The sequence below is a fragment of the Enterovirga sp. CN4-39 genome (genome assembly GCF_049446235.1).
In the GTDB taxonomy this organism is placed as follows: domain Bacteria; phylum Pseudomonadota; class Alphaproteobacteria; order Rhizobiales; family Beijerinckiaceae; genus Enterovirga.
This window is the reverse complement of sequence record NZ_JBMSEF010000013.1, coordinates 1-56,105: the sequence shown is the minus strand read 5'-3', so window position 1 is coordinate 56,105 and position 56,105 is coordinate 1. Positions and strand designations below refer to the sequence as shown.

Here is a 56,105-nt window from a genome sequence, read left to right as displayed (position 1 = left end):
GGCGCCGGGCACGTCGCGATCATCGACTGGGATGTGCATCACGGGAACGGCTGCCAGGACATATTCTGGGCCGACAAGACGGTGCTCTACGCCTCCACCCACCAGATGCCGCTCTATCCCGGCACGGGTGCCCTGTCGGAGCGCGGGGACTTCGACACCATCGTCAATGCCCCGCTTCGGCCCGGCTCGGGTGGCGAGACCTTCCGCGAGGCCTTCGAGAGCCGCATCATGGCGCGGCTGGAGGATTTCGGGCCGGACCTCGTCATCATCTCGGCCGGCTTCGACGCCCATTGGCGGGACCCGCTCGCCAACCTGCGACTCGAGGCGGAGGACTTCGCCTGGGCGACCCGGAAGCTCATGGAATTTGCCGGCCGACATTGCGGCGGCAGGGTCGTGTCCGTGCTCGAGGGCGGGTACGACCTTCAGGGCCTATCGGATTCCGTAGCAGCCCATGTCAGGACGCTGATGGAGGCCTGAACCGGCCCGCCACGAAACTGCGCAGCCCCGCAAAGTCGAGCGAGGGCGAGCGCCAGGCGACATGGCCGTCCGGGCGAACGAGGTAGAGGGCTTCGTCGATGCCGTCGCTCATGCCGAAGCTCGAAAGGGTCGTGTCGTGCTCGATGCGGATCAGGCGAGGATGCCGGCCTACCAGAGAATTCGCTATGAGCTGGACACCTAGGTCGAGGCTCGTGGCGCCGGGCAGCCTCTGCAACTCGTCCGCGATCGCTTCGATCTCCTCGAGGGAGAGAGCCTTGCGGCAGATGGCGAGGGCTTGGAAGCGGTAGCCGGCCAGCAGATCGAAAGCCGTCCGGGTCCGGCTGATCCGGGCATCCGGCACCCGATCGCCCGGGGCCGGTCCTCCTGACCAGGGGGCCGGCGCCGTCTTCTCGTCCTGGACAGCCGCGCCCGGTCCGTAGTGGATGCCGAGTTCCGACACGAGGTGGAAGGCACGGGAACGGAGCATTCCGCTTCGCCCGATCGTTGCACCGGCGAGTGGCAGCAGCGTGTTCCGCACGGCCGAGACCCAGGGCGAGTTCGAGGTCACGAAGGAAAAGACGCGGTCCGTCGCGGCGAGGACGTTTTCGCCGACGGGCCGCCGCTCCGAATCGTAGCTGGCGAGGAGTTCACGAGGCGCGCCGTCCCGCACGGAGAGTGCGAGCTTCCAAGCGAGATTGAACACGTCCTGCAGCCCGGTATTCATGCCCTGGCCGCCCGCCGGGGAATGGATATGGGCCGCATCGCCCGCCACGAAGACGCGGCCGGTCCCGTAGCTGTTCACCCCGCGATGGTGGACGCGGTAGCGCGACAGCCAGACTGGATCCTTGAGGCGCAGGTCCCGGTTCGCCGCCGCCCGCAGCGATTCCTCCACCTCGGCGAGGGTCGTCGGCGACGAACCGACGCTGGCTACGGAGGAATCCGTGACTTCCTGGCGGCTGGTCGTGATCACGCGGCCGAAGCGGCTGCCGTTGATCGGGAACCAGAGCGCGAAGTTCTCGCGATGGAAGAAAACGGAGAACGGCCCCTGCTCGAGTTCGCCCTCCAGCGCGCAATCCGCGAGCAGGAAGGTCTGCGCGTAGGGAGCGCCCTCGAAGGTCAGGCCGAGCGCCTTCCTCACGACCGAGTGCGCCCCGTCGGCACCGATCAGGAAGGAACACGAAAGGGTGCGTTCCATGCCGTCGGGGCCGGTGACCGAAACAGTCACCCCGCTGGAGTCCTGGGTCAGGGCTGTCGCAGTGACACCCCGCTCGACCTGGATGCCCAGGCGCGAAAGGTCGTCGACAAGGATTGCTTCCGTTTCCGATTGCGGGAGGATCATCACCAGGGGGAAAGGCGTGTCGGACCGACCCACGTCCTCGAAATTGAAGCCCGCCCCCGGTTTTCCGTCGACGTAGATGCGGGCCCCGGAGGCGAGCGTGCCGCGGTCGAGGAAGGCCTCCGCGAGGCCGATGGCGTGGAATATCTCCAGGGTGCGGGCCTGGACCGCGAAGGCCCGCGACTCCTTCACCTGGCTCGGGCTCTCGTCGATGATGCGCAGACGGACCCCGCAGCGTGCGAGAAGTGCCGCGGCGAAGAGCCCCGTCGGACCGGCGCCGACCACGACCACATCGGCGTCTAGCCGACGGGGCTGCCCCGGGCTGCCTAGGTCGCTGCCGACACCTTCACCGTCCATGGCTGCCCTCCAACCCTGTCGATGGCCGATCAGGCCGTCCCGTCAGCGTATCGCTGGCGCCTTTGGGCAAGCCCCTAGCCGAGCGTGAAAGCCTCATGGACGGCCGACTGAATCGACCCGCCGGTCACGGATCCCCCGCCCGCAACGTAGATCCAATCGCCGATCAGGACGGCGGCGACCGCGTGGCGCGGCGTCGGCATCGGCGCGTGGCTCTGCCAAGTATCCGCCTGCGGGTCGTAGCTTTCCATCTGCCCGTAGACCTTGGCCTGCGTGATGCGGCCGCGGTCGACGACCCCGGCCTCCCCGCCCATCGCGAACAGGCGGTCGCGGTACACGACGAGGCCATGCCCGGAGCGGCTCGTCGGCATCGGGGCACGCTCCTCCCAGGTGTCGCGGTCCGGCAGGTACACGTGATGGAGCGGGGTGTTGTATTCGAAGGTGTTGAACCGCCCGCCGACGATGTGGATGCGGTTCCCATGAGCGACGCAGCCGACATGATCGCGCGCGCCGGGTAGCGGCTTCAGGACGGACCAGGTGTCCGAGACGGGATCATAGGCCTCGTGCCAGCCCACGCTGGCGCGTTCCAGCGTCGGGTTCGAGGCGCCCCCGATCAGGTGGATGCGGCCGTTCAGGGCGACAGCGGCGCCAGCGCCGCGGGGACGCGGAAGCGGAGCGATGCGCGTCCAGCGGTCGAACGCGACATCATAAGCATAGACATTGGTGTCGGCGTTCCGGTTCTGCTCCGTGAACCCGCCGAGCGCATAGATCCGCCCGGCATCGGCCACGACAGCGACGTGGTTCGCGCCCCGGGGCAGCGGCGCGGCATTGAGCCAGCGATCCCCGTCCGGGTCATAGACGTGGTGATAGGGACGATCGACCCGTCCCTCCCCGTAGCCGCCGACGACATGCATGCGGCCGGCCCAGGCCGTCGACCACGCCATCTCGCTGCGCGGGATCGGCATCGCGGCGCGCGGGACCCACCGGCCAGGCGGGCCGGCGGGAGCGGGGCTCTCGACGACGCGCTGCGCCTCCTGTTCACCGGTCAGGTGGTGTGGCGCGCCGCCCTGGAGCAGCGTGAAGGGATCCCGCGCGGGAGGTGCCTCGGGAAGAGTAGGGACGGAACTGCCATGATTTCCGTGCTGGGCCAGCGCAGCCGGCCCCGCGACGCCGACCGCCGCAGCCCCGAGAAGCATTCTACGGCGGTGCATGAAATTCTCCGGAAGCTAGATCGGCTCGGAGCTTACGATCTCGATCCCGAAGCCGGAAAGCCCGACATAGGATCGTGAACCCGTCGCGAGGTTGCGGATGGAGGTCACGCCGAGATCGCGCAGGATCTGCGCGCCGACGCCGATCTCGCGCCAGAGCCGGGTGCGCTGGGCGTCCGAATCCTCGTGCTCCTCCGAGAACGAGGTGAGCGGCACGCCCGCGGTCCCATCACGAAGATAGACGAGAACGCCCCTGCCCTCCTTCGCGAACCGCTCGAGCGACGCCCTGATCGTCTGCCCGCCACCCAGCACGTCCGTCAGGACGTTGGCGCGATGCAGGCGAGCCAGGATATTCTGCCCGTCCCCGACGCGGCCGAGCACGAAGGCATAGTGCTGCACGTCCTCGAAGGGGGTCGAGTAGGCATATCCCGTGAGCGGGCCGTGCTCGGTCCGGACCGGGAACGAGCCGAGCCGTTCCACGAGCTTCTCCCGCGCTTGCCGATACGCGATCAGGTCCGCAACCGAGATACGCTTGAGCCCGTGCGTCTGGGCGAAGGCGGTGATCTGCTCGCCCTTCATGACGGTGCCGTCATCGTTGGCGAGTTCGCAGATCACGCCCACCTCCGGCAGGCCGGCCAACCTGCAGAGGTCGACTGCCGCCTCGGTGTGGCCGGAACGCATGAGCACGCCGCCGTCCCGAGCGATGAGCGGGAACACATGCCCAGGCCGCACGAAGTCGGCCGCCCCCATGTTGTGGTTCGCGAGCGCCCGCACGGTGTTCGTGCGCTGCTCGGCCGAAATGCCGGTGGTCAGCCCGTGCTTCACGTCGACCGTCACCGTGAAGGCGGTGCCGAGCGGCGCGTCGTTCGAGGCAACCATGGGGTCGAGCCGCAGACGCCTCGCCTCGGCGGAGGTCAGGGGCGCGCAGACGATTCCGCAGGTGTTGCGGATGATGAAGGCCATCTTCTCGGGCGTGCAGAGAGAGGCCGCAATGACGAGGTCGCCCTCGTTCTCGCGATCGTCGTCATCCGTGACGATGACGATCTCGCCCCGGGCAAAGGCCTCAACGGCTTCGGTGACTGTGTGTGGCATGTCAGGCTTCTCGGCTCGAAGCAGCGTCGAGCATCAGAAAGGGGAGCCGTAAGCGGCTGGCGCCGCACCGGCGGTGATCAGGAGCGCATCCTCTCGAGAGCGTGCGCGATCGGCTGACGGTCGAACGGCTCGCTGTAGTGAGGGGGAAGAGCGGCCACGCAGATTGCGGCTTCGGACGGATCTCATCCCGGCGTCCCTCCGCCCACCTGCCCGCGATGTCTGAGATAGTGGTCCGCTAGGACGCAGGCCAGCATCGCTTCCCCGACCGGGACGGCCCGGATGCCGACGCATGGGTCATGGCGGCCCTTGGTGATGATGTCGGCGGCCTCGCCGGCCCGGTTTATGGTCGCGCGCGGCTTCAGGATGGAAGAGGTCGGCTTCACGGCGAAGCGGGCGACGATCGGCTGTCCGGTGGAGATGCCGCCGAGGATCCCGCCGGCATGGTTCGACAGGAAGACAGGTGCTCCGGCATTGCCGGGGCGCATCTCGTCGGCGTTCTCCTCGCCGCGCAGCTCCGCCGAGGCGAAACCGTCGCCGATCTCGACGCCCTTCACGGCATTGATCGACATGAGCGCGGCCGCAAGCTCCGCATCCAGCTTGCCGTAGACGGGGGCGCCGAGGCCGACGGGCACTCCCTCGGCCACGACCTCGACGACTGCGCCGATGGAGGAGCCGTCCTTGCGGATGCCGTCCAGGTAGTCCGACCAGAGCTCGACCGTCTGCGGGTCCGGGCAGAAGAGCGGATTGCGCCCGACCTCGTCCCAGTCCCAGCGCGAGCGATCGACCGAATGCGGGCCGATCTTCACCACCGCGCCACGGATCGCGACGCCAGGGAGAATTCTCCGGGCGACCGCACCGGCCGCGACCCGCGCGGCCGTCTCGCGCGCGGAGGATCGGCCGCCGCCGCGATAATCACGGATGCCGTACTTGGCGTCGTAGGTGTAGTCGGCGTGGCCGGGCCGATACGCCTCCTTGATCTCCCCGTAATCTTTCGAGCGCTGGTCCACGTTCTCGATGACGAGCGCGATGGGGGTGCCTGTCGTGACCTGACGCCCGGTGCGCTCGTCGGTGAATACGCCCGACAGGATCTTGACCTCGTCCGGCTCGCGCCGCTGCGTCGTGAAGCGCGACTGCCCCGGGCGGCGTCGGTCGAGTTGCGCCTGAATATCAGCGGCTTCGAGCGGGATCAGCGGCGGGCAGCCATCGACGACGCAGCCGAGGGCCGGCCCATGGCTCTCGCCGAAGGTCGTGACCCGGAACAGGTGGCCGAAAGTGTTGTGGGACATGGCGCGCCGGCTTTAGCGCGCGAAGGCCATCCGGCGAAAGCCTTTCGACGGACGAGCTTCGAGATCCGCTATGGCTTGGCGGATGCCGAAGGGCTCGGCGCTGCGGGCGCCGGAATGGTCGTTGCAGGCCGGGGTGTCGTGCGGCGCGCGATCCGGCATCGTTTGATGAAGCGCTGGCGGGCGAGCCCGTAGAGGTTTCTCTTGATCGCCAGCTCGCGGCAGCGGCCCGGTCTCGCGTAGATGCCGCCGGGCTGTGCCGGCGCCCGCGCATTGCCACGGGGACGGCCCGAGGCGACGGGTTCCGCAGGCGGGGCGGCCTGGCCGACGGATGGCTCAGGCGGTCGCGCCTGCTCCGCAGGAGGCGTTTGGCCGCGGGCCCCATCGGCCACGGCCAGCACAGTGCAGAAAGCGGCCGCGGCCAGGATCAGTGGGCGCATCTTGGGCCTCCAGCTCCCTTCCTGGACAGCAGGATGGGTTCACGATCAGCGACAAGCAAGAACACCGCCTCGCTCAGGCGGCGAGCCGCATGGGCGCGGCCTCGTGCAGCACCGGCACGGCCGGCGCCCCACCCCATTCGGAGTGCCCCGGAATGGACTCGCCCCGCATGACGATCGTCAGCGGCCCGAGCTGGGCGTAGTCGCCGATCTTCGTGTCGTAGAGGACCGTCGTGTTCGACCCCACCGAGACGCCCTTCCCGAGTTCGATCGTACCGACCTTCATGACCCGGTCCTCGTAGAGGTGCGTCTGGAGCACTGCGTGATCGTTGAACACGCAGAAATCTCCGATCTTGACGCAATCGAACTCCGTGAAGTCCGTGCAATCGAGATAGACGCCCCTGCCGATCCGGGCACCGTAGACCTTGAGCAACCACGGAAGGAACGGCGTTCCGCGCATGAACTCGAGGGATGCCTTGCCCACGAGCCCTCCGTAGAGCACCGCGACGGCTTCCGTCCGCATGGCCCACCAGGACCACATCGGCTTCATGACGGGCTTGTAGACGCCCATCAGCGCCCATTTAATCGCGGCCGAGATGGCCACCATGATCAGCGCGATGACGACGCCCGCCGCCAGGAAGATGCCGATGGCGGTCCACCAGCTCCCTGTATCGATCGGGTCGGCCATCATGTCCGCGGCCATGTAGCCGAAGGTGATGAAAACGGCCGTCGGCAGCGAAGTGTGCAGGCCCTCGAAGATCGCCCGCCGCAGGACGTAGATCTTCGGCGGTGCATAGGTCCAGACCGCCCCCATATCGACCATCTGCCGGCTCGGCACGCTGATCGCAGGTGTGCCGAACCAGGTCTCGTTCGGGCCTGTCTTGAGGCTGTCGGGCAGCTTCGACTTCACGCCGACCAGCGTGCCGTCCGCGAGATCGGCTCCGCCGGCGATGACGGCGTCGTTGCCCACGAAGACCCGGTCGCCAGTCTTGACGCGCTTGAGCGTCATCCAGCCGCGGCGGATCTCCTCGTCGCCGAAGATCACCTCGTCGCCGAGGAAGTTGTTCTTGCCGATGTCGACGAGGTCGTATCGCCCGGCGAGGTTGCTCGAGATTTCCGAGCCCTTGCCGATCTTGGCGCCCATCAGGCGGTACCAGTACCGCATGTAGATGGTGGCATAGAGCGAGTTGAGCGTCTCCAGCGTCACTTCCGTGGCGAGCCCGACGATCCACTTGCGCAGATAGAACCAGCTGTGGATCGAGAACGTGCCCTCACGGACGCGCGGCAGCACCAGCCAGCGGACCGCGATGATGATGAGCACCGAGGCGACGACCAGCACGAAGGCGGTCGGCCAAGTGTACATCGGGAGCGCCGACCAGCTCACGTTGTAGTCGTTCACGCCCGTGAAGAGCGTGTTGAGATTGTAGAGGACGTAGAAGGCCGGAAAGATCGGCACGAGACCGAGCATCAGGATCACGACATAGGCGACCGCGTAGACGGTGCCCTGCACGGCTCGCCGGGCCGGCCCGGCCTCGGCCTGCGGCGGCAGGCTTGCGACATCCACCATGCCGACCTTGCGGGCCGGCGAACCGTCCCAGTGTTCGTACGCCCCGACCGTCCGCCCCCCGGGGATATAGGTCAGGTCGGACAATTCGGCGCCGCGCTCGAGCCTGGAGCCCAGGCCGAGCACACATGAATTGCCCGTATAGGCCTCCGGTCCGATCTCGATCGGGCCGACGATGACTTCGTTCCCGACCACCTCGAAGGTCGCGAGGCGGTTCTTCGTGCCGACGCTCGCCCCGTCGCCGATCGTCAGGAGGTCGATCGCACCGCTCTCGAACTCCGAGATGATCGCATCGCGTCCGACCTTTGCGCCGAGCGCCCGCAGGTAGACGCGCATCAGGGGCGAGCCCTGGAGGAACTTCAAGGTCGTGACCTGGAGCAGGCGCTGAACGAGCCAGAGGCGGAAATAGTAGACGCCCCAGAGCGGGTAACGGCCGGGCTTGGTTCGACCGATGATCAGCCATTTGAGCCCGATGATCAGGATCTTCGTGCCGAGGTTGATGACGGTGTAGACGCCGAGAAGCAGCGCCATCTCGCCCCAGAAGCCCACCTCGCCCTGGACGAGAAAGACCGAGGCCATGAAAAGCCCGAGCCATTGCAGGGTGACGAGGCCGAGGACGAAGGGAAGCGCGACCGCCTGGGCAAGGCCGCACAGGAACCGTCGGAGGAACGGCGGAGGTTCGAAGGAGAGGTCGCGTTGCACGGCGGCCGAGCCGATCCCGCCCGTGCGCTCGATGAGGATCGTCGCGAGCGCGCGCAGAGAGCGGTGCTTGTAGACGTCCTGCATCGTGACAGAGGCGAGCGCCGGCTCCTCCCGGATCGCCGATACGAAGCGAGCCGCCAGGAGGGAGTGGCCGCCGAGGTCCGTGAAGAAGTCTCCATCCAGGGCCAGGGGTCTTTCCCCGAGCACCCGCTTGGCGGCGACCAGCAGAGCGGCTTCGGTCTCATTTGCCGGCACCTCCTGCTCCCCGGCCGCATCGCCGTAGGCGATCGGAAGGGCCTTGAGCCGGTTGCGGTCGACCTTGCCCGAAGAGAGCCGCGGCAATTCGGAGGAGGTCTCGAAATGGTCCGGCACCATATAGGCCGGCACGTCCTTCCGCAGGTTGGTGCGGAGCTGCTTCGCGTCGGGTGCGGCGTCCCTTTCCGGCACCATGAACGCGACGAGGCGGTCGATCCCTCCGTCGCTGCGCAGCACGACGGCTGCCTGGGCGACCCCCGGCATGGCACTCAGCCGCGCCTCGATCTCACCGAGTTCGACCCGGAAGCCGCGGATCTTCACTTGGTCGTCGATGCGGCCGTGGAAGCCGATATCGCCGCTCTCGGTCAGGCTGACGGCATCCCCGGAGCGGTACAGGACGGGGTCGCGGCCGTCTCCGCCGAAGGGATTGGCGATGAACTTCTCGGCCGTCAGCTCCGGGCGAGCGAGGTATCCCTTCGCCACGCCAGGGCCCCCGATGAGGAGCTCGCCTTGCATGCCTGGGGGGCAGAGTCGGCCGTCCTCCCCGACCACGTAGGCCGTGTAGTTCGGAAGGGGGCGCCCTATCGTGACGGGCTCACCCGCACGCAGTTCCGCCAAGGTGGCGACGACGGTCGCTTCGGTCGGGCCGTAGCTGTTGAACAGGCGCCGGCCTGGCTTGGCCCAGCGGGCCAGCAGGGGCGCCGGAAGCGCCTCGCCCCCGAGAATGATCAGGCGCAGACCCGGAACGTCGCGCGGCAGCATGGAGAGAAGCGTCGGCACCGTGTCGATCACGGTGACACCGGCCTCCCCGAGGAGATCGGGCAGGCGCTCGACATCGCCCATGGAGGTGGGCGTTGCCACGAACAGCGTTGCCCCCACCATGAAGGGGATCCAGATCTCCTCCATGGAGAGGTCGAAGGCCACGGAGGCGCCCTGGAAGACGACGTCCTCCTCCCGGAACCCGTAGACCTCGTTCGCCGACCGCAGGAAGTGACAGATATTCCTCTGGGTGATGACGATGCCCTTCGGCACGCCGGTCGAACCCGAGGTGTAGATCATGTAGGCTGGGTGCTCGGGCGTGAGCCCGGCCCCGCGCGGATCGAGCGGGCGGGTGTCGGCAGGATCGCGCAGCTGCGATGGCGTGAGCACCGGCCGGGCCCGCGGGGCCCGAGCAGAGAGCGTATCGCTCGTCAGAAGACCCTTGGCGCCGCAATCCTCCAGGCAGACGGCGATCCGGTCGGCCGGGGCGTCGGCATCGAAGGGCAGCCAGGCAGCGCCCGTCTTCGTGATCGCGATCTGCGCGATCAGGAGATCCGCGCCGCGCTCCATCCACAGCCCGACCACGTGCCCAGGACCGATCCCGAGCCGCACCAGACCGCGGGCGAGCTCGTCCGAGGTGCGGTTGACCTCCGCATAGCTATAACGGCGCCCGTCGAACACGAGGGCGGCATGATCGGGCCGCGCGGCGGCGGTCGCAGCAAAGATCTCCGAGAGAACCTCGTTGCGGATCAGGTCGTCGCGCACCGGCCCCCGGAGGAATGCGCCCGCGCTCGACTTCGGGAACAGCGGGCCACTTTCTTCCAGAACCTTCATGACGACCGTCCCACCCGCCTCCCGGTATGGCGCGCCCAGGCCCCTGCCGAGGTTCGCGCCGGCTCCTTAGCGGTCCCAACCGGGAACTGTCCCGGACACGCGCCGCAACCGCCCGCCCCTAACCTCTGCGGCAGGACAGGCTTAACGGGAGGTGAACTCGACGAGCCCAGGCTCGGTTCGGAACATTACCGCCAGTAATAGGCGCCGTTCTCGAAAACCAGAACCCGCCCCTGCCAAATATCGATCCGCGGCGCCTCGTGTTGCGGCACGCCGGCAAGCGCGACGAGCAGCGCACGCGCGACACCGCCATGGGAGACGAGGACCGTCGGTCTGACGAGTTCCCGGGCTGGCGAACGCAGACGCTCCAGCAGCATGGCGTAGCTTTCCCCGCCCGGCGGCACGAAGCCCCACTTGTCCCGTTCGCGCTCCGCGGCAAGCGAGGCCGCCCGCCCGCGCACCTCGCGCCAGGTCAGGCCCTCCCACTCGCCGAAGGTCAGCTCGACGAAGCGTTCGTCGGTCCGATAGCCGGCGGGATCGAGGCCCAGCGTCCGGCGCAGGATCTCCATCGTTTCTCGCGTCCTGCCGAGGGGGCTCGCCACGTAGTCGAGCCCTGAGGGCTCGACCGCGAGGTCGGCGACCTTGCGCCCGGCGTCTTCAGCCTGGACGCGCCCGACGGCGTTCAGCGGAACGTCCTGCTGTCCCTGCAGACGGGCGACGGCGTTCCAGTCCGTCTCGCCGTGGCGGACGAAGTAGAGCGGCGCGGGCAGGACCCAGCTACTCGCGCTCAAGGGTCAGGTCGGGGGCCTCGGGGTTCTTCATGCCGACAACGTGGTAGCCGGCATCGACGTGGAGAATCTCGCCCGTCATGCCGCGCGACATGTCCGAGACCAGATAGGAACCCGTCTCGCCGACCTCGTCGATCGTGACGGTCCTGCGCAACGGCGAGTTGTACTCGTTCCACTTCAGGATGTAGCGGAAATCGCCGATGCCGGACGCGGCCAGGGTCTTGATCGGCCCCGCCGAGATCGCGTTGACGCGAATCCCCTTCGGGCCGAGGTCGGCCGCGAGGTAGCGCACCGACGCCTCGAGCGCCGCCTTCGCGACGCCCATGACGTTGTAGTGCGGCATCCACTTCTCGGCGCCGTAATAGGTCAGCGTGAGCAGCGAGCCGCCATTCCCCATGAGCTTTTCGGCACGCTGGGCAACGGCCGTGAAGGAGTAGCAGGAGATCAGGAGCGACTTGGTGAAATTGGCCTCGCTCGTATCGACGTAGCGACCCGTCAGCTCGTCCTTGTCGGAGAAGGCGATCGCATGGACGACGAAGTCCAACCCGCCCCAGAGGCGCTTCGTCTCATCGAACACCGCGTCGAGGCTCGCCGGGTCGGTCACATCGCAATGGCCGACGATATGCCCGCCAAGTTCCGCGGCCAGCGGCTCGACGCGCTTCTTCAGCGCGTCGCCCTGGTAGGTGAAGGCGAGCTCCGCACCATGCGCCCGGGCCGACTTGGCCAACCCCCAGGCGATGGAGCGATTGTTCGCCACGCCCATGATGAGGCCGCGCTTTCCCGATAGCAGGCCCGCGGCCGCGTTGTCAGGCATTGATCCCTATCCGCCTCGTTCGAATGAGGCGGTTCTAGCCGACCGGCCTCGAGGGCGAAAGAGCGACGCGTGCGCCCTCCTCAGATCCGAGCGATCACGGGCGGCACGATCGTGCTCGACTGCACGGCCGCCACCTGCTTGGCGGCAGCCATCCGCTCCATCGCCTCGATGGCGCATTTCGCCTCAGGGACCCAACTCTGCCAGAAGTTGTCAGCGTACTCGGTCGAGGAGTTCGCTTCCGGCACCGACCCGGCGGCGACCCGATTGCGTTTGCGCCACCAGGCTTCCGCGATCGCCCAGGCTACGCTGCGGGTCGTCTCGTCCATGCATTCCTCTTCCCTGAAGCTCACGACAACGCTCAAGGAGCGAAGCCGGGCCAGCGCACCAGCCGGCACCGTTAACAAGCCCTGGCGACTGCAAAGGTTGCCAGCGCCTGTTTGGACCGCCGCAATCGACTTCAGAGCCTTTGCCGCATGAAGCTGCCCGCCGAGGCGAGCGCCTCGCGCCCGGCAGCGAGGTGCGCGTTCCACAACGGCCAAGCATGGATCATCTGCGGCCAGACCTCGAGCGTCACGGCAACATCGGCGGCGCCGGCGGATGCGGCGAACCGGGTAGCGTCCGCCAGCAAAGTTTCGGCCGAGCCGACCTGGACCAGCGTCGGCGGCAGGCCTCTTAGATCCGCGTAGAGGGGCGACACACGCGGATCCGTTCTGTCGAAACCCTTCGGCAGATACGCCTCCGCGAGTTCGGCGAGATACGGGGCATGGATGAGCGGATCGACCTCATCCTTGGTGCCGAGGGTGGCTCCCGACATCGTCAGATCCGTCCAGGGCGACAGCAGCCAGAGACAGGCGGGAAGCTCCTCGGAAGCGTCCCGCAACCCGCAGGCCAAGGCAAGCGTCAGCCCGCCGCCGGCGCTATCCCCGCCGATGACGATGTTGCCTGCGGGGATATCGCCCTCCCGGAAAAAGCGCCACGCCGCCCAGGCGTCTTCCAGCGCTGCGGGAAACGGGTGTTCCGGGGCGAGGCGATACCCTACGGCGAGCGTCCGGAGCCCGGCCGCCCTCCCCGCCTCGGTCACCAGGCGGCGATGGCTCGCGATGGAACCCGAGCAGTAGCCGCCGCCGTGGAAGTAGAGGAGAACACGCGACGGGTCGCTTCCGGGTGCGAGCGACCACTCGGCGGGGATGCCGCCGAACTCTACCGTAGAAAGGCGGATGTCGCTGGCAACGGGCCAGACGGTGCCCACCTCGTCCAGGCGCTGGCGGCGCTCCGCCCAGCCCACCGGACGAGGCTTCGAGCTCAGCAGAGCACGGACGGCCGCGATCTCGCTCTGGCCCATGGCCGGCGCCTCCATCCGGCAGAGGCGTGAGCCGGCAATATGGCTGGCTCGTGGCCGGCGAAGGCCGACTCTCGTTCGGCGTCAGCCGACCTTTTCGGCGCGGCGCTTCCTTGCGTATTCCACGAGCGCCTCGTCATCCTCGGAGGGCAGCCGGATCTCGGTCGTGACGAAGAGGTCTCCCTTTCCGCCTTTGGCCGGCAACCCCTTTCCGCGCAGCCGGAAGGTCCGACCCGAACTCGTCATGGCCGGAACGTTCATCTCCACCACGCCGGTCGGGGTCGGGACCCTGACCTTGCCGCCAAGGACTGCGTCCTCCAGGTCGACCGCCAGCCGCATGCGGAGGTCGCTGCCCTCGATGGTGTAGCGATCCTGCGCGGCGATCTTGAGCGTGAGGAGGAGATCTCCCGGCTCGGCACCGCCGGCTCCGGGCCGGCCGAGGCCGCGCAGCCGCACGGTCTGGCCGTCCGCGATCCCGGGAGGCAGCGTCACCTCGACCTCGCGCCCGCCCGGAAGCGTGATGCGCTGCTTCTCCTCGCGCGCAATGTCCTCGAGCTCGACCTCCAAGGTCGCCTCGATGTCGTCGCCGCGGGTCGCGCGGGGTCGGCTGGCGCCTCTCATGGCTTCACCGAAAAGCTGGGAGAAGATGTCTTCCCCGGCGCCTGCGGTACGCCCGGTGCCGCGGCCGAAGGGCGAGCCGGCGCCGAAGCCGAACGAGAAGCCCTCGCGGCCACCGCCGGCGCCGAATCCCTCGAAACTCTGGAACCGGGGTTTCCCTTCGGCATCGATCTCGCCACGGTCGAACTGGGCACGCTTCTCCGCGTCGCCCAGGATCTCGTAGGCGCTGTTCGCCTCGGCGAACTTGTCCTTCGCCTTGGGGTCGTCCTTGTTGCTGTCGGGATGGTATTTCTTGGCGAGCTTGCGGAACGCCTTCTTGATCTCCGCCTCGCCAGCACTCTTTGACACGCCGAGAACGTCGTAGGGGTTTCGCATGGGCCTCCGAACCTCTGCCTGATCGGGCATCACTGCCCTGCAGTGGCGTCGCGTGTCATGTGGGGCAGGTGTTGCTCAAACGCAACGACCCCATGCGGCACCCCGTCACGATTGTGGCTTTGTCTCCAGCTTTCGCAAGACCCATTCGTCAGCGGAAACCTTGCAGGCCTTTCCTTGGGCAGTCTTGGAAACGGACGCGCTCTCGAGGGAGGCCGTGAAGGCGCGGCAGATCTCGTTCGCCTCCACGAAAGGAGCACCACTCGGCGTGATATCGCCGCCCATGCCGCTCTCCGGATTATCCCACTTGACCGGTTTGCCGTTCCCCTGCGGATCGAGCGCGACCGTGAGCGCCGCACGGAGGCGCCGCACCTCCTCCGGCCCAAGCTCCGGGAAAAGCTTCAGCGCGGCCGGTGCAGGCGTGATGGAGCCCGTCACATCTTCCGGCGCCTTTGCGGTCAGGGAGGGAATGGCGAAACTGCAGCCTGCGAGCACCGGCGCCATCGCCAGAACCCCCACTGCGCCCGCCGCGAGACCCCGCATTTCGCGAAACAGCCAGACCAACCTATAATTGCCTGACATCCGAACAATCGTACTCAACGGCTTCGACACGTGGCGATGGATACAAGCTCCGACCAGTTAAAAAGCGGTGATTTTACCGAAGCCGAGGAGCCTTTCCGGCTGTTCACCGCCTGGATGGAGGAGGCAAGGCGATCGGAGCCCAACGATCCGAACGCCATGGCCCTCGCGACTGTCGATGCGGACGGGTTGCCCGATGTTCGCATGGTACTCCTGAAGGAGGCGACCGAGGCCGGCTTCGTCTTCTACACGAACGTGGAATCCGCCAAGGGCGTCGAGCTGACGCAGAATCCTAAGGCGGCGCTTGTCTTCCACTGGAAGAGCCTTCGCCGGCAGGTGCGGGCGCGTGGGCCGGTGACCCGCGTCACGGACGCCGAGGCCGACGAGTATTTCGCCAGCCGGCCGCGCGACAGCCGGATCGGAGCCTGGGCCAGCCAGCAATCCCGCCCCCTCGAGAGCAGGTTCGCCTTCGAGAAGGCGATCGCCTCATATACGGCCAAGTACGCGATCGGCGGTGTCCCGCGCCCGCCCTACTGGATCGGATACCGGATCGCTCCCGTCCAGATCGAGTTCTGGCACGACCGGCCGTTCCGTCTCCATGACCGGGTGCGTTTCACGCGCACGGCCGACGGATGGGTCCGGACCCGCCTCTATCCCTGAGCTCAGCGCCGCCGCTTCCGGGAGACCTTCCGCCGGAAGACGGCCGCGACTTCCACGTGCGCGCTCCAGGCGAACTGATCGACGGGAACGATCCGCTCCGGGGCGAACCCGCCTTCGACCAGGATCGCAGCGTCGCGCGCGAATGTCCCGGGATCACAGGACACCATGATCACGGCCCCAAGGGATGACAGGATCAGCTGACGGCATTGCGCCTCGGCACCGGCCCGCGGCGGATCGAGCACGACCGCATCGAAGCGCTCGAGCTCGGTCGAGAGCAGCGGTCTGCGAAAGAGATCGCGCACTTCCGTCGTGACGCGCCTCAGGCCAGCGGTGCCGCGGGCAGCCGCGTCGAGTGCGGCCAGCGCATGCCGGTCGCTCTCGACCGCATGAACCTCCGCCTTCTCGGCGAGGCGGAGGGTGAATGGCCCGCTCCCGGCGAACAGGTCCGCCACCTTCTTGGCCCCGCGGCAGCCATCGAGAACCACCGCGGCGAGTTCGGCCTCGCCTTTCGCCGTCGCCTGGAGAAAGCCGCCAGCGGGTGGGGCGACTTCCGCCCGGCCCATGACGATGGTCGGGCGCTGATAGGCCACCAGCGTCTCGCCATGCAGCGACAGCCGCGCGAGCCCCAGCGCCTTTGCCTCGGCGACCAGCACCTGGCGGCGGCGCTCATCGATCGGGCCTGAACCGCGCAGGTCCACGTCGAGACCTTCGCGCACCGAAGTCACAGCAATATCAAGCGGCTTGCGAAGGCCCTTCATCCGGCTTGCGAGCACGGTGGCGACCTTGGGAGCGTCGGCAAGCGCCTCCACGGTAATCGGGCAACGCTCGATGCGAACGAGGCGGTGCGTGCGTGCTTCCATGAAGCCGACCTGCATCTCGCCCTCGATCTCGCGGGCGTGGAAGGTCACGCGCCTGCGCCCGTCGCCATGGCCATCGACGAGAGCTTCGACCTCGCCCGGCACGCCGGCCCTCGCCAGGGCCGACTCGAGCTTGCCACGCTTCCAATCCGCGTAGAGCGACGGCCCGACATGCTGGGCAACGCAGCCGCCGCAGGTCCCGAAATATGGGCAGAAGGGTTCGACCCGGTCGGGGCTGGTGGTCTCCAGCTCCACGATCCGGCCACGGTCGCGCTCGACCTCCGCCCGCACCACCTCACTTGGCAGCGACCCGGCGACATAAAGCGGGCCGCCGGGACGATCCGCGACCCCATCCCCATTCGCACCGAGGCGGGCGATCGTGACAGATTCAATCACGGCGGGCCGCCATGAGGAACTCGCGGTTCCCGTCGCCGCCCTGGATCGGAGACGGCATCGTCCCGAGTGCGGAGAAGCCGTGCGCAGCGGCGCAGGAGACGATGTCGGCCACTGCCCCCGCGGCCGCGGCCTCATCCCGCACGATCCCGCCGCGCCCGAGCGCTGCGCGCCCGACTTCGAATTGAGGCTTAATCAAAGCAACGAGATAGCTGCTGGTGTTCATGAAGCGGGTGAGCTCGGGAATGACGAGTTTGAGCGAGATGAAGCTCACGTCCACGACGCAGAGCGAGATCTCGTCCGGAACGCGCGAGGTTGCGAGCCGACGTATGTCGGTTTGCTCCAGCGTGACCACGCGGGGGTCCGCCAGGAGCTTCGGGTGAAGCTGAGAGGTGCCGACATCGACCGCATAGACCCGGTGGGCGCCGCGAGACAGCAGCACATCCGTGAAGCCGCCCGTGGACGCGCCGACATCGAGGCAGATCCGGCCGGCCGGGTCGATTCCGAACGCGTCCAGTGCCGCGGCGAGCTTCACCCCGCCGCGCGAAACCCAGGGATGAGGTGCTTCAGCCGAAATTCGTGCCGTGACCGGGATCGTGTCCGAGGGCTTCCGCACGGGCTGGCCATCGGCCTCGACGAGCCCCGCCTCGATGGCAGCCTTGGCCTTGGCCCGGCTCTCGAACAGCCCGAGCTCGACCAGGTAAGTATCGGCCCGCCGCCGCTCCGGCAGACCCAGGGTGGGCGTGGCGCTGCTCCTGCCCAAGGTCAGGAGGGATCGAGCGGAGCCGTGCCGGTCGGCCGCCCGTCGGGACCGAGGGTGATCCGCTCGATTCGCGCCTCGGCACGCTTGAGAAGGCCTTCGCAGTGCCGCTTCAGCACCTCGCCCCGCTCGTAGATCGCAATGGATTCCTCGAGCGGCACGCGACCGCCCTCCAGCTGGCGCACGATGTCCTCGAGCTCGGCCAGGGCCTTCTCGAAGGGCAGGCCGGCCACGTCGGCATGCGGCTCGACGGCGTGCAGATCACTCTCGCTCATGGCGGGACTTATGGGCGCCCGTCCCTCGCCTGACAAGGATCAGGCAGGGTTGTCCGCAGCCGGTGACCCGGCGCGGCCGGCGAGCAGCCTCTGGTACACGAAGCCGATGCCGACCAGCACGAGGCCGAGCCCCACGAAAGAGAGCGCCCGGAGAAGTCCCTCGAGCCCGGCGAGGTCGATGACGAAGACCTTGAGCACGGCGGCCACGATGCAGGCGGCCGAGGCCAGCCGGGCTTCGCGGGAATCCCAGAGAAAACCGGCGGCGAGCAGCGCGATGCCATTCGCGATCAGGACCAGCGAGTAGGTCCACAGCTCCGCGTCGCTCGTCCAGCGCAGGAACAGGACGTTGGGGCCCTGGAACAGGAACCGCACCTGGAGGCAGGCATAGGCGATCTCGAGCACGAGCGCCAAGCCGGCTGCCGCGAGCACGAAGGCCCGGGGATGCACGCCCCGGCTCCCGGCAGCCAGCGCGGCCGCGGCTGCGGCCGGGATGAGATAGGCCGGCAACAGCGTGTTGAGGACCGCGCCGCCTGCAACCCGGTCGCCCGTGATGAACGGGTTCTCGAAGAGGAGGAGCGTGCCGGCAGCGCCGAGCAGCGACAACGTCGCGAAGCCGAGAGAGAAGACGCAATAGACAGGATGGGCTCGCCTGGAGGCCAGCCGCGCCGTGAGGAGTGAGAAGCAGAGACCCTGCGTCACCAGGAGGCCGGCCTCGAGATGGTCGAAGCGCGCGGCATAGATGTCGCCGTCATGCAGCGCGTGGCGGATCTGCAGGGAGACGAGCAGGGCCGAGAACAGAAGCGCCAGCGTCTCGCAGAGAGGCACGATGCGGTCCCGGGCGGTTGCCGCGAGGATGCGGGCCGCGAGCCAGAACGAAACGGCCGGCACCCCGTAGCCGAAGAGAAGCCAGTTCAGGATCGGGGTGCGACCGAGATCGCCTCCCATGATCCTTGGATCCCAGGCCAGGCGGGCCGCGACCACGATCCCGAGGCCGCCAACGACGTAGCGAAGGGCCGGCACGGCCGCCCGCTGCGAGACATAGGCCGTCCCGAGAGCGGCGAGCGCGAGCGATACGGTGAGAACGCCCCGGTCCAGGGCCATAGTGAACCCGAGCGCCAGGGCGGCAATGGCGGCCGAAGCGGTCGCCCCGACCGCGAGGAGAGCCACATCCCGGAACCGGCCGGCTGCCACGCGGCGACCTTCCTCCACGCGGAAGAAGCGGGCGACCCCGGCAAAGGCGGCGGCCAGCGCGGCCGCGACGAGCGCGAACGGAACGCTGCGCTCGAACGCCGTCACGCGGCCGTAGACGACGATCAGCTCAAGGATCGGTCCGAGCGTCGCCGCCCCGAGATACCAGGCAGCCGGGACGAGCCGGAGATCCGGCCCGCGCACTATCCGGCCAAGCGACATTGCGGCGATCCCTGCCCCGAACAGCAGCGCGGAGACGAGATAGGTCCCGACGGCGGCTGGGAGTGGGGTTCCGGCAACCATGCTCTCCAGCACGGTGATCGGCTCGGCTCCTGCCTCGCCCTCGACGGGCCAGGTGAGCAAGGTTCCAACAGCCAGAAGCGCGGCCGACGCGGCCGCCGGCGCAACCGGCGGGAAGCGGCAGGCGGCGGCGAGCAGCATGAGCCCTAGCGCACCGGCAAAGAGCGGCCGCCCGAGCCCGAATCCAAGCTGCGCTGCGGCGAAGATCCCGAGGAGCGCGAAGCCCGCGAGCACCGCCGAGCCGAACCGGTCCGTGAGGGCCTCGCCCGCCGACCTTCCGCGGTGCGGATCGGCAACCAGGAAGCCGATCGCCAGCGCGGCCTGCAGGAGAGTGTGCGCCACCGCCGCCCCGCCGGAGCCGCCGACCGTGATGGCAAGGCCCCAGAGCATCGCCCCGGCCGCGCCCGCGATGGCAAGCCAGCGCCAGAGACGCAGCCGCGCGACCGCGTAGGAGGCGGCAGCCACGAAGCCGAGATAGACGACGAGTGCCGGCGCGTTCGGAGAGTCCGTCTCGACGAGCAGCGGCGAGACCAGCGCCGCCACGAGACCAAGTCCGGCGAGCGCCGGACCGTGCAGGGCCGCGGCCGCCATGGTGGCGACCGAGAGGAGCCCGAGCAGCAGGAACGCCGTCGTGGGTCCGATCAGTTCGTAGAGGGAATAGGCCGCATAGGCGACCGCGAAGGCGGTCGAGGTGCCGGCAGCCGTCAGCACAGCCGGGATGTTCGCGCTCGTGAAGGCCGGCAAGGGGATCGGCTGCTCGCGCCGTCGCAGCCACTCGCCAGCGCCCGCGAGCCCAGCCGCGAGAAGAGCCCCAAGCGCGACGCGGAGGCGCGGCCCGATCAGATCCTGCTCGATCGAGTAGCGGACGAGCAGCAGGCCGCCGAATGCCAGCGCCAATCCTCCGACCCACACCGCCCAGCGCGCGCCGAGCCGCTCCTCGATCCCCGGCCGGCGCGCCGGCACTGGCGATGCGACAGTTGCCGGAACAGTATCCTGTGATCCTTGCACGGCCTCGTCGGTCGAGCCCTCAGGGGGCCGTCCGGGCGCAGCCTGTTCCACCGCGGCCGAAGGCGCGTCCGGCACCGCAGGCGGAATTGCCGCTTGGCCGCCGGCGACCCGAAAGGCCGCCTCGAGCTCGTTCAGGCGCCGCTCCAGCCCCTGCAGGCGTGCGCGCTGGCGAAAGAACGCGACCAGGACGGCCGCGATCAGAAGCGCCTCGATCAAGGCCGATCCTTCCACAGGGAACGATGAGAGCAAGCAGCCGCCACGATCAGCGCGATTGCACGCCGGAGAGTTCGCCGAACCGCTGGAGGAATCGCCGCTGCGCCTCGTGCGTCGGCCATGCCGTCAGATAGCCCCCGAGGCTTCGGGGCTCCACCTCGGGGCGACCGAAGATCTCATCCGCCTCACCTCGTGAGAAGCCTGCGAGTTTCGTCGCTTCGAGATATGCCGCGATCCTGTCCGCGCGCTTGATGAGGCGGGTGAGTTCCACGGGCGGTTCGGCGGGGAGGCCGACCCGAAGATGCACGGCAGCGCGCAACCGCGCCTCCACGGCTGCATAGCCGTCGCCAATCACGGATTTCAGCGGCGTGATGACGTCGCCGATGACGTATTCCGCCGCGTCGTGAAGCAGGATCGTGAGCCGTGCCGCATCCGGCAGGCCGGGCGCGATCTCGTCCGCGATCGCCTCGACCAGGAGCGAGTGCTGCGCGACGGAGAAGACATGGTCTCCGACGGTCTGGCCGTTCCAGCGCGCCACCCGCGCCAGCCCGTGCGCGATATCCTCGACCTCGATGTCGAAGGGGGACGGGTCGAGCAGGTCGAGCCGCCGGCCGGACAGCATGCGCTGCCAGGCCCGCGGCGCCTTCTCCGGCCGGCGGCTCCCTCTCACGGCTGCGCGAGTGCCTCGCAGGCCATCTGGCGGTGGCAGCCGACGAGGTGGTCGTTGATCAGGCCGCATGCCTGCATGAAGGCGTAGACGATGGTCGGGCCGCAGAATTTGAAGCCGGCCTTCTTCAGCGCGGCCGAAACCTCCTTCGAGAGCTCGTCCGCAGCCGGGATGTCGCCCCGCATCCCGCGGCGGGGCTGGAGCGGCGCGCCGCCGACATAGTTCCAGAGGAAGCGCGAGAAGGCCTCCGGGCCGCCCATCTCCAGGTATGCCCGCGCGGACAGGATCGTGCCCTCGATCTTGGCGCGGTTCCGCACGATCCCGGGATCGAGCATCAGGGCCTCGACATGCTCGGGCGTAAAGAGCGCGATCTGCTCGGGATCGAAATCCGCGAAGGCGCGGCGGAAGTTGTCGCGCTTGCGCAGGATGGTGATCCAGGACAACCCAGCCTGGAAGCCATCGAGGATCAGCTTCTCGTAGAGGGCCCGGCCGTCGCGCTCGGGAACGCCCCATTCGGTGTCGTGATAGGCGACATAGAGCGGGTCGGTGCCGCACCACCAGCAGCGGCTGCAGCCGTCTTCATGGGAGACAAGTCCTTCGCTCATGCTGCAGGAAACCCGCTCTCGCCCGGGAACGGGAAGTGCGCCCAGGCCGGCTTCTCCAGACGGATCGGGACGTCGCCCGCCATGATGGGCTGGCCGGCGGCAAGCGCATCCGCCACGCGGTCCAGCCTGAGCAAGGCGAGGCCGCGTTCGCCTGCAATGCTGCCCACCTTGCCGATAGGCCGTTCGCCGACCGTGACCGCCTGGCCCGACGTGGGTGGGTCGCCGTCGAACACCACGGGCACGATGCGGGTCCGGGCCGTGCCGCGATGCTGCATCCGGGAGACGACCTCCTGGCCGACATAGCAGCCCTTGTCGAAATCGACTCCGTCGAGCTGGTCCATCATGGCCTCGTGCGGGAAGGCATCACCAAGCGTGAAGTCGCGGCCGCTTTCGGGAACGCCGCACCCGACGCGGTGGGCATGGTACGCCCCCTCGCCATCGGCCGGAGAGCCGGCTTCCATCAGGCCACCCCGCTCGACGATGGCGCGCCAGCCGAGCGCTTCCAGGCGCGGGTCGCAGGCCACAAGATGCCGCTCCCCGGTCGGCGCGGAGGTCTCGCCCCAACCGGCCAGCGCAGCGTAGGACTCGCCGAGATTCTCGATCGTGACCTGGGCGCGCAGCTTGTACATGCTGAGACGTTTGGCGAGATCGGCGGCGTAAGCCTCTGGTATGTCGAGATAAACAGACCCCGCCTCAAGAGCGGATCCGTCGAACAGGATGAAGTCGCAGATGATCTTGCCCTGCGGCGTGAGCAGCGCACCGTAGCGCGCGCCGGCCGCCGGGAGTCGATCCAGGTCGCAGGTAACGAGACGGTCGAGGAAGGATCGGGCCTCCGGACCGGAGACCTTCAGGATCGCACGATCGGACAGGTGGGCAACGGGCACGGCCAGCTCCATAAGGAGACTCGTGCCGCGGGTGTACGACCCCCGCCGCTGCCCCTCAAGGGCAGGCCGTCAATGCCTCGGGCAGATCGAGAAACCGCCCGCACGGATGCGGGCCGGCAGGCCTTCGGCATAGGCCGCGGTCTGCTCCTCGCCATAGACCTCGACGAGGTGCTTGAACGCCGCGAACAGCGCCGCCTGGACGACACAGTCGCCATCGATGCCGTCGAGTTCCGCCTCGGCAAAAGCCTCGGTCACATAGGCAAGCGCCACGCGCTTGGCCAATCCGACCTCGTCGGGCGAGGTCATGTCGTTGTCGATCATCAGGTGCCGGCTCTTGCTGCACCGGTTGTATCAGGCGGCGGCCCGGCCGCCAGTCCCGCATTTACGAAGAGGTTAACGTCACGCGGGACATCCTCCGGAACTTGCCCCCTGTGACACGAGGGCAACGGCCCGGGCGACGATCGCCGGCAGCCCTGCCGTCGTCCGGACCGAGGCAAGCTCCTCAGGCCGGAGCCAGCGTATCTCCAGCGCTTCGTCGCCGGTCTGGCCGTCGCCAAAGACCCAGCGCGCGGCATGGGCCAGGATGACGAAGTGATGCTTCGTGCGTTGCTCCTCGTCCCGCTCGATGACCTCGACGGGACCAACAAAGCCGACGATCTCGGCCCGGACGCCGACCTCCTCCTCCAGTTCGCGGAGCGCAGCATCCGCTAGCGTCTCGCCGGTTTCGACTAGCCCGCCCGGGAGCGTGAACACGCCCTTGAGGGGCGGGCGTCCGCGCGCGGCGAGCAGCACCCTGCCCTCCCGAACGACGCAGACCGAGGCGGCCAGGAACGGCCGATCCGGACAGAGGCGCGACGCCGTCACGGCCGGATGTCGGCGATCCGTCCGTCCTCCAGGCCGACGAGGATGTGCAGGTCGGATCCAGCGCCGAGCGCGGCGATGCCGGTTTCCGCCCGCGCCGGGAGGGGGATCCGGGCGACCTCGCGGATGCCGTCCTTCATGGACAGGACCGCCAGGCTGCGTCGGTCCTGCGTCGGGACGATGAGTTCGGGGCGACCATCCCGATCGAGATCGGACGTGGCGGCGAGATCCTGGGCGCTGCGCCCGAAGACATGGTTGGCGTAGCCAGCTTTCTCGCCCTTCAGCGTGAGCGCATCGCCCTCGAACGCCCAGAGCTGGACGACGCCATCGGCGTGAGGCTTGCGCACGAGTGCGATCTGCGGGCGCCCCGTCCCGAGGAAGTCTGCGAAGGCGGCGGGATTCAGCCAGGTGTTCGGTTCTCCGGCAGGCGGCGTCTCGGCCACCACCCTCCACGTCCCGCCGCGCCGCCCGATCACGGCGAGTGCCGAACCCTGCCGCGGATAGGTTTTTACCGTCACGATTTCGGGCGGGGCTTCCCGACCGAGCTGCGCGAGGCGAGGCTCGCGGTCCTCGAAGACAGCATCCGGGCCAGCCTCGACCCGGGAGACCTCGACCGGCACGCGTTGGGCTCCGGCGGCGATCTGAACCGGGCGTCGCTCCGAGATGGAGACGCTCTTGGCGTGAACGGAGGCGCCGAGCGCTTCATGCGGGTATTCGCGGGTAGGGTCGGTCAGGCTCGCCGTGATCGGACCGGCAGCCTCGATCCGGGAAGCCGGAATGGCACCTCGCTCCGTCTCTGCAGTCGTGAGATCCGCCGCCCCGGCGCCGAGCTGGATGGCCCGCACTTCGCCGCCCGCAAGCGTCAGCACCGCCCCACCCCGGTCACCCCAGACGACGGCGAGCGGCTTGTCCTTCAGGGACGCGTCCGACCTCAGTGGCGCGAGAGAGGGCGCGACCGCCGCAGCGCGCGTCCCGGGCCCGCGGAACTCCCGCACCTCGAACGGAAGCTGCAGGATCGAGACTTTCGGCTCGGCAGAGGCCGAATGCGCCGTCACGGCCAGCAAAGCGGCTCCCGCGAACGCGGAGCCACTCAGGTCGAGAGCGCGAGCTTTGATGCTTCTGGTCAACCGGCGCGCTCCAGCGTGCGGGCGGCGGCAGCACGAAGCGCCTCCTCCGCCCATTGGTTCAGGCTCTTGCCGGACATCTCGGCGGCAAGCGCCGCCCGAGCATGAACTTCAGGTGACACACGAAACATCACGCGGCCGGAATACGGCTTCTCCGGAGCCCGTCCGAGCTTCTCGCATGTGGCGAGGTAATCATCGACGGCTTCCCGGAAGGCACTCTTCAAGGTGTCGACGTCGCCGGCATGAAAGCCGATGACGTCGTTGATCCCAGCTACCCGTCCGGTGAAGAGCTCGTCGTCCGGATCGAACTCGACCCGGGCGAAATAGCCCCGGTGGTTCAGCGTGCTCATGGCCTGATTCCAAGCTTCACGAGAAACTCCCGCGCATCCCGCACTTGGTAGCGCCTGGCCTCCTTGGCCGGATGGGGGCGGTGGAAACTGGCGATCATCCCGTTGCGCTCAAAACGCACACGCGACCCAGATCCCTCGATCACCCGACAACCCGCTGCAACCAGCAATGCTTCCAGGTCCCGCCACTCGATCGAGCTTGGTACCGGCTCGGTAAAGATTGCAGCGAGCGTGGCCCGGTGCTTGCTGTTCATGCAAGCATATCGGCCGGGAAGTGGGCGACATCAAGCCACCCTGACATCAAACGTGCTGCCCGCCGTTGATGTGAAGCTCAGCGCCGTTCACGTAGGACGAAGCCTCGGTGCACAGGAAGTAGATCGACTTCGCCACCTCGTCGGTGGTGCCGAGGCGACGGAGAGGTATCGTCTCCACGATTTTCTCCGTCCCGGGCGACAGGATCGAGGTGTCGATCTCGCCCGGCGAGATCGCGTTCACGCGCACGCCCAGCGGCCCGAAGTCGGACGCCATCTCCCGCGTGAGCGCGGCCAGCGCGGCCTTCGACGTGGCATAGGCCGCACCTGCGAAGGGATGAACGCGGGAGCCCGCGATCGAGGTCACGTTGACGATCGACCCGCGAGCTCGCGCGAGCTCATCGCACAGGCCCCGAGCCAGCATGATCGGCGCGAAGAAGTTGACCTGGAACACGTGCAGCCAATCGGCATGCGGCGTGTCGAGGCCGGAGAGCCGCTTCCCGCCCGGCCCCTTGGGCGAGACCCCCGCATTGTTGACGAGCGCGTGGAGCATGCCGCCTTCCGGCACCAGCCGCTCCTTGATGTCGGCAATCGCACGGCGGGTATCGTCCGGATCGGCGAGGTCGACATTGAGGTGGTCCTCCGGACCCGCCTCCCACGGGCAATCCTCGGGAAAGGCGTGCCGCGAGCAGGTGATGACGCGCCAGCCTGCGGCCTGAAACCGCTTCACGGTCGCATGACCGATCCCCCGGCTTGCGCCGGTAAGCAACATGACGCGACGGCCTTGGTTCTGGCGCTCGGGCAATGGCTGGCCTGTCGTGGAAGAGAGTTCGGGCAGGATTCTACCCGGCCGGCGGACGAGCGTCCATGCGGCGCGGCCGACGCAGGTTCATTCCCGCCAGACCTGTTCTTCGGACCAGCCAAGCGCAGCGAATTCGGCTGCCCTGAGAGGCGCCTCGCCCAGCGAGAAGAACTCGTCCAGCTGGGGTGGGGCGGCGCTCGTCGCGCTCAGCATCGCGTGCGCCTGGCCGCGGTGATGCACCTGGTGCTGAAACAGGTGCAGCAGCAGCCGGTCGGCTCGCTCCCGCTGGATCCGCTCGCCCCTGTGCACCTGGACGATCGTGTCGGGCGTTGCCTCGTCCATGGCCTCGCACCAGGCGATCAGTCGCCGATCCACCGTGGCTTGGGCAGCGGCAAGCTCGCGCATGGTCGAGCAAGGCGCTTGGTCGGCGAAGGCCGCTGGCCCGAGCGTCCCCCCTTCGAGGGCATCGACGTAGAACCAGTCGATCACCAGGATGTGGTTCAGCGTGAGCTTGATCGAGGGAAAGAAGCCGGAGCGCGGCGCCTCGAACTCGGCCCGCGTCAGGGCCGAACAGGCCTGGTGCAGCCGGTGGTTGGCCCACGCATTGTTGTAGGCCATCGCGCGCAATGACTGCAGGAGCGATGCGCCCATGTTCCGCTCCCGTCAGAGCCACCGTTTCCAGCGGAAGAAGAAGTACGGCATCACGGCCGCGAACACCATCAGGAGCAGCGCCAGCGGGTATCCCACCGCCCAGTTGAGCTCCGGGATGTGCCTGAAGTTCATCCCATAGATCGAGGCGATGAGGGTCGGCGGCATGAAGACCACCGCCATGACCGAGAACAGCTTGATGATGTTGTTCTGCTCGAGGTTCACCAGGCCGAGCGTCGCGTCGAGCAAGAACTGGATCTTGTTGGCCTGGAAGGTCGCATGCTCCTCCAGCGACTGGAGGTCGCGCAGGACGGTCCGCATCTTGTCGCGAAGCTCCTTCTCGACCTTGGCAGCCCGGTAGTCGGCGGTGACGAAGAGGAGCATGCGTTCGATCGAGACGAGGCTCTCGCGCTGCTTCGAGATGAGGTCGCCCGTCTTACCCAGCGCGCGGAGCTGGGACTGGTACTCGGCGTTGCGCCGGCCGGGATCCGTATTCGTGGCGAAGATCGCATTCGAGAGGCTGTCGACCCGCTCGCCAGCCAATTGCAGGATGTCGGCCGACCGGTCGAGGATCGTCTCCAGGAGGCCTGCCAGAACCTCCTCGCCCGACTTCCCGAGGCCGGACACCCGCGCGACCTTGTGCGCGAACATCTGGAAGGCGCGCGGCTGCTCGTAGCGCACCGTGATGAGAGTCGAATCCTTCACGATGAAGCTGACGGCCGTGAGGATCGGGTCATCCTCGTCCGCGCGGCAGAGGAGGCGCGCCGTCAGGTAGCGGGCGCCATGCTCGGCATAGAGGATCTCGGACGGCTCGATATCCGCCTGGTCCTCGCGGGTCGGCACCTCGATCCCGAGAAAGCGCTCGACCTTATTGTCCTCCTCCCGGGTCGGCGACACGAGGTCGATCCACAGGGACCCCGAAGGGATCGGCTCGGCCGGATCCAGGATGCGGCGCTCGACCAGGGTTCCGGGCCAGGCGTCCGGCCCGGGCGGCAGATGGACGAAGATCATCGAGGCGTGCGCCGGCTGTCGAGGCGGTCAGCTGGCGAGCGCGAGTCGGGCGTCAGCCCCGAAATCGCCGCCTGTCATGACGGCTTCCTCCAGCCCCCCCGACGCGACCGCAAGGTTCTCCGCGAAGAACCGGCAGAGCGCGATCCGCCCGGGCTGGGCGGGATCGTTGTCGCCCGCCTGGATGGCCGCCTGCGCGGCAAGCGCTTCCTCCGCCAGGGCGACGCCGCCGCGAGCGAGGCCGAACAGCCGCAGGTAGGGCGTCGCCGCCGCGAGGGCCCTGTCCTGTTCGCCCGAGCCGAGCGCCGCGAGGATGTAGCTCGACGCACGATCGAGGCTCTCGACCGCGGCCCGCAGGCGCGGCGCCGTGAGGCCGAAGCCCGGCCCGCCCTTCTGCGTCACGCGTCGCAGCACGGACCACATGCCTGCAATCTCGGCCCGAACCGCCTCACCCGCGGAGAGCGGCAGCTTGCGGGCGACGAGGTCGATCGCCTGGATGCCGTTCGTGCCCTCGTAGATCGCCAGGATGCGCGCATCGCGGAGATGCTGTGCAGCGCCCGTCTCCTCGATAAAGCCCATTCCGCCGTGAACCTGGACGCCGATCGACGCGACCTCGATCCCGATGTCGGTGGAGAACGCCTTCGCGATCGGCGTCAGGAGCGAGGCGCGCTCCGCTGCGCGCCTCCGTCCCTCCGGGTCGGGGCAGAGCCGGGCCCGATCGAGCGCGGCCGCCGTGAGATAGCAGATCGCCCGCGATGCGGCGGTGTAGCCCTTCATCGTGAGGAGCATCCGCTGCACGTCGGAATGCTCGATGATCGGGCTCATGCCCTCCCCGTTCCAGCCCGCGGCCTTCCCCTGCCTGCGCTCGGACGCATAGGCGAGAGCCGCCTGGTAGGCCCGCTCCGCGATCGCGACGCCCTGCAGTCCGACATTCAGGCGGGCGTTGTTCATCATCGTGAACATGCAGGCGAGGCCGCGATTCTCCTCGCCGATCAGCCAGCCGATGGCGCCACCATGGTCGCCATACGTCATCGTGCAGGTCGGGGAACCGTGGATGCCGAGCTTGTGCTCGACCCCCGAGCAGCGAAGATCGTTGTGCGTTCCGTCCGGGAGGATCTTGGGGACCAGGAACAGCGATATGCCGCGGGTCCCGGGCGGAGCGTCGGGCAACCGCGCGAGCACGAGGTGGACGATGTTGTCCGTCAGGTCATGCTCGCCATAGGTGATGAAGATCTTGGTGCCGGTGATGCGGTACGTCCCGTCGCCGACCCGCTCCGCTCGCGTGCGGAGCACGGCGAGGTCGGATCCGGCATGCGGCTCCGTCAGGTTCATGGTCCCGGTCCATTCGCCCGATACGAGCTTGCCGAGGTAGCGCTCCTTGAGCTCGGGCGAGCCGTGCTTCTCCACCGCTTCGACGGCTCCCATCGTCAGGAGCGGGCCGAGCCCGAAGGCCATCGCGGCCGAGTTCCACATCTCGGAGCAGGCGGCGGCCACCAGGGTCGGAAGGCCCTGGCCGCCATATTCCTCCGGGCCGGGCAGCGCGTTCCAGCCGCCGGCCGTCCAGGCCGTGTAGGCCTCCTTCCAGCCCGGCGGCATGGTGACCACGCCATCCTTGAGCGGCGTGCCATGCTGATCGCCGACCCGGTTGAGGGGCGCCACGACCTCGGCCGCGAAGCGACCTGCCTCTTCCAGCACGCTTTCGACGAGGTCTGTGGTCAGGTCTCCGTAGAGGCCCTCCGCCACGGCGGCATCGAGCCCAGCCACGTGCCGCATCACAAAGGCCATCTCGGCCACAGGCGCACGATAGCTCATGCCCATCTCCCCCGCTCAGTTGACGTTGCGGACGCACTCGCCTAGCGCCCGCCAATGACGGGCGGATTGATGTGACGTGAGCGCGACCGCGTCAATGACGGGCGAGGCTTCTTCGCGTGCGACGGAGCGGCTCGGACCGGGACAGGCCGATATCGAACGCGCTGCCGCGATCCTCGCGGCCGGGGGGCTGGTCGCCTTCCCGACGGAGACGGTCTACGGGCTCGGGGCGGACGGGCGCAGCGCCCGCACGGTGGCCAGCCTCTACGCAGCCAAGGAGCGACCGCGGTTCAATCCGCTCATCGCTCACCTGCCGAGCGCGGAGGCCGCAATGCGCGAGGGCCTCTTCGACGACGATGCGCGGCGGCTCGCGCAAGTGTTCTGGCCAGGGCCGCTCACGCTCGTTGTCCCCGTCTCGCCGGCCTGCACGGTCTCGGACCTGGCCCGCGCCGGGCTCGACAGCGTGGCCTTGAGGGTCCCGGCCCATCCGGTCGCGAGCGCCCTGCTCCAGGCATGCGGCTTCCCGGTCGTTGCGCCATCGGCCAACCGAAGCGGCCGCGTCAGCCCAACCGAGGCGGCGCATGTGCTGGAGGACCTCTCCGGGCGAATCGATGCGGTCGTGGATGGCGGCCCAACGCGTGTCGGGGTCGAATCCACGATTGTCGCCTGCCTTGATGGCCGGCCTCGCCTGCTTCGCCCGGGTGGCGTTTCACGCGAGGCAATCGAGGAGGTTCTCGGCCGTCGTCTCGACGAGGCAGGCGAAGCGGGCGGAAAACCCATAGCGCCTGGAGCGCTCGCCTCGCACTACGCCCCGCGGGCCCAGGTTCGCCTGAACGCGACGCAGGTGCGCCCGGGCGAGGCTGCGCTGTCCTTCGGCCCAGATGTTCCTGGAGATGCGGCCGCTCGCCTGAACCTCAGCCCAGCGGGCGACCTCGCCGAAGCCGCCGCGAACCTTTTCGGCTACCTCCGGCGGCTGGACGGCGCCGGACCAGCCACGATCGCGGTTGCGCCCATCCCGGGTTCCGGGCTCGGCGAGGCGATCAACGATCGGTTGCGGCGGGCGGCGGCAGAGCGGCCCTAGCCGATCTCCACCACGATCCGGCCGCGGACCTTGCCATCGATGATGTCGCGGCCGGCCTCGATCACGTCGTCGAGCTTGATCGTCCGGGTCATGCTCGCGAGCTTTTCGCGATCGAGTTCGCGGGCGAGGCGGTTCCAGGCCTCCTGGCGGAGGGCCTTCGGCGCCATCACCGAATCGATCCCGAGGAGCGCGACGCCGCGAAGGATGAACGGGGCGACGGAGGCAGGAAGGTCCATCCCGCCTGCAAGGCCGCAGGCCGCCACCGCCCCGGCATATTTCGTCATGGAGAGCATGTTGGCCAGGGTCGTCGAGCCGACGGTGTCGATCCCTGCCGCCCAGCGCTCCTTGCCGAGCGGGCGCCCCTTTCCGGCGAGTTCGTCCCGCGGAATGATCTCGGCCGCGCCGAGGCTCTTCAGATACGCTTCCTCGCTCGTCCGGCCGGTTGATGCGATTACGTGCCATCCGGCCGTGGCCAGCAGCGCGATCGCGACCGAGCCGACGCCGCCGGCCGCTCCCGACACGACGGCCGCCCCCCGATCAGGCGACAGCCCGTGCCGCTCGAGCGCCATGAGCGAGAGCATCGCCGTATAGCCGGCGGTTCCGATCGACATGGCTTCCGCAGGCGACATCCCGTCGGGCAGCTTGACCAGCCAGTCACCCTTGACCCGCGAGCGCTCGGCATAGGCGCCCAGATGCGTCTCGCCGGTTCCCCAGCCGTTGAGGAGAACGGCATCGCCGGGCTTGAACTCCGGGTGGGTGGAGACCTCGACCGTGCCGGCGAAATCGATGCCGGGTATCATCGGGAAGCGGCGCACGACCGGAGCTTTCCCGGTGAGCGCGAGCCCGTCCTTGTAGTTGACGGTCGAGTGGCTGACCCGGACGGTCACGTCGCCGTCCATCAGGTCGGTTTCGGTGAAATCACGGATGACAGGGGCGGCGGCGCCGGCCTCCGTCTTGTCGATCACGACGGCTTTGAACGATGCCATGCGGTTCCTCCCATTTGAAAGCTGGAAGGAGCCGCCGGGCCGGGTTCTGTCAACCCGGCTCGGCCGTGGCCTGAGGGCCTACATCTTGAGGTGGAAGCTCCGCATATAGGCCTGAAACCAGCGCTGCGCGTCCCCGAGGAAAGCCGCGACGTAGCCGTACCCGTATGGGGAGTAGTCGTAGATGCAGAAGATCGCGAAGGCGATCGCAAGAGCCGTCAGCGGGCGGGTGGAATTACCCGAATAACGGACCTGCCGGTCAGCCACGCGCTGCTCGATACGCATTCCGAAGGACATGGGATTCACTCAAATGCTTCCGCACGCGAGGAAGCAGTTTGTCCCTGCCACGTGAAGGATGACTTAAGCACATCGTCGAGAAACGGCCGCAACTGCGGAAATCCGGCACGCCCCCGGCGCGGCGCTCATGCCGCGCCCCCAAGCTCGGGCACCCGGAATGGCGACAGGTCCAGCCGGGACCGCCCCTCGAGCGTATGCTCTGCGACCGCCTCTCCGATCGCGGCCGAATGCTTGAAGCCATGGCCGGAGCAGGCCGACACGATCGTGAGCCGGTCGTTCTCCGGATGGGCGTCGATGACGAAGCGGCTGTCCGGGGCGAGCGTGTAGAGGCACGTCTTGGACTTGAGACAGCGCTCCGTAACGCCACGCAAGCGGCTCCTGACGTGCTTGTCGTAGGTGAAAGCCGTCTCGGCGGAGGCGACGGTGCGGTCGATCTCGTCGGGCGAGCCGAGCGTTCGCTCATAGGTCTCGGTAGCGACCTTCAGGCCCTCGGTTCCGGGCGGGATGGGAAAGCCGTAGGACTGGTCGCCCTCGCTGCCGTGCATCCAGATGAAGACGGGGAACCGTCCGGGCGTGTATTGTGCCGGGTCCTCGGCCTCGAACCAGTTCAGCACCTGGCGATAAATCGACAAATGGCCGAGCGGGCTTCCGGCGAGGCCAGGGTTCCAGGCGCCGGCCGAAAGGATCGCCCGGCCCGCCTCGTAGACGCCGCGGTCTGTCTCGACCCGCACGCCTGATCCGGACGAGGAGATCGCCGTGACGATCTCGCCCGTGCGGAGGGAAGCTCCCGCCTGCGCGGCGAGGCGGAGTTGCGCCGCGATGCAGCGCTCGGGATACACGAAGCCGGCGCCCGGCTCGAAATAGGCGCGCTCGTCGCCCTCCAGGACGAATTGCGGGAAGCGCGTCCCGACCTCGTCGGCCGACAGGACCTCGTGCGGGACGTTGTAGCGCTGGGCTGCGGCAACCGTCTGGTCGAGGAACCCGGCCTTCTTGGGGTGGCTGGAGCAGGCCCCGGACAGGACGAGGCCGCCGCACTGGACAAGCAGTTCCTCGCCTGTCTCCGCCTCGATCTCGCGCCAGATCTCGTGCGCCCGCTTCACGAGCGGGACGTAGCACTCGCCCTCGCCGATCGCCTCGCGGGTGATGCGCGTCTCGCCATGGCTCGAACCGTGCTCGTGCGGCGGCGAGAACCTGTCGATGCCGATGACCTTCGCGCCTCGGCGGGCAAGCTGGAGAGCGGCCGCGCTGCCCATCGCGCCCAGCCCGATTACGATCGCGTCAGCCACCATCATGGCCATCAAACCTCTGCAAGCGGGCTCGGCGAGACGATCTCCCGCCGGCCAGACCGCGCTCCGGCCTCCCGCGCACACTTAGCCACATGCGCCTCCCGGTTCACGACCTGCAAGTTCGGCGCGCCCCAGAAGGCCAGTAGGGACGGCCAAGGCTCGTCCCGACGATCGCGCCAGACGCTGAAGAGCGGGACCCGGTGGTCCACTTCGGCGGATTTCAGCAGGCGCTTGCCTTCCTCCAGGCAGCGTCGTCCCTGGCGCCGCTTCAGGACCTGCACGTGATCGCTGGGATCGCACCAGAACCGCCATGCCGCGACGCAGGCCGCATGCCAGGTCGCGTTCCGGTTGACCTTGCCCTCCCCCCAGAGATCACGATGCCAGCCGAGCCTGAACACCGGCTGTCCGCAGATGCAGCAATGGCCTGGACCGCGGCTGAAAAGCTGCTCCCGAAATGGAGCAGGCGGGGTCCGGAAGCTCAGCGAACGGGCGGTGCCGCCCGCCCCGTCGAGGCGCCAGGTCCAGCCTTCCGGCGCGCCGCTCCGCAGGGCGAGCGCGCGAGCGAGGCGATCCGCCCGAAGAGGATGGGCTCGCCAGTAGCCTTCGATCGCGCGGCGAGGCGTAGGCGGAATGAAGGGTCGGGACAATGCATGCGCCAGCACGGCGCCTGGGAAGATCCCCGGCATGGCGCGCCGGAGCCGTTCCAGCGACTTCCGATTCCGCTCATCGCGAAACGCACTCACGGACTGATGCTCGGCCGAATCATGCCGGCATGATCGGCCATCGAGGTATCCGGACGGTTAGGCCCGGCTGGGCTGCGGGAAGCGGAGAAGCACGACGGCGGAGGCCGTCACGATGAAGGCCAGACCCAGCAGGTCGCCCATTGTCGGGTGTTCCCCGAGGAGCAGCGTGGCACCGAGCACGCCGATTGCGGGAACGAGGAGCGAGCCGATCGCGGCGACCCCGGTCGGCAGGCTTTCGAGGATCATGAACCAGATGGCGGTCGCGGCCGCCTGGGCCAGGATCGCGTGATAGGCGAACGCCCAAAGCGTCCTTGGCTCAAGCGCGCGCAGTTCCGGCATTCCCTCGAAGATGAGCATCCCGATGAGCGTAACGGGGAGTGCGAGAAGCAGCTGCCACCAGGCGATCGTGATCGCGCCGGCATCGATCGGAAACCGCTTCAGCAATACGCTGCCGCCTGCCCAGACGATTCCGGACATTACCGCGTAGACGAGCCCCATCGAGAACTGGCCGGCCACCACGATCGGCCAGCCGAGGGCAAGGAGGCCTGCGATCCCGAGCGCCAGCCCGATGCCGCGACGAAGATCGAGCCGCTCGCCGAGCACGATCCTGGCGAGGATCACGGCCCAGATCGGCATGGTATAGGAGAGGACGGCGCTCCGGGTCGTACTCGCGGAGAGCTGCGCGAAGGCGCTGAACAGGTTGTAGCAGGTGATCGACAAGAAGCCGACGGCCACCACGCGCCACCAATGCTTCCGCGGAATGTGCAGCGAACGCCCCTTCAGCAACATGAAGCCGAGCAGGGCCGCAGTTCCGGCCGCGAAGCCGAGGAAGCGAAGGGTCCAGGGCGGGATCTCGTCGAGGCAGATCCGGACGGCGACCCAGTTCAGCCCCCAAAGGAGCCCGAGAACCGGGACGAGCGCAGCCGTGCCGGACTCGATCTCGCGCGTGCCCGAACGGGCTACTTCCACAGCCATGCCGCACCGCGAACGCCGGAGGAATCGCCGTGGCGGGGCTTCAGGACCGGCGTCGTGAAGGTGTCCGAGAAGACGTGCGGCTCGATCCGCCTCGGCAGATCCTCATAGAGCTCATCGAGGTTCGACATGCCGCCCCCGAGGACGATGACATCCGGATCGAGCAGGTTCACGACCGCGGCGATGCCACGTCCAAGCCGGTCGAGATAGGCCTCGTAGGTGGCTCGCGCGGCCGGATCCCCGGCGCGCATCAGCTCCGCGATCTCCGGCCCAGGGAGCTGCCGGCCGGTCCGCTCCCGGAAGTCGCGCTCGAAACCCGTGCCCGACACGAAGGTCTCGTTGCAGCCATGGCGACCGCAATAGCAGAGGGGGCCCGGGCGCTCGTTGTCGGCAGGTCGGGGAAGCGGGTTGTGGCCCCATTCCCCGGCGATGCGGTTGCGCCCGCCTATCGCGCGGCCCTCGATCGCAATGCCCGATCCCGCTCCAGTGCCCAGGATCACACCCCAGACAACCGAAGCGCCCGCCCCTGCCCCGTCGACGGCCTCCGAGACCGCGAAGCAGTTTGCGTCGTTCTCGACGCGAACCTCGCGCCCGAGTGCCCGCTCCAGGTCCTTGTCGAGAGGTCGGCCGATATTCCAGGTGGAATTCGCATTCATGATGAGGCCGGTTCGGGGCGAGATCGCACCCGGCACTCCGATCCCGACCGTGCCGCGCCGGCCGAGGGTCGCCTCGATCCCGGCGACGAGATCGGACGTGGCCGCGATGCAGCCGTGGTAGTCACCTTTCGGCGTCGGGACCCGGCGGCGTCCGAGCACCTCGCCCTCGCGGGAAAGCGCGATGGCCTCGATCTTCGTGCCGCCCCAGTCGATGCCGATCAGCATGGGTCAGGCCGCCATGACCTTCAGCGCGGTCTCGACCTCGCGAGAGCGGTGGAGCCGCCGGAAGGTCTCCGCGAGATGCGGCTTCTCGGCGATCTGCCGGGCGTGAAGCCGGCTGACTTCCGCGGCGAGGCGCCCTCCCCGACCCAGAATCTCGTCCGCAAACTCGGCCATCCGCAGATTGGGCCAGGCCTGCGGTCGGATCGACACGAGCCGGGTCAGGATCGCGGCCTCATCCTCGTTCGGATAGGCCTGGGCGAGCAGCATCGTCATGGCCGCGGTCGAGCGCGAGATGCCCATGTGGCAGTGGACGAGCAGGTGCCCCTCGTCCCGCTGGTGAGCATCGGCTGCGAGGTCCTCCGCGAAAGCCAGGATGCGCTCGACATGCTCCCGCTCCGGCAGGATCTGCCCGGGGATCGGCTCGATGATGTCATGGAAGCGAAGCGTCAGCCGATGGTGGCGCTCCCAGGCTCCGAAGCCCTCCGGGTCGGGCCAGGCGGGGTCCAGGATCGAGAGGACATGCGTGACCCGGCTTTGCGCATGCCCATCGAGTTCGTCGAGGCCACAAACCGTCAGAAGGGATATGCGCGCGCGTTCCATGAACCCGCTGTACCGGATTCCGGCGGCTGGACCTACCCGTCCTTCAGCACCGGGCGCGGCCACCGCAGCAGGTGGTCGGCCGGCAGGCCGAGGCGCTCGCAGGCCTGGACAGCCGGCGACGAGGGAAGCAGCACCCGGTCAGCCACTTTTGCCGCAGCCTGGAGCAACGCACGCTCACCGGAGCGCAGGCCGTGCGCCGGGCCGAGCCCGAGGCGGTCCCGTATCCGGCTAGGCGTCAGGTCGATCGCGGCGCGCACGAGTGGAGCCTGAAGGAGGCGCAGTGGTCCGGGGAGGATCGGGGTGCTGCGCATGATGTCGAGGAATTCAAAGACGATGGGCGAGGCTTCGAGGCTGCCCTCCATGGAGGCGAGAAGCGACTCCCACTCCGTCGCGGAGCGCGGGGCTTCGAGCGCCCCGTACAGCCGCGCTGCCGGAACGCCTTCGCGGTAGAACGCGTCACGCTCGCCGGGCGCGAGCGGACGGGCGAAGCGGTGATATGCCTCGGCAAAGCCGAAAGCCGCGGTGGCCTGAACCCAGGCAAGCAGCCGAGGATCGTTCGCCCGGTAGGCGTCGCCCCCCGGTGTGGTGCCGGTCACGCGGTCATGAGCCCGCACGACGCCGCGGATCATCGCCTCGGCCCGGCTTCGCGCGCCATAGACCGTGATCATCGCGGCGAGCCCCGTCCGCTGCAGCCGCAAGAGCGGATCGCGCCGAAAGGACGAGTGCTCCCAGACGCCGGACCGGACGGAAGGCTCGGCGAGTTCGAGGATCACGGCCGCCACGCCGCCGATGAAGACCGTGACGCTGTTCTTGAAGACCCGCCAGGAGACGGAATCCGGACCGACGAGAGCCGGCTCCCCGCGAGGGGCCGAGAAATCGAAGCGAGGACCGCCCTCCGGCTGCATCAGGCGTGCAGCGAGGCGGTCCGCCAGTTTCAGGGGCGTGTAGGGGAAAGAGCTCGGTCCGAAGGAGGTCGCGGCACCCATGTTCCGTAGCTGGGGCGCCCTCCCCGGCCTCGCCAGCTCAGCCCTTGGTGCCGGCCGTGATCGGCTCCTGGTAGGCGAGGCCCATGTCCCAGGGGAAGTAGATCCAGGTGTCCTGGCTCACCTCGGTCACGAAGGTGTCGATCACCGGACGCCCGGCGGGCTTGGCATAGATCGCCGCAAAATGCGCCTTCGGCAGCATGTTGCGCACGATCTGGGCGGTCTTTCCCGTATCCGTCAGGTCGTCGATCACGAGGATCCCCTCGCCGTCGGGCGAGAGCCCCGTCACGCTTTCCGCAATTCCCTTGAGGACGACCAGTTCGCCCTGGCTCTTGTAGTCGTGATAGCTCGCCACGCAGACGGTCTCGATCAGCCGGACGTCCAATTCCCGTGCCACCACGGCAGCCGGGACCAGCCCGCCTCGCGTGATGCAGACGATGGCCTTGAACGGCCCAGCCCCGGCCAGACGCCAGGCGAGAGCGCGGGCATCGCGATGGAACTGGTCCCAGGACACCGGAAAGGCCTTCTGCGAAGGGTTTGCCATACGTGCTCCAGACCTCCTGCTCGCGGGAGGTGCTCTTAGCCCCCCGGGCGGAGCTTGTCATTCAGCCCCCATGCAGGCGCCGCGTGTCAGTCTCCGGACCGAACCGCTGGACAGGCCGTAGGTTGACGGAGCAGGCGGTGCTGGAGCGAGGCCGGGCGAACGCCCGAGCTGGAGTGATGTGCCGATGTGGCTGATCCGCCTTTACGTCCGCGTCCTCGGCCAACTCGGTTCCGACCTCCGGCTCGGGGCGATCCTGGCCCTAGCGAATATCGGCCTCGCGATCGCGGCCTTTGCCGAGCCAATCCTCTTCGGCCGCATCATCGACCGGCTGACGCAAGGCGTATCGGGCGGCGCACCCGTGACGTTCTCGTCCCTGCTGCCCCTCCTGGGTGCATGGATTGCGTTCGGATTGTTCACGATCGGGGCGGGCGTGCTCGTCGCACTGCATGCCGACCGGCTGTCCCACCGGCGGCGGCTCGCCACCATGGCGAAGTACTTCGAGCACGTGCTCGAGCTGCCCCTCGCCTTCCACACCTCCACCCATTCGGGCCGCGTGCTCAAGGTGATGCTGGAAGGCTCGAACGGCATGGCTTGGCTGTGGCTCGGCTTCTTCCGCGACCACCTCGCGGCCATCGTGGCCCTCACGATCCTCCTGCCGCTCACCGTCTTTCTGAACTGGCGGCTGGGTCTGCTGCTCGTCGTGCTCGTCGGCGTCTTCACCGTTCTCACGGCCATCGTCCTGCGCAAGACGGAGACGCTGCAGGGCCGCGTCGAGCAGTACCACTCGAGCCTCGCCGAGCGCGCCTCCGATGCGCTCGGGAACGTGCCCGTGATCCAGTCCTTCACGCGCACGAAGGCGGAGACTGGCGCGCTCCGGAACATCATCGGGGAACTGCTGGCGGCTCAGACGCCGGTGCTCTCCTGGTGGGCGCTCGCCTCCATCGCGACCCGCGCCTCGGCAACGCTCACGGTGACGGCCATATTCATGCTGGGGACGTGGCTGCACCTGCGCGGCCTCGCCTCCATCGGCGATGTCGTCATGTTCATGTCCATCGCCACCATGCTGATCGGCCGCCTGGAGCAGGTCGTCTCCTTCGTGAACCAGCTGTTCCTCCAGGCGCCCAAGATGGCGGAGTTCTTCGAGATCCTCGACACCGCACCGGCCGTTCACGACCGGCCGCAGGCGAAGAACATCGACCGGCTGCGGGGCCGGGTCGAATTCGACAAGGTTTCCTTCTCGTACGACGGCAAACGGACCGCGATCGCGGATGTCACCTTCTCCGTCGAGCCGGGCGAGACGGTTGCGCTCGTCGGCTCGACGGGCTCGGGCAAGTCCACGACGCTCGGCCTCCTCCACCGCGCCTTCGACCCCCAATCCGGCGCCATCCGCATCGATGGCGAGGACATCCGCGACATCTCCCTCGCCTCGCTCAGGCGGAATATCGGCGTCGTCTTCCAGGAGCCGATGCTCTTCGCGCGCTCCATCCGGGAGAACCTGCTCGTCGGCCGGCCCGACGCGACGGAGGACGAAATGCGTGTGGCGCTCGACCGGGCGCAGGCGCTCGAGTTCATCCAGCGTCAGCCTGAGGGGCTGGACTCGGTCATCGGCGAGCGGGGCCGGTCACTGTCCGGCGGCGAGCGCCAGCGGCTGTCGATCGCCCGCGCCCTGCTCAAGAACCCGCCGATCCTGATCCTCGACGAGGCGACGAGCGCGCTGGATGCCGCGACCGAGCGGAAGCTGCAGATCGCCCTCGAAGAGGTCATGAAGGGGCGCACCACCTTCGTGATCGCGCACCGTCTCGCGACGATTCGCAACGCCGACCGCATCCTCGTCTTCGATGCGGGCCGGATCGTCGAATCGGGAAGCTTCGATGAGCTGGTAACAAAGGGAGGCCGCTTCGCCGAGCTCGCGCGGGCCCAGTTCATGGCGGGCGACGCCAAGCCGGTCGGCGCGGCACCGCGTCCCTCCCTATCCCTCGTGAGCGGCGGCTGACGCCGTCCGACGGCCTCCCTCTTCGGAGAACGCCGCCCCCGATTGCGAAGGAACTTACGATCACGCATCCTGGCCGGAAGCGCGGGAGCCCCTCTTGTCTCGGAACGTCTGTCAGGCAGCCGTCATTGAGACCAGCTAGTTCCCGCGCCGAGCTGCGGCGCTTCACGGACCAGGTATGAGCACGAGCTTCTTCCAGGACATGCTCGGCGAGATCGCCGAGCGAGGCCGCAGCCTCCTCGAGAGATCCTCCGTCGTTCCGGCGATCTCGCGGGTCGGGTGGCGAAATCCGCAGCGTTCGGCCAGCATCGCCGAGCTTTCCCACGCCCTCCTGTCGGGCCGGGGCGAGGCCTCGGGCGTCGCCATCGCCAAGCAGGTTCTCGATCTCTATGCCGGCCTCTCGGCGGAGGAACGGACCGGCTTCTTCAGCCTGCTCGCACGCGAGTTCGCGCCCGATCCGGAGAAGGTGCGGGCAGCCTGGGCGGATTACGATTCCGCCCAGAGCTCGGCGACGCTTCACGCGCTGCTGCGAGCGGTCGAGCCGCCGCGCCAGGAACTGTTCCGGCGGTTGAACCTCGCGCCCGGCGGAACGCGCGCGCTCGTCGCCATGCGCCAGGCCCTGCTGGAAGAGGTCGGCCGGCACGAGGAATTCGCCAGCGTCGCCGACGACCTCGAGCATTTGTTCTATTCCTGGTTCAATCGCGGCTTCCTGATGATGCAGCGCATCACCTGGTCGACCCCGGCCGACATCCTCGAGCGCATCATCCGCTACGAGGCCGTCCACACGATCCAGGGCTGGGACGATCTCCGCCGCCGGGTGCAGCCGCCGGACCGCCGCTGCTACGCCTTCTTCCACCCCTCGCTCATCGACGAGCCGCTCATCTTCGTGGAGGTGGCGCTCACGCGCGAGATCCCGGGATCGATCCAGGAGGTGCTGGCGGATGGGCGCGAGACATTGCCGCCGGAGAGGGCGACGACCGCGGTCTTCTATTCCATCAGCAACTGCCAGCCGGGCCTGCGCGGGATCTCCTTCGGCAATTTCCTGATCAAGCAGGTCGTCGAGGACCTCTGCCGCGACATCCCGTCCCTGAAGACCTTCGTCACCCTCTCGCCGGTGCCGGGCTTCGGCAGGTGGCTCGGCCGGGTCGCAGCCGACCCGGAGGCGGCGGGGCTCCCGGGCTTCGACGCCTCCCCGCTTACTCTCCTCGAGGAGCCCGATTGGCACCTGGACGCGGCGCATGTGGCGGCGCTCCGTCCGGTGATCATCGGCCTCGCCTCGGCCTATTTCCTGCGGATCAAGGGCGGCAAGGGACAGCCGATCGATCCCGTGGCGCGTTTCCATCTCGGCAACGGCGCACGCCTCGAGCGGCTCAACTGGCTGGGCGACACCTCGCCGAAGGGTCTGCGCGAGAGCGCCGGCCTGATGGTCAACTACCTCTACGACCTCGGCACCATCGAGGCCCATCACGAGGCCTATGCGAACCAGGGAACGGTCGCGGCATCCGGTCCCGTCCAGCGGCAGCTGCGGGATTTCGAGGCGGGCGTGCTCGAAGGGCGGGTCGCGGTCTAGCCGCCTGCCTCCAGCATCCTCGCGAGCGCGGCCGAGAGCCCCACGCTCGCGACCGCCGGCGTGGCGGCAAGCGAGCCGGATGTCGGCTTTGCGGCGTGAAGCCCGGCTGCCGCCACCGCGGCCCGAAGGCCAGCCTCCAGCGAGCAGATCACCGGGACCGGAACCTCCGGCGCGACGCGCTCGGCGAGGCCGGCCAGGCCCGCCCCGCCAAGGATCACCGCCTCCGCACCGTCCTCCAGTGCGCAGGCGCGGCAGCTCTCCGCCAGGAGCGCCAGCGCGCGTTCTGGATCCGCCGCGATCTCGGCCCCGGTCGGCGCGACCGTGCGGATGCCCGCCAGCCTAGATGAGAGCCCGAGCGACGCCACGAATTCGTGCAGCATCGGCCCCCACCGCTCTCCGCCCGTGACGATCGAGAACTGCCTACCAAATAGGCAAGCGAGGTGGCAGGAGGCCTCCGCCATCCCGACAACCGGCACGGCCGATATCTCCTTCAGGGCCAGGAGGCCTGGATCGCCGAAGCACGCGAGCAGCACGCCGTCGCAACCTTCGGCGTGCTCCGCGAAGGCTTCCAGGGCGGCATGTGCGGCGATCGCGGCCGCTGCCCGGCTCGCGATGTAGCGCGCGCCGAACCGGCCGGTTGCCGCCCTGACCTCCACGCCGGGCTCGACGAGCCGACGCGCCCGCTCCGCCATCAGGGCGGTGATGCTGTCGGTCGTATTGGGATTGATGAGCAGGAGGCGCATGCGGCGGATGGCTAATAGGAGAGACGACGTTTCCAGCTTCCCGCCGGGTCTCGTTCGGGTAAGCTGAGCCCCACCAGTCTGGCACGACCATTGCTGCCTCGAACAGGCGGCTTCGTCGAAGCCGGGCGGTGAACACACCGGGAGGGGAACAGAATGGTTTCGCGTTGGGCGCTGCGGTTCGGCTGCAGTCTCTTGGCCGTCGGAATGGCGGCAGGTTTCACCGCATCGCAGGTATCGGCACAGGAAAAGGTGCTTCGGGTCGCCATGACGGCCGCGGACATCCCGCGCACGCTCGGCCAGCCCGACCAGGGCTTCGAGGGCAACCGCTTCACCGGGATCCCGATCTACGACGCCCTCACCCACTGGGACCTGTCCAAGGAGAAGGAACCCTCCACCCTCATCCCGGGCCTCGCCACCGAGTGGAAGGTCACGGACGACAAGACGAAGTGGCAGTTCAAGCTCCGCCCGGGCGTGAAATTCCACGACGGTTCCGACTTCAACGCGGCCGCGGTGGTGTGGAACGTCCAGAAGGTGCTCGACAAGTCGGCCCCCCATTTCGACGCGAGCCAGGTGGGCGTCACCGTCTCGCGCATGCCGACCCTGCGCTCGGCCCGCGCCGTCGACGACATGACGGTCGAACTCACGACGTCCGAGCCCGACTCGTTCCTGCCGATCAATCTGTCGAACCTCTTCATGGCCTCGCCCGCCCATTGGGATGCAAAGCTGAAGGCGGTCCCGGCCTCCGTCACCGACGCGGCCGAGCGGTCCAAGCAGGCCTGGACGGCCTTCGCGGCCGATCCGTCGGGCTCCGGCCCGTTCAAGGTCACCCGCTTCGTACCGCGGGAGCGGCTCGAGCTGGCCGCCAACACGACCTACTGGGACGAGAAGCGCCGGCCGAAAATCCCGAAGGTCGTGCTTCTCCCGCTGCCGGAGGCGAATGCCCGCACGGCGGCCCTGCTCTCGGGCCAGGTCGATTGGATCGAGGCGCCGGCCCCGGACGCGGTCGACCAGATCAAGAGCCGCGGCTTCAAGATCTATCAGAACGCCCAGCCGCATGTCTGGCCCTGGCAGCTCTCCTTCGTGGAAGGCTCGCCCTGGCTCGACAAGCGCGTCCGGCACGCGGCCAATCTCTGCATCAACCGCACGGAGTTGAAGGAAGCCCTGAACGGCCTCATGGCCGAGGCCTATGCGACCTACGAGAAGGGCCATCCCTGGAACGGGAATCCTTCCTTCGAGATCAAGTATGACCCGGCCGCGGCGAAGAAGCTGATGACGGAGGCCGGCCATTCGGCCTCGAAGCCTCTGAAGGTGAAGGTGCAGACCTCCGCGTCGGGCTCGGGCCAGATGATGCCGATCCCGATGAACGAGTACCTGCAGCAGGCCCTGAAGGAGTGCTACTTCGATGTCGAGCTCGACGTCATCGAGTGGAACACGCTGTTCACGAACTGGCGCCAGGGCGCCAAGGACGCCTCCGCGCGTGGGTCGCACGCCATCAACGTGACCTATGCGGCGATGGACCCGTTCTTCGGCATGGTGCGCTTCACCTCGACGAAGACCTTCCCGCCCGTGTCGAACAACTGGGGCTTCTTCGGCAACGAGGAGTTCGACAAGCTGATCTCCGACGCGCGGACGACCTTCGAGGACAAGGCGCGCGACGAGGCCCTGGCCAAGCTGCACAAGCGCATCGTCGAGGAAGCGCCGTTCGTGTGGGTGGCGCACGATGTCGGCCCGCGCGCCATGTCGACCAAGGTCAAGGGCGTCGTGCAGCCCCAGAGCTGGTTCATCGACATCGCTACGATGTCGATGGAGTGACGAGCGCAGCATCGCGCCGGAACGCGCGCGACGGCTGGTTCCTCCCCCTCCAGGGGAGGGCCGACTCGCGCAACGCGCGAGCGGGGTGAGGCTTATCCCGCTCGCCGGACTTCCCATCCGTCAGGCGCTGCGCGCCTGACATCTCTCCCTGTAAGGGGAGGATCAACGCCGGGATCTAAGTGCTCGCCTATCTCGCCCGCCGCGTCGCGTACACGATTCCGATCCTGTTCGGGGTCGCGCTGGTCTGTTTCGCGCTCGTCCATATCGCGCCCGGCGACCCGCTCGTTTCCGTGCTGCCGCCGGACGCGTCCGCCGAGCTCCAGGCGATGCTGCGGACGCTATACGGCTTCGACCGGTCCTATCCCGAACAGTTCGGGCGATGGCTCTGGCGCGCCGCGCATGGCGACCTCGGCACGTCCATCGCGACCGGACGGCCGGTGACGGACGAGGTGTTCAAGGCGGTCGGCTATACCTTGCGCCTGTCGATCCTCGCGACGCTGATCGGCTTCTTCTTCGGCTCCCTCTTCGGCTTCGTCGCCGGCTATTACCGCGACAGCTTCATCGACAAGGCCGCCTCGGCCCTCTCCGTCCTTGGCGTCTCCGTGCCGCATTACTGGCTCGGCATGGTGCTGGTGATCATCTTCGCGGCGATCCTCGGCTGGCTGCCGCCGACCGGCGCCGGATCCGGCAACGAGGGCTTCTTCGGCTCGCTGCGGTTCATGATCCTGCCGGCCGTCACGATGTCGGTCATCCCGATGGGCATCGTCGCCCGGACGGTGAGGGCGCTGGTCGCCGATATCCTCGCCCAGGAATTCGTGATCGGTCTCCGCGCCAAGGGGCTGACGGATTGGGGCGTGTTCAAGCACGTCGTGAAGAACGCCGCGCCCACTGCGCTCGCCGTGATGGGCCTGCAGCTCGGCTACCTCCTCGGCGGCTCGATCCTGATCGAGACGGTCTTCTCCTGGCCCGGCACGGGTTTTCTCCTGAACGCCGCGATTTTCCAGCGCGACCTGCCGCTCCTGCAGGGCACGATCCTCGTCCTCGCGCTGTTCTTCGTGATCCTCAACCTCCTGGTCGACGTGGTGCAGACCGCGCTCGACCCGCGCATCCAGCGGAGCTGACCATGGCCGCGCTGGCAGAACAGAGCATCGTCGAGGCGCCCCTCCCCAAAACGGCGGGGTACTGGACCGGCGTCGGACGGCGGCTGCTGCGCGACCCCGTCGCGATCTTCGCCGGGCTCGTGATCCTGGCGCTGATCCTGATGGCGATCTTCGCCCCCTACCTCGCGCCAGCGGACCCCTACCGCGCCTCCAGTCTCCGTCGCCTGCGCCCGATCGGGACCGCCGGCTATCCGCTCGGCTCGGACGAGCTCGGGCGCGACATGCTCTCGCGCCTGATCTTCGGCGCCCGCCTGTCGCTGTTCATGGGGATCACGCCCGTGATCCTCGCCTTCGGCATCGGCTCGGCGATCGGCATCTTCGCCGGCTATGTCGGCGGCTGGGTGAACACCGCCGTCATGCGGACGATCGACGTCTTCTACGCCTTCCCGTCCGTGCTCCTCGCGGTGGCGCTGTCCGGGGCACTCGGGGCGGGGTTCGGCAACGCGCTCGTCTCGCTCACCGTCGTGTTCGTGCCGCAGATCGCGCGCGTGGCGGAGGCCGTCACCACCCAGGTCCGCTCGCGGGACTATGTGGAGGCGGCGCGCGCCTCGGGCGCCGGCGGCTTCACCATCGTGCGCGTGCATGTCCTCGGCAACGTGCTCGGGCCGATCTTCGTCTACGCGACGAGCCTCATCTCGGTCTCGATGATCCTGGCCTCGGGCCTATCCTTCCTCGGCCTCGGCACCCGCCCACCGGAGCCGGAATGGGGCCTGATGCTGAACACGCTTCGGACGGCGATCTACGTCCAGCCCTGGCTCGCGGCGCTGCCCGGCGTGATGATCTTCATCACCTCCATCGCCTTCAACCTTCTCGCCGACGGTCTGCGCTCGGCCATGGACGTGAAGCAGTGAGGGGCCAGGAGCGACGCGCTCCCCTCCCCCTCGTGGGGAGGGTCGAGTCGGGCGCAGCCCGACCGGGGTGGGGGGCCCGCCGGATCGGGCGCCACTCCCTGAAAGCCCCCCACCAGGCTCGGCTTCGCCGAGTCCGTCCTCCCCACGAGGGGGAGGAGATCGCGCACGACGCGCGGCGCGGGCTCTCTGGAGAGGTTCGCTTGCTCGGAGGGAATCGCTGAATGCCGACCCTCTACCGAGACGAGCCGCACGCCGCTCCGGCCCTACGAGCACGCAACCGCGCGCGGACTCTCCGGCGACATCCGACCGAGGCGGAGAGGCTTCTGTGGTGGGCCTTGCGCCATCGCTTGTCGCCGCAATCTGATACCCATTTCAGGCGGCAGGTGCCGCTCGGGCCCTACTTCGCGGATTTCTGCTCCCTCAAGGCGCGGCTCATCATCGAGGTCGACGGAAACCAGCACGGCCTTCCTGCTGAGCTCCGGCGAGATGCGGTTCGAACGCTGGAACTCGAGCGGCAAGGCTTCACGGTCCTGCGGTTCTCCAACCACGACGTCCTGACATGCCTGGACACCGTGCTCGACACGATCCTCGCCGCGCTCGCACAGACGCCCCCCACCCCTAGCCCCTCCCCACATGGGGGAGGGGAAAGATGCCCAGCCCCATGACCCTTCCCCTCCCCCAGGACCGTGGCGGGCCGGCGCAGCCGCTGCTGACCGTCAATGGCCTGCTCAAGCATTTTCCGGTGAAGAAGGGCCTGTTCGGCGGCGTGAGCGCGAAGGTCAGGGCCGTCGACGGCATCGATTTCGAGGTCTTCAAGGGCGAGACGCTCGGCGTCGTCGGCGAGTCGGGCTGCGGGAAATCGACCACGGCCCGGCTGCTCCTGAGCCTCATCGACCCGACCGCGGGCGAGATCATATTCGACGGCGAGCGGGTCGGCTCCCCGGCGCTGAGCCTTAGGGCGTTCCGGCGCCAGTGCCAGATGGTGTTTCAGGACAGCTACTCGTCCCTGAACCCGCGCCTGACGATCGAGGCCTCCATCGCCTTCGCGCCCCAGGTGCATGGCGTGCCGAAGCGCGAGGCGGTCGCCCGCGCGCGCGACCTCCTCGCCCGCGTCGGACTTGAGCCGCGGCGCTTCGCCGAGCGCTATCCGCATGAGCTTTCGGGCGGCCAGCGCCAGCGCGTCAACATCGCCCGCGCACTCGCCCTGCAGCCTCGCCTGGTCATCCTCGACGAGGCGGTTTCCGCGCTCGACAAGTCGGTGGAGGCGCAGGTTTTGAACCTCCTTCTCGATCTGAAGGAGGAGTTCGGCCTCACCTACATCTTCATCAGCCACGACTTGAACGTCGTCCGCTTCATCTCGGACCGGGTCATGGTGATGTATCTGGGCAAGGTGGCCGAGATTGGCGGCTCGGAGGAGGTGTTCGAGCGGGCGCAGCACCCCTACACGGGCGCGCTCCTCTCCTCGATGCCATCGCTCGACCCGGACAACCGGACGGAGGTCGCGCCGCTCGCTGGCGATCCGCCGAACCCCATCAACCCACCATCGGGCTGCCGCTTCCACACCCGCTGCGCCTTCGCGGAGCCGGTCTGCTCGGCCAAGGAGCCGCCGCTCGCACAAACGCTCGGCGACCACCGAACCGCCTGCCTGATGGTGCAGCCGGGCTCCGGCCACTCGAAGGCTCCGGCCGGCGCGATGGAGCTCGCCGCGTGAACGCCCCCGCCATCCAGATCCGCAACCTCCGGGTCACTTTCGGCGGCGTGATCCGCGCCGTCGATGGCGTCGACCTGACGCTGGCGCAGGGCGAAGTGGCCGCGCTCATCGGCGAGTCCGGCTCGGGCAAGAGCGTCACGCTTCGCTCGCTCATGCGCCTCCACCCGCCCCGGCGGAGCAAGGTCGAGGGCTCGATCTCGGTCGCCGGCAAGGACGTGATCGCCATGAGCGAGCGGGCGCTCGCCGATTACCGCGGCGCGACCGTCTCGATGATCTTCCAGGAGCCGCTGCTTGCGCTCGACCCGGTCTACACGGTCGGCGAGCAGATCGTGGAGGTGATCCGCCGGCACGAGAAGGCGAGCAAGGCGGAGGCACGCGCCCGCGCGCTCGAGCTGTTCCAGAAGGTCCGCATCCCCAGCCCAGAGCGTCGGCTGGACGCCTATCCGCACGAGATGTCCGGCGGCATGCGCCAGCGGGCGATGATCGCCCTCGCCCTCGCCTGTCGGCCGAAGGTGCTGCTGGCCGACGAGCCGACGACCGCGCTCGATGCGACCGTCCAGATCCAGATCCTGCTGCTGCTGCGCGACCTGCAGCGCGAACTCGGCCTTTCGATCATCTTCGTGACGCACGATCTCGGCGCAGCCGTGGAGGTCGCCGACCGGATCGCCGTCATGTATGCCGGCCGCATCGTCGAGGAGGGCACGGCGCGTGACCTGATCCACGAGCCGCGCCACCCCTATACGATCGGGCTCCTCAAGAGCCGAGCGGAAGGCGCGCTCGCGAAGGGATCGCGGCTCGACGCTATCCCGGGCTCACCGCCCGATCTCGCGCATCTGCCGCCCGGCTGCCCATTCGCGCCGCGCTGCCCGCTCGCCATCGAGCCATGCCGGGCCGACCGGCCACCCTCGATCGCGGTCGGCCCCGGCCATACGGCGCGCTGCATCCGCACCGATGTCTCGCCGAGTCTCTTGAAGGTCGCGCCCGAGGCGGATCTGGCCGCTACGTCGGCGGCGTGATCGAGATCGGGCTGCCCGACCGCGTCCTCGTCAGGGCTGCTTGGCCGCCTCGAGGAACTTCAGGTCGAGCGCTGCGAGCGCGATCAGCGGGTCCGGCAGCTTCACGCCGGCCCGGCGCATCTGCTGCGCGACGTCCTTGCAGCCCTTGATGTCGTCGGCCTGGAACGCCGTCTCGATCCGATCGCGCTGCTCCGGGGATGGTGCCGGGGCCGCGGCCGGGGGAGGCGTCGGGGCCGGACGAGCGGCGGCCTGGGCCGACGCGGCAGGCGCCGGTGCGGCCGGGGCGCCCTGCCCCGCCTGGGGCGCGTTCGGATTGTTCTGCGCCTGCCCCTGCGGACCCGGGGCCCCGGGTCCGGTCTGCGGCACGGGGCCGCTGATGCCGGAACTCTGCTGCGCCTGGCCTCCGGCCGGATGCGGCTGCGGGACCGGCTGGCCGGGAGACGGCGCCTGCACGGCCGTCGCGGCCTGCGGCGGCGGAGCGGCGGCAGCCGACGCCGCCGCCGGTTGGCGGATGAAGTTCACCAGCTCCTGGCAAATATTCGCGGGCTTGCCGGGCTGCTGCTGCACGACGCGGGGCGCGGCGGGCGCGGCCGGTGCCTCTGCGGCAGGAGCCTGGGCAGCCGGCGCCGCGGGTGCGGGCTGAGCGGGCTCGCTCGGCGCGGGTGCCTGCGCCATGGCGAGGCCGCTCCAGGCGATCCCCAGCGCCAGTAGGCTCGTCGCGATCGGCGCTCTCGTCATGTCCTGTCCTCTCGGGGCGTCGGCTGGTCCGGGCTCAGCCGTTCTTGGCCGTGCCGCTGGTGTTCGGATCGCCGTTCCACGTCGGGCCGACGAGATTGTCGGTCGGCGTCACGCGCGCGCCGCTTGTCGAATAGGCCTGGTAGGCCAGCTTCTGGTTCTCGGCGAGGAAGTACGCCGACACCGCCGCCAGGGCGATCGCGGCAACCACCGCCAGGATGATCGTCTTCATGTGCCTGCTCCTGCCGGCTCAGCCTATTCGGCGGGAACCGCACGGCCGGCAGCCACCGGCTGGCGCCCGCTGGCGGTCTTCGCCTGTTCCTGCTCAACCCAGAGGTCGTGGTGAACGCGGGCCCAGGCGAGGTCGACCTTGCCCGATCCCATGGCGTCGTAGGCGCCCTCCATGCCGAGGGAGCCGATATAGATGTGCGCCAGGATCGCCGCGATGAAGAGAACGCCGATCACCGCGTGCACCACCTGGGTCAGCTGCATGCCGGTGATGTCCGTGGCCGAGAACGGGAACAGCATGAGGACGCCCGTCACCGACATCAGCACGCCGCCGATGGCCACGATCCAGAAGATCATCTTCTGGCCGGCGTTGAACCGGTAGGCATGCGGATGCGCATCGCCCAGGAACCCGCCGCCCGCCTTGATCCAGGCGACGTCCACCCGGTTCGGGATGTTGTCCTTCACCCAGACGGCGATCATGAAGAGGATGCCGAGCATGAATGGCCAAGCCAGGAAGTTGTGGGCGTACTTGCCCCACTGCGAGAGGACCGCGAAGGCGTCCGGCCCGATCAGCGGCATCAGCAGCCGCTTGCCGAAGATGTAGTTGAGCCCCGTGAGCGCGAGGACGATGAAGCAGCTCGCGGTCAGCCAATGCGTGAAGCGCTCGAAGACATTGAAGCGCTGGATCTTGATCCCGGATTCCTCGCTGTGCTCCAGCCGGATCCGGCCGCGCGTGAAATAGAACCCGGCCAGCGCGAGCAGCATGCCGAGCACCGCGATCCCGCCGATCCAGGGCAGCCAGCCCTCGCGGAACTCACGCCATTCGCGACCTTGAGGCTGCTCGAGCGTGGCGGCCTTGCCGTCCGGGATGCTCACCCGGCCATGCAGCTTGTTGAGCTCGCGCAGAAGCTGGTCCTCGCGGACGGAAGCCGCGGTCGGGTTCTGGCCGCTCGGGTTGCCCGGGGAGACCGCGGTAGCCCCGCCCGTCTGTGCGTAAGCGACCGCGCCGCCGCTCAGCATGAGGGCCGCTAGGGCGATCCGGATAAGGTGCATCACGGCGCTATCCTCGACGTGTTTTCGATACGGGACGGCGGCGATCAGATCGCGACCGTCTCGCGGTAGGCCGTCTTCCAGCCCCAGGCGCCCGAGCCGTAGCCGCGCTTCACCACGCGCTCCTTGTAGATCTGAGCGATGATCTCGCCGTCGCCGGCCAACAGCGCCTTGGTCGAGCACATCTCGGCGCAGAGGGGCAGCTTTCCCTCGGCCAGGCGGTTCGATCCGTACTTCTCGTACTCGGCCAAGGAGAGGTCCACCTCCGGCCCACCCGAGCAGTAGGTGCACTTGTCCATCTTGCCGCGCGTGCCGAAATTGCCGACGCGCGGGTATTGGGGCGCGCCGAAGGGGCAGGCGTAGAAGCAGTAGCCGCAGCCGATGCAGAGGTCCTTCGAGTGAAGAACGACCGCGTCGGCCGTGGTGTAGAAGCAGTTCACCGGGCACACGGCTGCGCAGGGCGCGTCCGTGCAATGCATGCAGGCCATCGAGATCGAGCGCTCGGACGGCTTGCCGTCGTTCAGCGTCACGACGCGCCGGCGGTTGATGCCCCACGGCACCTCGTGCTCGTTCTTGCAGGCCGTGACGCAGGCGTTGCACTCGATGCAGCGGTCCGCGTCGCAGAGGAACTTCATACGGGCCATCGGTCAGGTCTCCGTCAGGCCGCCTGGATCTGGCAGAGGGTGACTTTCGTCTCCTGCATGCCTGTCACCGGATCGAAGCCATAGGTCGTGACGGTGTTCACGCTCTCGCCGAGAACCACCGGATCAGCCCCGGCCGGGTATTTCGAGCGATGGTCCTCGCCCTGGTACCAGCCGGCGAAATGGAACGGCATCCAGGCGACGCCCTTGCCGACGCGCTCGGTGACGAGCGCCTTCACCTTGGCCTTGGCGTTGTCCTCGGGCCCAAGCACCCACACCCAGCCGCCATCCTTGATGCCGCGCTCGGCCGCATCCACCGGGTTGATCTCGACGAACATGTCCTGCTGCAGCTCGGCGAGCCACGGGTTGGACCGGGTCTCCTCGCCGCCGCCCTCGTATTCGACCAGACGGCCGGACGAGAGGATGATCGGGAAGGATTTGGCGATGTTCTTCTCGACCGCCGCCTTCTGCACCGAGAAGCCGTTGTTCGGGATGCGGAACTGCCGCTCGTCCGGCCGCGTCGGGTACTTCGCGACGAGTTCCGGCTTCGGCGAGTAGATCGGCTCGCGATGCACCGGGACGGGGTCCGGCAGATTCCAGGCATTCGCCCGCGCCTTCGCGTTCCCGTAATGCATCACGCCATGATCGAGGCAGACGCGCTGGATGCCGCCCGAGAGGTCGATCGCCCAGCTCACGGCATCGACGTTGTTGCCGCCGATCCGCTGGATGGTCGCCAGTTCCTCCTGGGTCAGGTCCTTGTCCCAGCCGAGCTTCTTCAGGATGCCGAAGGTGAACTCGGGATAGCCGTCCGTCAGCTCGGAGCCGAGCGGGTAGGAATCCTCGGCCAGCAGGGTCGCGCCGTTCCGCTCGACGCCGAAGCGAGCCCGGAAGCAGCCGCCGCCGTCCTTCACGTGCAGGTTGGTGTTGTAGAGGATCGCCGAGCCGGGGTGGCGGATCTCGGGCTTGCCCCAGCACGGCCAGGGCAGGCCGTAATAGTCGCCGCCGACCTCCGGATCGTCCTTCGGCGCGCGCAGCGTCACGAGGTCGAACTTGTGCTGGTTCTTCATATGCGCCTTCAGGCGCTCCGGCGACTGCCCGCAATAGCCGGTCGACCATCCGCCACGGTTGATCTCACGGAGGATGTCCTCCGCGGACGGCACGTTGTTCTCGACTTTGATGTTCTTGAACAGATCCTCCGCGAAGCCGAGCTTCTTCGCGAGCAGGTACATGAACTCGTAGTCGTTCTTGGACTCGAAGGCGGGCTTCACGATCTGCTCGCCCCACTGGAGCGAGCGGTTGGAGGCCGTGCGCGAGCCCTCCATCTCGAGCGAGGTGCAGATCGGGAGCAGGTACACCCCGTCCTTGCGATCCCCCATCGTGGCGAAGCTCGTCGGATGCGGGTCGGCGACCACGAGCAGTTCGAGCTTGTTGACGCCCTCGACCGCCTCGGGGATGCGGGTGACTGTGTTGCCCCCGTGGCCGAACACCATCATGGCCTTGATGTTGGCCTTCTGGTCGACCTGGTCCTCGGGCAGGTTCACGGCGTCGAACCACCGGGTCGAGGTGATGCCCGGGGCCTCCATGTTCTGCTTGCGGGTACGGGCGGGGCGGCCGGCCTTCGCCGGCACCTCGTCGAACCGTGACTGGAGCCAGTCGTAGCTGACGTCCCAGACGCGGGCCCAGTGCCGCCAGGCGCCCTCGACCAGGCCGTAATAGAGAGGCAGCGTCGTCACATCGAGGCCGAGGTCGGTCGCGCCCTGCACGTTGGTGTGGCCGCGGAAGATGTTCGCGCCGGTGCCGGGCTTGCCCACGTTCCCGGTCGCGAGTGCGAGGATGCAGAGCGCCCGCACGTTCGCGGTGCCGACCGTGTGCTGGGTCGCGCCCATGCACCAGATCACGGTTGCCGGCTTCTCGTGCGAGAAGAGGTAGGCGACGCGCTTCAGCTGCTCGCCCGGCACGCCCGTGACGCGCTCGACCTCGTCGGGCGCCCACTTCGCGACTTCTTTGCGGACGTCGTCCATCCCGTAAACGCGCTGGCGGATGAAGTCCTTGTCCTCCCAGCCGTTCTGGAAGATGTGCCAGAGGAGGCCCCAGACGAGCGGGATGTCCGTGCCGGAGCGCAGCCGGACATACTCGGTCGCGTGAGCGGCCGTCCGGGTGAAGCGCGGATCGACGACGATCATGTTCGCGCGGTTGATCTCCTTGCCGGCTAGCACGTGCTGCATGGAGATCGGATGCGCCTCGGCCGGATTGCCGCCGAGGATGATCATCGTCTTGGCGTTGCGGATGTCGTTGTAGGAATTCGTCTGGGCGCCGTAGCCCCAGGTATTGGCGACACCCGCGACCGTGGTCGAGTGGCAGATGCGGGCCTGGTGGTCGACGGAGTTCGTGCCCCAGAAGGCGCCGAACTTGCGCAGGAGATAGGCGGCCTCGTTCGTGTACTTGGCCGAGCCGAGCCAATAGGCGGAATCCGCGCCGTACTTGCCCCGGATCTCGAGCAGCTTGTCGCCGATCTCGTTGATCGCCTGGTCCCAGCTGACGCGCTGCCACTGCCCGTTCACGAGCTTCACCGGGTACTTCAGCCGGCGCTCGCTGTGGACCAGCTCGCGAATCGCGGCGCCCTTGGCGCAGTGCGTGCCGCGGTTGATCGGCGATTCCCACGAGGGCTCCTGGCCGACCCAGACGCCGTTCACGACCTCGGCCGTCACCGTGCAGCCGACCGAGCAGTGGGTGCAGATGTTCTTCTTGATCGTCACCTGCGGCCCGCTGACCGCGGTGCCTGCCGCCTGCGCCTTGCGCACGGCGCCGAGCTGGAGCGAGCCCACGGCCGCGAGGCCGCCGACCGCCAGGCCGGAGCGGCGGAGGAAGGAGCGGCGATCCATGGCCCCGGAGGAAAGGCCGGCGGCGATGGCCTGGAGCTTTGCGCGGCCCGCTTCGCCGCTCTTGCGCTTCGTCAGCATCGGGCAGCCCTCACTTCTTCAGGGTCTCGTACCCGTTGGTACGGTAGAACGCCTTGACGTGGTCGGACTCGCGGTAGCGAGCCTTGGTTTCGCTCTGGCCGGGGTCGTAGGCCTGAGCCTCCGTCGCCGCGATCGGAGAGACGGCAACCGCGACGGCTGCGCTGGAAGCGCCTCCGACGGCCCCGAGAAACTTGCGGCGATCCATCGCCTTCTTGTCGCTGCTGCTCATGTTCGTGTCTCCGCTCGACGTCGGATCCGATCTGCCCGGGGACAGCTCAGTTCTCGATCGCGAAGGCCTCCGTCTCAATCTCGATGAACAAACGGCCCAGGGCACCGACGGATCGGTAGAACCTGGAAGAATTCGCGGTCTCGAGATCTTCGAAGAACCGCTCGGCAAAGGGCTTCAGGTGCCGGTCGAAGAAGCGGCGCTCCGCGTCGCCCTCGGCCGCGAACTGCCTTCCGGCCAGGCCCGACATGACCTCGCACAGGATGGCGACATGATCCTCCGGCTCGCGGACGTCCTCGGAGGTCTCGATCCCGAGCGCCTGCAGATCCTCGCGCACCCGCGCCAGCGGACGCTCGTTGAGAAAGCCGGTCAGGTAGTAGGACGCATAGGGCAGGATCTCGCCACGCCCCAAACCCACGAACAGATCGAAATACTCGCGCGAGACCGCATCCGCACTCGTCGCCGCCGCTGCCTCAGCCAGCTTGCGATGCGCGGCCCCGAGCGGGCTCGCATCGCCTTCGAGCCGGGCGATCCTGCCGAGCAGCTCCTGGCTTGGCGCGCGAGCCAGCAGGTTCGCGAGAAGGGCATATTCCTGAGAGCGCAGGAGGTCGATCTCGTCGAGCTCGGGATCTTGGCTCAACTCGCGTTCCTTGTCGCCGAAGAGATCAGGCCGCAGCAGCGACCGGTGGACGCCGGTGACCGCCTCCACGGCGACCACGCGGTCAGCCGGAATCCGCTTCCAATTGGAGACCGCGGGCTGCGAGATGCCCAAAGCACGGGCCAGCGCGCCGATGCCGCCGGCGGCCCGAATAGCTTCCTCGATACCCTCGGTGCGCATTTCGCTCCCGGCAAGACGTGGTTCAGCGGCCACGCTTGACCCCATAATACGCGGTTATGGAGCGAGACAAGACTTAGAATAGATCGAACTTTGGTAGGGCGGCGCCATGCCGCCGCGACAGGGTGCGCGCCGGTGATGGCCGCTCTGCCTCGACGGGCTCTGCCGAGGCTGGTTCAGCCTCGGCCGTCGGGGCGCTGAACGCCGCCGTCCCGGCGATCTGCAAGGGGGCAGGCGCGGCTGCGCCGCCCGCCTCTACGCCTTCGGCCTCCTCTGCTGCGGGCTCGGGAGATGGCGTCTCTTCGGGCTTCGCGGACGCGGCCTCGCGCGCCTCCTGCTGCGGCGAGGCGGCACCGGAGAACATCTTCTCGATCCGCTCGGTCATGTCGTCGCCGGGCAGGAGCGGGCCGCAGCCCGGCACGCCGCCCGGCACGTTCCAGTCCCAGGCATAGTCCCGGGCATCGCCCACATAGTCGCGGATGGCCGGGTCGAGCGCCCACATGCGTCGCAAGGCCGCCTTCTTCAGCACCTCTGGGACACCGTTGCGCAGGAAGGCGGTGATGTCGGATTCCGGGGTCAGGTCCTCGACGCGCGGCAGCAGCGCGAGCTCCTCCTCGCTCAGCGCCTCGAGCCGCGGCGAGTTCATGAAGATCTCGTAGAGCGGGTGCGGGCGGGGCAGCTCGTCCACGCGGGCGCCCTCGAACTTGAACGCGATCGTCTCGACCGGCAGGCCGTTCTGCCC

At 68.3% G+C, this 56,105-nt stretch carries 56 protein-coding genes (1 of these 56 running past the window's edge); 11 read left to right on the top strand and 45 right to left on the bottom strand.

The window, feature by feature from the left end:
* Positions 1–477: the 3' portion of a histone deacetylase family protein gene (locus ACO2SS_RS19710; RefSeq protein ID WP_423279482.1), read on the top strand. Its footprint begins 453 nt before the window's first position; 477 of the gene's 930 nt are visible here — the last part of the coding sequence; the start codon falls outside the window, past its left edge; it ends in the stop codon at positions 475–477.
* On the opposite strand, the gene ACO2SS_RS19705 is transcribed toward ACO2SS_RS19710, so the two are convergent.
* The 11 genes from ACO2SS_RS19705 to ACO2SS_RS19655 form a co-directional block, all read right to left on the bottom strand.
* On the bottom strand, positions 455–2,170 hold the full coding sequence (locus tag ACO2SS_RS19705; protein ID WP_423279481.1) for an FAD-dependent monooxygenase: 1,716 nt from the start codon (positions 2,168–2,170) through the stop codon (positions 455–457). The genes ACO2SS_RS19710 and ACO2SS_RS19705 overlap by 23 nt on opposite strands.
* Positions 2,171–2,244: 74 nt before the next feature.
* Positions 2,245–3,378: a Kelch repeat-containing protein gene (locus ACO2SS_RS19700; RefSeq protein ID WP_423279480.1), complete on the bottom strand. Its 1,134-nt coding sequence runs from the start codon at positions 3,376–3,378 to the stop codon at positions 2,245–2,247.
* A 15-nt stretch (positions 3,379–3,393) separates the two neighbouring features.
* Positions 3,394–4,467, bottom strand: coding sequence for a 3,4-dihydroxy-2-butanone-4-phosphate synthase (ribB, locus tag ACO2SS_RS19695; RefSeq protein WP_423279479.1), 1,074 nt, complete (start codon positions 4,465–4,467; stop codon positions 3,394–3,396).
* A gap of 182 nt (positions 4,468–4,649) precedes the next feature.
* Complete coding sequence (gene aroC, locus ACO2SS_RS19690; RefSeq protein WP_423279478.1) at positions 4,650–5,753, bottom strand: chorismate synthase; 1,104 nt, start codon at positions 5,751–5,753, stop codon at positions 4,650–4,652.
* A 510-nt stretch (positions 5,754–6,263) separates the two neighbouring features.
* Positions 6,264–10,301 (bottom strand): Pls/PosA family non-ribosomal peptide synthetase, encoded by a 4,038-nt coding sequence (locus ACO2SS_RS19685; RefSeq protein ID WP_423279477.1) that lies wholly within the window; start codon positions 10,299–10,301, stop codon positions 6,264–6,266.
* Between the two features lie 185 nt (positions 10,302–10,486).
* Complete coding sequence (locus tag ACO2SS_RS19680; protein ID WP_423279476.1) at positions 10,487–11,089, bottom strand: histidine phosphatase family protein; 603 nt, start codon at positions 11,087–11,089, stop codon at positions 10,487–10,489.
* Positions 11,076–11,900, bottom strand: coding sequence for an enoyl-ACP reductase FabI (gene fabI / locus ACO2SS_RS19675; RefSeq protein ID WP_423279475.1), 825 nt, complete (start codon positions 11,898–11,900; stop codon positions 11,076–11,078). Before fabI ends, ACO2SS_RS19680 begins: the two co-directional genes overlap by 14 nt.
* Positions 11,901–11,980: 80 nt before the next feature.
* Complete coding sequence (locus tag ACO2SS_RS19670; protein ID WP_423279474.1) at positions 11,981–12,250, bottom strand: hypothetical protein; 270 nt, start codon at positions 12,248–12,250, stop codon at positions 11,981–11,983.
* A gap of 107 nt (positions 12,251–12,357) precedes the next feature.
* Positions 12,358–13,242, bottom strand: a complete 885-nt coding sequence (locus tag ACO2SS_RS19665) for an alpha/beta hydrolase (protein WP_423279473.1) — start codon at positions 13,240–13,242, stop codon at positions 12,358–12,360.
* Between the two features lie 81 nt (positions 13,243–13,323).
* Entirely contained in the window at positions 13,324–14,232 is a 909-nt protein-coding gene (locus ACO2SS_RS19660) for a DnaJ C-terminal domain-containing protein (RefSeq protein ID WP_423279472.1), read from the bottom strand.
* Positions 14,233–14,337: 105 nt separating this feature from the next.
* Complete coding sequence (locus tag ACO2SS_RS19655; protein WP_423279471.1) at positions 14,338–14,811, bottom strand: RT0821/Lpp0805 family surface protein; 474 nt, start codon at positions 14,809–14,811, stop codon at positions 14,338–14,340.
* 36 nt (positions 14,812–14,847) lie between these two features.
* Between ACO2SS_RS19655 and pdxH the strand changes: the two genes are divergently transcribed.
* Positions 14,848–15,468: a pyridoxamine 5'-phosphate oxidase gene (gene pdxH, locus ACO2SS_RS19650; protein ID WP_423279470.1), complete on the top strand. Its 621-nt coding sequence runs from the start codon at positions 14,848–14,850 to the stop codon at positions 15,466–15,468.
* Positions 15,469–15,470: 2 nt separating this feature from the next.
* On the opposite strand, the gene ACO2SS_RS19645 is transcribed toward pdxH, so the two are convergent.
* From ACO2SS_RS19645 to ACO2SS_RS19570, 16 genes are all read right to left on the bottom strand, one after another.
* Positions 15,471–16,721, bottom strand: a complete 1,251-nt coding sequence (locus ACO2SS_RS19645) for a class I SAM-dependent RNA methyltransferase (RefSeq protein ID WP_423279469.1) — start codon at positions 16,719–16,721, stop codon at positions 15,471–15,473.
* Positions 16,714–17,481 carry a TlyA family RNA methyltransferase gene (locus ACO2SS_RS19640; RefSeq protein ID WP_423279468.1) on the bottom strand — a complete coding sequence of 256 codons (768 nt, stop codon included), beginning with the start codon at positions 17,479–17,481 and terminating at the stop codon, positions 16,714–16,716. The genes ACO2SS_RS19645 and ACO2SS_RS19640 overlap by 8 nt, the downstream gene beginning before the upstream one ends.
* 2 nt (positions 17,482–17,483) lie before the next feature.
* Entirely contained in the window at positions 17,484–17,753 is a 270-nt protein-coding gene (locus ACO2SS_RS19635) for an exodeoxyribonuclease VII small subunit (protein WP_423279467.1), read from the bottom strand.
* Positions 17,754–17,792: 39 nt separating this feature from the next.
* Complete coding sequence (locus tag ACO2SS_RS19630; RefSeq protein WP_423279466.1) at positions 17,793–20,465, bottom strand: DUF2339 domain-containing protein; 2,673 nt, start codon at positions 20,463–20,465, stop codon at positions 17,793–17,795.
* 46 nt (positions 20,466–20,511) lie between these two features.
* Positions 20,512–21,084: a YfbR-like 5'-deoxynucleotidase gene (locus tag ACO2SS_RS19625; protein WP_423279573.1), complete on the bottom strand. Its 573-nt coding sequence runs from the start codon at positions 21,082–21,084 to the stop codon at positions 20,512–20,514.
* Between the two features lie 44 nt (positions 21,085–21,128).
* Positions 21,129–21,734 (bottom strand): DNA-3-methyladenine glycosylase I, encoded by a 606-nt coding sequence (locus ACO2SS_RS19620; RefSeq protein WP_423279465.1) that lies wholly within the window; start codon positions 21,732–21,734, stop codon positions 21,129–21,131.
* On the bottom strand, positions 21,731–22,618 hold the full coding sequence (locus ACO2SS_RS19615) for a YgfZ/GcvT domain-containing protein (protein WP_423279464.1): 888 nt from the start codon (positions 22,616–22,618) through the stop codon (positions 21,731–21,733). The genes ACO2SS_RS19620 and ACO2SS_RS19615 overlap by 4 nt, the downstream gene beginning before the upstream one ends.
* A 69-nt stretch (positions 22,619–22,687) precedes the next feature.
* A complete protein-coding gene (locus ACO2SS_RS19610) occupies positions 22,688–22,939 on the bottom strand; it encodes a hypothetical protein (RefSeq protein ID WP_423279463.1) in 252 nt (83 codons plus the stop codon).
* Between the two features lie 78 nt (positions 22,940–23,017).
* Positions 23,018–23,482, bottom strand: coding sequence for an NUDIX hydrolase (locus ACO2SS_RS19605; RefSeq protein WP_423279462.1), 465 nt, complete (start codon positions 23,480–23,482; stop codon positions 23,018–23,020).
* Positions 23,479–24,606: a hypothetical protein gene (locus ACO2SS_RS19600; protein ID WP_423279461.1), complete on the bottom strand. Its 1,128-nt coding sequence runs from the start codon at positions 24,604–24,606 to the stop codon at positions 23,479–23,481. The genes ACO2SS_RS19605 and ACO2SS_RS19600 overlap by 4 nt, the downstream gene beginning before the upstream one ends.
* Positions 24,603–24,953 carry a type II toxin-antitoxin system HicB family antitoxin gene (locus ACO2SS_RS19595; RefSeq protein WP_423279460.1) on the bottom strand — a complete coding sequence of 117 codons (351 nt, stop codon included), beginning with the start codon at positions 24,951–24,953 and terminating at the stop codon, positions 24,603–24,605. Before ACO2SS_RS19595 ends, ACO2SS_RS19600 begins: the two co-directional genes overlap by 4 nt.
* Positions 24,950–25,204 (bottom strand): type II toxin-antitoxin system HicA family toxin, encoded by a 255-nt coding sequence (locus ACO2SS_RS19590; RefSeq protein ID WP_423279459.1) that lies wholly within the window; start codon positions 25,202–25,204, stop codon positions 24,950–24,952. The genes ACO2SS_RS19595 and ACO2SS_RS19590 overlap by 4 nt, the downstream gene beginning before the upstream one ends.
* Before the next feature lie 46 nt (positions 25,205–25,250).
* Positions 25,251–25,973, bottom strand: coding sequence for an SDR family NAD(P)-dependent oxidoreductase (locus tag ACO2SS_RS19585; RefSeq protein ID WP_423279458.1), 723 nt, complete (start codon positions 25,971–25,973; stop codon positions 25,251–25,253).
* Positions 25,974–26,090: 117 nt separating this feature from the next.
* On the bottom strand, positions 26,091–26,654 hold the full coding sequence (locus ACO2SS_RS19580) for a DinB family protein (RefSeq protein WP_423279457.1): 564 nt from the start codon (positions 26,652–26,654) through the stop codon (positions 26,091–26,093).
* Positions 26,655–26,666: 12 nt separating this feature from the next.
* Entirely contained in the window at positions 26,667–27,662 is a 996-nt protein-coding gene (locus ACO2SS_RS19575; protein WP_423279456.1) for a magnesium transporter CorA family protein, read from the bottom strand.
* A gap of 27 nt (positions 27,663–27,689) precedes the next feature.
* Complete coding sequence (locus tag ACO2SS_RS19570) at positions 27,690–29,471, bottom strand: acyl-CoA dehydrogenase (RefSeq protein WP_423279455.1); 1,782 nt, start codon at positions 29,469–29,471, stop codon at positions 27,690–27,692.
* Between the two features lie 94 nt (positions 29,472–29,565).
* On the opposite strand from ACO2SS_RS19570, the gene ACO2SS_RS19565 reads away from it, so the two are divergent.
* Positions 29,566–30,549, top strand: coding sequence for an L-threonylcarbamoyladenylate synthase (locus ACO2SS_RS19565; RefSeq protein ID WP_423279572.1), 984 nt, complete (start codon positions 29,566–29,568; stop codon positions 30,547–30,549).
* Here the strand turns inward: ACO2SS_RS19565 and ACO2SS_RS19560 are convergent.
* The 9 genes from ACO2SS_RS19560 to gpt all read right to left on the bottom strand — a co-directional run bounded on the left by ACO2SS_RS19560 (position 30,546) and on the right by gpt (position 37,835).
* The gene (locus ACO2SS_RS19560; RefSeq protein WP_423279454.1) at positions 30,546–31,535 is read right to left on the bottom strand and encodes an MDR family oxidoreductase; all 990 of its coding nucleotides are present in this window, start codon (positions 31,533–31,535) and stop codon (positions 30,546–30,548) included. The two genes, ACO2SS_RS19565 and ACO2SS_RS19560, sit on opposite strands and share 4 nt — an antisense overlap.
* A 78-nt stretch (positions 31,536–31,613) precedes the next feature.
* Positions 31,614–31,838 (bottom strand): hypothetical protein, encoded by a 225-nt coding sequence (locus tag ACO2SS_RS19555; RefSeq protein WP_423279453.1) that lies wholly within the window; start codon positions 31,836–31,838, stop codon positions 31,614–31,616.
* Between the two features lie 116 nt (positions 31,839–31,954).
* The gene (gene solA, locus ACO2SS_RS19550) at positions 31,955–33,127 is read right to left on the bottom strand and encodes an N-methyl-L-tryptophan oxidase (RefSeq protein ID WP_423279452.1); all 1,173 of its coding nucleotides are present in this window, start codon (positions 33,125–33,127) and stop codon (positions 31,955–31,957) included.
* Entirely contained in the window at positions 33,127–33,801 is a 675-nt protein-coding gene (locus tag ACO2SS_RS19545) for a hypothetical protein (protein WP_423279451.1), read from the bottom strand. Before ACO2SS_RS19545 ends, solA begins: the two co-directional genes overlap by 1 nt.
* A gap of 114 nt (positions 33,802–33,915) precedes the next feature.
* Positions 33,916–34,833, bottom strand: a complete 918-nt coding sequence (locus tag ACO2SS_RS19540) for a DMT family transporter (protein ID WP_423279450.1) — start codon at positions 34,831–34,833, stop codon at positions 33,916–33,918.
* The gene (locus ACO2SS_RS19535) at positions 34,818–35,711 is read right to left on the bottom strand and encodes an ROK family protein (protein ID WP_423279449.1); all 894 of its coding nucleotides are present in this window, start codon (positions 35,709–35,711) and stop codon (positions 34,818–34,820) included. Before ACO2SS_RS19535 ends, ACO2SS_RS19540 begins: the two co-directional genes overlap by 16 nt.
* 3 nt (positions 35,712–35,714) lie before the next feature.
* A complete protein-coding gene (locus tag ACO2SS_RS19530; protein ID WP_423279448.1) occupies positions 35,715–36,308 on the bottom strand; it encodes a tyrosine phosphatase family protein in 594 nt (197 codons plus the stop codon).
* Positions 36,309–36,340: 32 nt separating this feature from the next.
* The gene (locus ACO2SS_RS19525) at positions 36,341–37,294 is read right to left on the bottom strand and encodes an oxygenase MpaB family protein (RefSeq protein ID WP_423279447.1); all 954 of its coding nucleotides are present in this window, start codon (positions 37,292–37,294) and stop codon (positions 36,341–36,343) included.
* Positions 37,295–37,331: 37 nt separating this feature from the next.
* Complete coding sequence (gene gpt / locus ACO2SS_RS19520) at positions 37,332–37,835, bottom strand: xanthine phosphoribosyltransferase (RefSeq protein ID WP_423279446.1); 504 nt, start codon at positions 37,833–37,835, stop codon at positions 37,332–37,334.
* A 184-nt stretch (positions 37,836–38,019) separates the two neighbouring features.
* Here gpt and ACO2SS_RS19515 point away from each other — a divergent pair, with 184 nt between their 5' ends.
* Positions 38,020–39,828 (top strand): glucan ABC transporter ATP-binding protein/ permease, encoded by a 1,809-nt coding sequence (locus ACO2SS_RS19515; protein ID WP_423279445.1) that lies wholly within the window; start codon positions 38,020–38,022, stop codon positions 39,826–39,828.
* A 175-nt stretch (positions 39,829–40,003) separates the two neighbouring features.
* Positions 40,004–41,395, top strand: coding sequence for a malonyl-CoA decarboxylase (locus ACO2SS_RS19510; RefSeq protein ID WP_423279444.1), 1,392 nt, complete (start codon positions 40,004–40,006; stop codon positions 41,393–41,395).
* Here the strand turns inward: ACO2SS_RS19510 and ACO2SS_RS19505 are convergent.
* The gene (locus ACO2SS_RS19505) at positions 41,392–42,138 is read right to left on the bottom strand and encodes an aspartate/glutamate racemase family protein (protein ID WP_423279443.1); all 747 of its coding nucleotides are present in this window, start codon (positions 42,136–42,138) and stop codon (positions 41,392–41,394) included. The genes ACO2SS_RS19510 and ACO2SS_RS19505 overlap by 4 nt on opposite strands.
* Positions 42,139–42,342: 204 nt before the next feature.
* On the opposite strand from ACO2SS_RS19505, the gene ACO2SS_RS19500 reads away from it, so the two are divergent.
* The 6 genes from ACO2SS_RS19500 to ACO2SS_RS19475 all read left to right on the top strand — a co-directional run bounded on the left by ACO2SS_RS19500 (position 42,343) and on the right by ACO2SS_RS19475 (position 48,688).
* A complete protein-coding gene (locus ACO2SS_RS19500; protein ID WP_423279571.1) occupies positions 42,343–43,950 on the top strand; it encodes an ABC transporter substrate-binding protein in 1,608 nt (535 codons plus the stop codon).
* A gap of 179 nt (positions 43,951–44,129) precedes the next feature.
* Entirely contained in the window at positions 44,130–45,071 is a 942-nt protein-coding gene (locus tag ACO2SS_RS19495) for an ABC transporter permease (RefSeq protein ID WP_423279442.1), read from the top strand.
* 2 nt (positions 45,072–45,073) lie between these two features.
* On the top strand, positions 45,074–45,961 hold the full coding sequence (locus tag ACO2SS_RS19490) for an ABC transporter permease (protein WP_423279441.1): 888 nt from the start codon (positions 45,074–45,076) through the stop codon (positions 45,959–45,961).
* Positions 45,962–46,182: 221 nt separating this feature from the next.
* The gene (locus ACO2SS_RS19485; RefSeq protein WP_423279440.1) at positions 46,183–46,626 is read left to right on the top strand and encodes an endonuclease domain-containing protein; all 444 of its coding nucleotides are present in this window, start codon (positions 46,183–46,185) and stop codon (positions 46,624–46,626) included.
* Complete coding sequence (locus ACO2SS_RS19480) at positions 46,623–47,672, top strand: ABC transporter ATP-binding protein (protein WP_423279439.1); 1,050 nt, start codon at positions 46,623–46,625, stop codon at positions 47,670–47,672. The genes ACO2SS_RS19485 and ACO2SS_RS19480 overlap by 4 nt, the downstream gene beginning before the upstream one ends.
* Complete coding sequence (locus ACO2SS_RS19475) at positions 47,669–48,688, top strand: ABC transporter ATP-binding protein (protein WP_423279438.1); 1,020 nt, start codon at positions 47,669–47,671, stop codon at positions 48,686–48,688. The genes ACO2SS_RS19480 and ACO2SS_RS19475 overlap by 4 nt, the downstream gene beginning before the upstream one ends.
* Before the next feature lie 30 nt (positions 48,689–48,718).
* Here the strand turns inward: ACO2SS_RS19475 and ACO2SS_RS19470 are convergent, their stop codons facing one another.
* The 8 genes from ACO2SS_RS19470 to ACO2SS_RS19435 all read right to left on the bottom strand — a co-directional run.
* Positions 48,719–49,426, bottom strand: a complete 708-nt coding sequence (locus ACO2SS_RS19470; RefSeq protein WP_423279437.1) for a hypothetical protein — start codon at positions 49,424–49,426, stop codon at positions 48,719–48,721.
* Between the two features lie 34 nt (positions 49,427–49,460).
* Positions 49,461–49,655, bottom strand: a complete 195-nt coding sequence (locus ACO2SS_RS19465; RefSeq protein WP_423279436.1) for a hypothetical protein — start codon at positions 49,653–49,655, stop codon at positions 49,461–49,463.
* Positions 49,656–49,678: 23 nt separating this feature from the next.
* A complete protein-coding gene (locus ACO2SS_RS19460) occupies positions 49,679–50,704 on the bottom strand; it encodes a formate dehydrogenase subunit gamma (RefSeq protein WP_423279570.1) in 1,026 nt (341 codons plus the stop codon).
* A gap of 44 nt (positions 50,705–50,748) precedes the next feature.
* Positions 50,749–51,345: a formate dehydrogenase FDH3 subunit beta gene (gene fdh3B / locus ACO2SS_RS19455; protein ID WP_423279435.1), complete on the bottom strand. Its 597-nt coding sequence runs from the start codon at positions 51,343–51,345 to the stop codon at positions 50,749–50,751.
* Positions 51,346–51,359: 14 nt separating this feature from the next.
* On the bottom strand, positions 51,360–54,302 hold the full coding sequence (locus tag ACO2SS_RS19450; protein ID WP_423279434.1) for a formate dehydrogenase subunit alpha: 2,943 nt from the start codon (positions 54,300–54,302) through the stop codon (positions 51,360–51,362).
* 10 nt (positions 54,303–54,312) lie between these two features.
* Complete coding sequence (locus tag ACO2SS_RS19445) at positions 54,313–54,531, bottom strand: formate dehydrogenase (protein WP_423279433.1); 219 nt, start codon at positions 54,529–54,531, stop codon at positions 54,313–54,315.
* 46 nt (positions 54,532–54,577) lie between these two features.
* Positions 54,578–55,366 (bottom strand): Cro/CI family transcriptional regulator, encoded by a 789-nt coding sequence (locus ACO2SS_RS19440; RefSeq protein WP_423279432.1) that lies wholly within the window; start codon positions 55,364–55,366, stop codon positions 54,578–54,580.
* Positions 55,367–55,439: 73 nt separating this feature from the next.
* Positions 55,440–56,105: DUF3306 domain-containing protein (locus ACO2SS_RS19435; protein ID WP_423279431.1), on the bottom strand; the 666-nt coding region annotated here is incomplete at its 5' end.

Bases quoted from the DNA above. Each gene is read 5' to 3' on its own strand.
- ACO2SS_RS19705 (WP_423279481.1), bottom strand. From the start codon at position 2,170: ATGGACGGTGAAGGTGTCGGCAGCGACCTAGGCAGCCCGGGGCAGCCC.
- ACO2SS_RS19700 (WP_423279480.1), bottom strand. From the start codon at position 3,378: ATGCACCGCCGTAGAATGCTTCTCGGGGCTGCGGCGGTCGGCGTCGCG.
- ribB (WP_423279479.1), bottom strand. From the start codon at position 4,467: ATGCCACACACAGTCACCGAAGCCGTTGAGGCCTTTGCCCGGGGCGAG.
- aroC (WP_423279478.1), bottom strand. From the start codon at position 5,753: ATGTCCCACAACACTTTCGGCCACCTGTTCCGGGTCACGACCTTCGGC.
- ACO2SS_RS19685 (WP_423279477.1), bottom strand. From the start codon at position 10,301: ATGAAGGTTCTGGAAGAAAGTGGCCCGCTGTTCCCGAAGTCGAGCGCG.
- fabI (WP_423279475.1), bottom strand. From the start codon at position 11,900: ATGCCTGACAACGCGGCCGCGGGCCTGCTATCGGGAAAGCGCGGCCTC.
- ACO2SS_RS19665 (WP_423279473.1), bottom strand. From the start codon at position 13,242: ATGGGCCAGAGCGAGATCGCGGCCGTCCGTGCTCTGCTGAGCTCGAAG.
- ACO2SS_RS19660 (WP_423279472.1), bottom strand. From the start codon at position 14,232: ATGCGAAACCCCTACGACGTTCTCGGCGTGTCAAAGAGTGCTGGCGAG.
- ACO2SS_RS19655 (WP_423279471.1), bottom strand. From the start codon at position 14,811: ATGTCAGGCAATTATAGGTTGGTCTGGCTGTTTCGCGAAATGCGGGGT.
- pdxH (WP_423279470.1), top strand. From the start codon at position 14,848: ATGGATACAAGCTCCGACCAGTTAAAAAGCGGTGATTTTACCGAAGCC.
- ACO2SS_RS19635 (WP_423279467.1), bottom strand. From the start codon at position 17,753: ATGAGCGAGAGTGATCTGCACGCCGTCGAGCCGCATGCCGACGTGGCC.
- ACO2SS_RS19625 (WP_423279573.1), bottom strand. From the start codon at position 21,084: ATGCTGTCCGGCCGGCGGCTCGACCTGCTCGACCCGTCCCCCTTCGAC.
- ACO2SS_RS19620 (WP_423279465.1), bottom strand. From the start codon at position 21,734: ATGAGCGAAGGACTTGTCTCCCATGAAGACGGCTGCAGCCGCTGCTGG.
- ACO2SS_RS19610 (WP_423279463.1), bottom strand. From the start codon at position 22,939: ATGATCGACAACGACATGACCTCGCCCGACGAGGTCGGATTGGCCAAG.
- ACO2SS_RS19595 (WP_423279460.1), bottom strand. From the start codon at position 24,953: ATGAGCACGCTGAACCACCGGGGCTATTTCGCCCGGGTCGAGTTCGAT.
- ACO2SS_RS19590 (WP_423279459.1), bottom strand. From the start codon at position 25,204: ATGAACAGCAAGCACCGGGCCACGCTCGCTGCAATCTTTACCGAGCCG.
- ACO2SS_RS19585 (WP_423279458.1), bottom strand. From the start codon at position 25,973: ATGTTGCTTACCGGCGCAAGCCGGGGGATCGGTCATGCGACCGTGAAG.
- ACO2SS_RS19580 (WP_423279457.1), bottom strand. From the start codon at position 26,654: ATGGGCGCATCGCTCCTGCAGTCATTGCGCGCGATGGCCTACAACAAT.
- ACO2SS_RS19575 (WP_423279456.1), bottom strand. From the start codon at position 27,662: ATGATCTTCGTCCATCTGCCGCCCGGGCCGGACGCCTGGCCCGGAACC.
- ACO2SS_RS19570 (WP_423279455.1), bottom strand. From the start codon at position 29,471: ATGAGCTATCGTGCGCCTGTGGCCGAGATGGCCTTTGTGATGCGGCAC.
- ACO2SS_RS19565 (WP_423279572.1), top strand. From the start codon at position 29,566: ATGACGGGCGAGGCTTCTTCGCGTGCGACGGAGCGGCTCGGACCGGGA.
- ACO2SS_RS19560 (WP_423279454.1), bottom strand. From the start codon at position 31,535: ATGGCATCGTTCAAAGCCGTCGTGATCGACAAGACGGAGGCCGGCGCC.
- solA (WP_423279452.1), bottom strand. From the start codon at position 33,127: ATGGCCATGATGGTGGCTGACGCGATCGTAATCGGGCTGGGCGCGATG.
- ACO2SS_RS19545 (WP_423279451.1), bottom strand. From the start codon at position 33,801: ATGCCGGGGATCTTCCCAGGCGCCGTGCTGGCGCATGCATTGTCCCGA.
- ACO2SS_RS19540 (WP_423279450.1), bottom strand. From the start codon at position 34,833: ATGGCTGTGGAAGTAGCCCGTTCGGGCACGCGCGAGATCGAGTCCGGC.
- ACO2SS_RS19535 (WP_423279449.1), bottom strand. From the start codon at position 35,711: ATGCTGATCGGCATCGACTGGGGCGGCACGAAGATCGAGGCCATCGCG.
- ACO2SS_RS19530 (WP_423279448.1), bottom strand. From the start codon at position 36,308: ATGGAACGCGCGCGCATATCCCTTCTGACGGTTTGTGGCCTCGACGAA.
- ACO2SS_RS19525 (WP_423279447.1), bottom strand. From the start codon at position 37,294: ATGGGTGCCGCGACCTCCTTCGGACCGAGCTCTTTCCCCTACACGCCC.
- gpt (WP_423279446.1), bottom strand. From the start codon at position 37,835: ATGGCAAACCCTTCGCAGAAGGCCTTTCCGGTGTCCTGGGACCAGTTC.
- ACO2SS_RS19515 (WP_423279445.1), top strand. From the start codon at position 38,020: ATGTGGCTGATCCGCCTTTACGTCCGCGTCCTCGGCCAACTCGGTTCC.
- ACO2SS_RS19510 (WP_423279444.1), top strand. From the start codon at position 40,004: ATGAGCACGAGCTTCTTCCAGGACATGCTCGGCGAGATCGCCGAGCGA.
- ACO2SS_RS19505 (WP_423279443.1), bottom strand. From the start codon at position 42,138: ATGCGCCTCCTGCTCATCAATCCCAATACGACCGACAGCATCACCGCC.
- ACO2SS_RS19500 (WP_423279571.1), top strand. From the start codon at position 42,343: ATGGCGGCAGGTTTCACCGCATCGCAGGTATCGGCACAGGAAAAGGTG.
- ACO2SS_RS19490 (WP_423279441.1), top strand. From the start codon at position 45,074: ATGGCCGCGCTGGCAGAACAGAGCATCGTCGAGGCGCCCCTCCCCAAA.
- ACO2SS_RS19485 (WP_423279440.1), top strand. From the start codon at position 46,183: ATGCCGACCCTCTACCGAGACGAGCCGCACGCCGCTCCGGCCCTACGA.
- ACO2SS_RS19480 (WP_423279439.1), top strand. From the start codon at position 46,623: ATGACCCTTCCCCTCCCCCAGGACCGTGGCGGGCCGGCGCAGCCGCTG.
- ACO2SS_RS19470 (WP_423279437.1), bottom strand. From the start codon at position 49,426: ATGACGAGAGCGCCGATCGCGACGAGCCTACTGGCGCTGGGGATCGCC.
- ACO2SS_RS19465 (WP_423279436.1), bottom strand. From the start codon at position 49,655: ATGAAGACGATCATCCTGGCGGTGGTTGCCGCGATCGCCCTGGCGGCG.
- ACO2SS_RS19460 (WP_423279570.1), bottom strand. From the start codon at position 50,704: ATGCACCTTATCCGGATCGCCCTAGCGGCCCTCATGCTGAGCGGCGGC.
- fdh3B (WP_423279435.1), bottom strand. From the start codon at position 51,345: ATGGCCCGTATGAAGTTCCTCTGCGACGCGGACCGCTGCATCGAGTGC.
- ACO2SS_RS19450 (WP_423279434.1), bottom strand. From the start codon at position 54,302: ATGCTGACGAAGCGCAAGAGCGGCGAAGCGGGCCGCGCAAAGCTCCAG.
- ACO2SS_RS19445 (WP_423279433.1), bottom strand. From the start codon at position 54,531: ATGAGCAGCAGCGACAAGAAGGCGATGGATCGCCGCAAGTTTCTCGGG.
- ACO2SS_RS19440 (WP_423279432.1), bottom strand. From the start codon at position 55,366: ATGCGCACCGAGGGTATCGAGGAAGCTATTCGGGCCGCCGGCGGCATC.